The organism is Pseudomonas sp. MDT1-17 (genome assembly GCF_054898105.1).
The window spans coordinates 2,514,692-2,572,362 of record NZ_JBUBVM010000001.1 but is presented as its reverse complement, the minus strand read 5'-3'; the positions used below and the strand labels follow the sequence as shown (position 1 = coordinate 2,572,362).

At 59.3% G+C, this 57,671-nt stretch carries 47 protein-coding genes and 3 pseudogenes (1 of these 50 cut by a window edge); 27 read left to right on the top strand and 23 right to left on the bottom strand.

Translation table 11 applies throughout. The annotated features are described in order from the left end of the window. A protein-coding gene (locus ACYZTX_RS11865; protein ID WP_462034195.1) for a DEAD/DEAH box helicase crosses the window boundary here: on the top strand, window positions 1-210 show its final stretch. Its footprint begins 2,484 nt before the window's first position; the window shows 210 of its 2,694 coding nt (coding positions 2,485-2,694); its start codon lies beyond the left edge, outside the window; its stop codon occupies window positions 208-210. A 139-nt stretch (window positions 211-349) separates the two neighbouring features. On the opposite strand, the pseudogene ACYZTX_RS11860 reads toward ACYZTX_RS11865, so the two are convergent. The 4 genes and pseudogenes from ACYZTX_RS11860 to ACYZTX_RS11845 form a co-directional block, all read right to left on the bottom strand. Then, a pseudogene (locus ACYZTX_RS11860) lies at window positions 350-3,658 on the bottom strand (DEAD/DEAH box helicase). A 45-nt stretch (window positions 3,659-3,703) separates the two neighbouring features. Beyond that, window positions 3,704-4,441 (bottom strand): S-methyl-5'-thioinosine phosphorylase, encoded by a 738-nt coding sequence (locus tag ACYZTX_RS11855; protein ID WP_462034194.1) that lies wholly within the window; start codon window positions 4,439-4,441, stop codon window positions 3,704-3,706. Between the two features lie 12 nt (window positions 4,442-4,453). Beyond that, on the bottom strand, window positions 4,454-5,452 hold the full coding sequence (nagZ, locus tag ACYZTX_RS11850) for a beta-N-acetylhexosaminidase (RefSeq protein WP_462037026.1): 999 nt from the start codon (window positions 5,450-5,452) through the stop codon (window positions 4,454-4,456). A gap of 170 nt (window positions 5,453-5,622) precedes the next feature. After that, window positions 5,623-6,330 carry a TetR/AcrR family transcriptional regulator gene (locus ACYZTX_RS11845; protein ID WP_007933170.1) on the bottom strand — a complete coding sequence of 236 codons (708 nt, stop codon included), beginning with the start codon at window positions 6,328-6,330 and terminating at the stop codon, window positions 5,623-5,625. Window positions 6,331-6,559: 229 nt separating this feature from the next. Between ACYZTX_RS11845 and lexA the strand changes: the two genes are divergently transcribed. Continuing rightward, on the top strand, window positions 6,560-7,168 hold the full coding sequence (lexA, locus tag ACYZTX_RS11840; protein ID WP_462034193.1) for a transcriptional repressor LexA: 609 nt from the start codon (window positions 6,560-6,562) through the stop codon (window positions 7,166-7,168). Window positions 7,169-7,178: 10 nt separating this feature from the next. Then, the gene (gene sulA, locus ACYZTX_RS11835) at window positions 7,179-7,652 is read left to right on the top strand and encodes an SOS-induced cell division inhibitor SulA (protein WP_462034192.1); all 474 of its coding nucleotides are present in this window, start codon (window positions 7,179-7,181) and stop codon (window positions 7,650-7,652) included. Window positions 7,653-7,746: 94 nt separating this feature from the next. On the opposite strand, the gene ACYZTX_RS11830 is transcribed toward sulA, so the two are convergent. The 7 genes from ACYZTX_RS11830 to ACYZTX_RS11800 form a co-directional block, all read right to left on the bottom strand. After that, window positions 7,747-7,980, bottom strand: coding sequence for a hypothetical protein (locus ACYZTX_RS11830; RefSeq protein ID WP_192302801.1), 234 nt, complete (start codon window positions 7,978-7,980; stop codon window positions 7,747-7,749). Window positions 7,981-8,134: 154 nt separating this feature from the next. Further along, the gene (locus ACYZTX_RS11825) at window positions 8,135-8,659 is read right to left on the bottom strand and encodes a DUF6586 family protein (RefSeq protein ID WP_046047843.1); all 525 of its coding nucleotides are present in this window, start codon (window positions 8,657-8,659) and stop codon (window positions 8,135-8,137) included. Between the two features lie 141 nt (window positions 8,660-8,800). Next, window positions 8,801-11,428 carry a type I DNA topoisomerase gene (topA, locus tag ACYZTX_RS11820; RefSeq protein ID WP_462034191.1) on the bottom strand — a complete coding sequence of 876 codons (2,628 nt, stop codon included), beginning with the start codon at window positions 11,426-11,428 and terminating at the stop codon, window positions 8,801-8,803. A 114-nt stretch (window positions 11,429-11,542) separates the two neighbouring features. After that, complete coding sequence (locus ACYZTX_RS11815) at window positions 11,543-11,779, bottom strand: DUF1653 domain-containing protein (protein ID WP_046047845.1); 237 nt, start codon at window positions 11,777-11,779, stop codon at window positions 11,543-11,545. Between the two features lie 99 nt (window positions 11,780-11,878). After that, a complete protein-coding gene (gene fadA, locus ACYZTX_RS11810; protein ID WP_007944141.1) occupies window positions 11,879-13,054 on the bottom strand; it encodes an acetyl-CoA C-acyltransferase FadA in 1,176 nt (391 codons plus the stop codon). Between the two features lie 32 nt (window positions 13,055-13,086). Beyond that, window positions 13,087-15,234, bottom strand: coding sequence for a fatty acid oxidation complex subunit alpha FadB (gene fadB, locus ACYZTX_RS11805; RefSeq protein WP_462034190.1), 2,148 nt, complete (start codon window positions 15,232-15,234; stop codon window positions 13,087-13,089). A 542-nt stretch (window positions 15,235-15,776) separates the two neighbouring features. Next, window positions 15,777-16,214 (bottom strand): hypothetical protein, encoded by a 438-nt coding sequence (locus tag ACYZTX_RS11800; RefSeq protein WP_462034189.1) that lies wholly within the window; start codon window positions 16,212-16,214, stop codon window positions 15,777-15,779. 104 nt (window positions 16,215-16,318) lie between these two features. Between ACYZTX_RS11800 and ACYZTX_RS11795 the strand changes: the two genes are divergently transcribed. Continuing rightward, window positions 16,319-16,756, top strand: a complete 438-nt coding sequence (locus tag ACYZTX_RS11795) for a universal stress protein (protein ID WP_462034188.1) — start codon at window positions 16,319-16,321, stop codon at window positions 16,754-16,756. 63 nt (window positions 16,757-16,819) lie between these two features. Here the strand turns inward: ACYZTX_RS11795 and ACYZTX_RS11790 are convergent, their stop codons facing one another. Beyond that, the gene (locus ACYZTX_RS11790; protein WP_462034187.1) at window positions 16,820-18,748 is read right to left on the bottom strand and encodes an ATP-binding cassette domain-containing protein; all 1,929 of its coding nucleotides are present in this window, start codon (window positions 18,746-18,748) and stop codon (window positions 16,820-16,822) included. Between the two features lie 213 nt (window positions 18,749-18,961). Here ACYZTX_RS11790 and ACYZTX_RS11785 point away from each other — a divergent pair, with 213 nt between their 5' ends. Next, window positions 18,962-20,890, top strand: coding sequence for a transglycosylase SLT domain-containing protein (locus ACYZTX_RS11785; RefSeq protein WP_462034186.1), 1,929 nt, complete (start codon window positions 18,962-18,964; stop codon window positions 20,888-20,890). Window positions 20,891-21,031: 141 nt separating this feature from the next. Here ACYZTX_RS11785 and ACYZTX_RS11780 read toward each other — a convergent pair whose 3' ends face one another. Beyond that, window positions 21,032-22,819: an ABC transporter transmembrane domain-containing protein gene (locus ACYZTX_RS11780; protein ID WP_462034185.1), complete on the bottom strand. Its 1,788-nt coding sequence runs from the start codon at window positions 22,817-22,819 to the stop codon at window positions 21,032-21,034. Between the two features lie 260 nt (window positions 22,820-23,079). On the opposite strand from ACYZTX_RS11780, the gene ACYZTX_RS11775 reads away from it, so the two are divergent. Continuing rightward, a complete protein-coding gene (locus ACYZTX_RS11775) occupies window positions 23,080-23,259 on the top strand; it encodes a PA1571 family protein (protein ID WP_462034184.1) in 180 nt (59 codons plus the stop codon). Between the two features lie 72 nt (window positions 23,260-23,331). Here the strand turns inward: ACYZTX_RS11775 and pdxB are convergent, their stop codons facing one another. Further along, the gene (gene pdxB, locus ACYZTX_RS11770) at window positions 23,332-24,474 is read right to left on the bottom strand and encodes a 4-phosphoerythronate dehydrogenase PdxB (protein ID WP_462034183.1); all 1,143 of its coding nucleotides are present in this window, start codon (window positions 24,472-24,474) and stop codon (window positions 23,332-23,334) included. 189 nt (window positions 24,475-24,663) lie between these two features. Here pdxB and ACYZTX_RS11765 point away from each other — a divergent pair, with 189 nt between their 5' ends. Continuing rightward, window positions 24,664-26,073 (top strand): MATE family efflux transporter, encoded by a 1,410-nt coding sequence (locus ACYZTX_RS11765; RefSeq protein WP_462034182.1) that lies wholly within the window; start codon window positions 24,664-24,666, stop codon window positions 26,071-26,073. On the opposite strand, the gene tusA is transcribed toward ACYZTX_RS11765, so the two are convergent. Further along, window positions 26,070-26,321, bottom strand: a complete 252-nt coding sequence (tusA, locus tag ACYZTX_RS11760) for a sulfurtransferase TusA (protein ID WP_095052036.1) — start codon at window positions 26,319-26,321, stop codon at window positions 26,070-26,072. The two genes, ACYZTX_RS11765 and tusA, sit on opposite strands and share 4 nt — an antisense overlap. Window positions 26,322-26,497: 176 nt before the next feature. Continuing rightward, a complete protein-coding gene (gene rlmM / locus ACYZTX_RS11755) occupies window positions 26,498-27,571 on the bottom strand; it encodes a 23S rRNA (cytidine(2498)-2'-O)-methyltransferase RlmM (protein WP_462034181.1) in 1,074 nt (357 codons plus the stop codon). A gap of 221 nt (window positions 27,572-27,792) precedes the next feature. Here rlmM and acnA point away from each other — a divergent pair, with 221 nt between their 5' ends. The 3 genes and pseudogenes from acnA to ACYZTX_RS11740 all read left to right on the top strand — a co-directional run bounded on the left by acnA (window position 27,793) and on the right by ACYZTX_RS11740 (window position 32,941). Further along, window positions 27,793-30,534: an aconitate hydratase AcnA gene (gene acnA / locus ACYZTX_RS11750; protein ID WP_462034180.1), complete on the top strand. Its 2,742-nt coding sequence runs from the start codon at window positions 27,793-27,795 to the stop codon at window positions 30,532-30,534. A 158-nt stretch (window positions 30,535-30,692) separates the two neighbouring features. Continuing rightward, window positions 30,693-31,272 (top strand): annotated as a pseudogene (locus ACYZTX_RS11745) (lysostaphin resistance A-like protein); the annotation flags it as partial. 103 nt (window positions 31,273-31,375) lie between these two features. Next, complete coding sequence (locus ACYZTX_RS11740) at window positions 31,376-32,941, top strand: methyl-accepting chemotaxis protein (protein ID WP_462034179.1); 1,566 nt, start codon at window positions 31,376-31,378, stop codon at window positions 32,939-32,941. Window positions 32,942-33,028: 87 nt separating this feature from the next. On the opposite strand, the gene ACYZTX_RS11735 is transcribed toward ACYZTX_RS11740, so the two are convergent. Continuing rightward, window positions 33,029-33,703, bottom strand: a complete 675-nt coding sequence (locus tag ACYZTX_RS11735) for an alpha/beta family hydrolase (RefSeq protein WP_462034178.1) — start codon at window positions 33,701-33,703, stop codon at window positions 33,029-33,031. Window positions 33,704-33,812: 109 nt separating this feature from the next. Here ACYZTX_RS11735 and ccoN (ACYZTX_RS11730) point away from each other — a divergent pair, with 109 nt between their 5' ends. The 8 genes from ccoN (ACYZTX_RS11730) to ccoP (ACYZTX_RS11695) all read left to right on the top strand — a co-directional run bounded on the left by ccoN (ACYZTX_RS11730) (window position 33,813) and on the right by ccoP (ACYZTX_RS11695) (window position 40,731). Next, complete coding sequence (gene ccoN / locus ACYZTX_RS11730; protein ID WP_403138573.1) at window positions 33,813-35,237, top strand: cytochrome-c oxidase, cbb3-type subunit I; 1,425 nt, start codon at window positions 33,813-33,815, stop codon at window positions 35,235-35,237. A 10-nt stretch (window positions 35,238-35,247) separates the two neighbouring features. Then, a complete protein-coding gene (gene ccoO, locus ACYZTX_RS11725) occupies window positions 35,248-35,856 on the top strand; it encodes a cytochrome-c oxidase, cbb3-type subunit II (protein WP_462034177.1) in 609 nt (202 codons plus the stop codon). Window positions 35,857-35,877: 21 nt separating this feature from the next. Beyond that, a complete protein-coding gene (locus tag ACYZTX_RS11720; RefSeq protein WP_462037025.1) occupies window positions 35,878-36,078 on the top strand; it encodes a cbb3-type cytochrome oxidase subunit 3 in 201 nt (66 codons plus the stop codon). Then, window positions 36,075-37,028, top strand: a complete 954-nt coding sequence (ccoP, locus tag ACYZTX_RS11715; RefSeq protein ID WP_462034176.1) for a cytochrome-c oxidase, cbb3-type subunit III — start codon at window positions 36,075-36,077, stop codon at window positions 37,026-37,028. The genes ACYZTX_RS11720 and ccoP (ACYZTX_RS11715) overlap by 4 nt, the downstream gene beginning before the upstream one ends. Window positions 37,029-37,509: 481 nt before the next feature. Continuing rightward, window positions 37,510-38,952: a cytochrome-c oxidase, cbb3-type subunit I gene (ccoN, locus tag ACYZTX_RS11710; RefSeq protein WP_462034175.1), complete on the top strand. Its 1,443-nt coding sequence runs from the start codon at window positions 37,510-37,512 to the stop codon at window positions 38,950-38,952. Further along, entirely contained in the window at window positions 38,952-39,560 is a 609-nt protein-coding gene (gene ccoO, locus ACYZTX_RS11705) for a cytochrome-c oxidase, cbb3-type subunit II (RefSeq protein WP_017337535.1), read from the top strand. The genes ccoN (ACYZTX_RS11710) and ccoO (ACYZTX_RS11705) overlap by 1 nt, the downstream gene beginning before the upstream one ends. Window positions 39,561-39,565: 5 nt before the next feature. Next, window positions 39,566-39,751, top strand: coding sequence for a CcoQ/FixQ family Cbb3-type cytochrome c oxidase assembly chaperone (locus tag ACYZTX_RS11700; protein ID WP_003175465.1), 186 nt, complete (start codon window positions 39,566-39,568; stop codon window positions 39,749-39,751). Then, entirely contained in the window at window positions 39,748-40,731 is a 984-nt protein-coding gene (ccoP, locus tag ACYZTX_RS11695) for a cytochrome-c oxidase, cbb3-type subunit III (protein ID WP_462034174.1), read from the top strand. The genes ACYZTX_RS11700 and ccoP (ACYZTX_RS11695) overlap by 4 nt, the downstream gene beginning before the upstream one ends. Window positions 40,732-40,848: 117 nt before the next feature. Here the strand turns inward: ccoP (ACYZTX_RS11695) and ACYZTX_RS11690 are convergent, their stop codons facing one another. Beyond that, entirely contained in the window at window positions 40,849-41,847 is a 999-nt protein-coding gene (locus ACYZTX_RS11690) for a metallophosphoesterase family protein (RefSeq protein WP_462034173.1), read from the bottom strand. A gap of 359 nt (window positions 41,848-42,206) precedes the next feature. On the opposite strand from ACYZTX_RS11690, the gene ccoG reads away from it, so the two are divergent. The 8 genes from ccoG to ACYZTX_RS11650 all read left to right on the top strand — a co-directional run bounded on the left by ccoG (window position 42,207) and on the right by ACYZTX_RS11650 (window position 50,849). Further along, entirely contained in the window at window positions 42,207-43,613 is a 1,407-nt protein-coding gene (ccoG, locus tag ACYZTX_RS11685; protein WP_462034172.1) for a cytochrome c oxidase accessory protein CcoG, read from the top strand. A gap of 11 nt (window positions 43,614-43,624) precedes the next feature. After that, entirely contained in the window at window positions 43,625-44,167 is a 543-nt protein-coding gene (locus ACYZTX_RS11680) for a FixH family protein (RefSeq protein ID WP_462034171.1), read from the top strand. Between the two features lie 173 nt (window positions 44,168-44,340). Next, on the top strand, window positions 44,341-46,791 hold the full coding sequence (locus tag ACYZTX_RS11675; RefSeq protein ID WP_462034170.1) for a heavy metal translocating P-type ATPase: 2,451 nt from the start codon (window positions 44,341-44,343) through the stop codon (window positions 46,789-46,791). A 22-nt stretch (window positions 46,792-46,813) separates the two neighbouring features. Then, complete coding sequence (gene ccoS, locus ACYZTX_RS11670) at window positions 46,814-47,032, top strand: cbb3-type cytochrome oxidase assembly protein CcoS (protein ID WP_007905420.1); 219 nt, start codon at window positions 46,814-46,816, stop codon at window positions 47,030-47,032. Next, a complete protein-coding gene (locus tag ACYZTX_RS11665; protein ID WP_462034169.1) occupies window positions 47,025-47,708 on the top strand; it encodes a sulfite exporter TauE/SafE family protein in 684 nt (227 codons plus the stop codon). The genes ccoS and ACYZTX_RS11665 overlap by 8 nt, the downstream gene beginning before the upstream one ends. 268 nt (window positions 47,709-47,976) lie before the next feature. After that, window positions 47,977-49,359, top strand: coding sequence for an oxygen-independent coproporphyrinogen III oxidase (hemN, locus tag ACYZTX_RS11660; RefSeq protein ID WP_462037024.1), 1,383 nt, complete (start codon window positions 47,977-47,979; stop codon window positions 49,357-49,359). A gap of 128 nt (window positions 49,360-49,487) precedes the next feature. Further along, window positions 49,488-50,222 (top strand): fumarate/nitrate reduction transcriptional regulator Fnr, encoded by a 735-nt coding sequence (gene fnr, locus ACYZTX_RS11655; protein WP_462034168.1) that lies wholly within the window; start codon window positions 49,488-49,490, stop codon window positions 50,220-50,222. A 78-nt stretch (window positions 50,223-50,300) separates the two neighbouring features. Continuing rightward, window positions 50,301-50,849, top strand: coding sequence for an adenine phosphoribosyltransferase (locus ACYZTX_RS11650; protein WP_462034167.1), 549 nt, complete (start codon window positions 50,301-50,303; stop codon window positions 50,847-50,849). Between the two features lie 107 nt (window positions 50,850-50,956). On the opposite strand, the gene recR is transcribed toward ACYZTX_RS11650, so the two are convergent. The 4 genes from recR to dnaX all read right to left on the bottom strand — a co-directional run bounded on the left by recR (window position 50,957) and on the right by dnaX (window position 55,435). Beyond that, window positions 50,957-51,559 carry a recombination mediator RecR gene (recR, locus tag ACYZTX_RS11645; protein ID WP_462034166.1) on the bottom strand — a complete coding sequence of 201 codons (603 nt, stop codon included), beginning with the start codon at window positions 51,557-51,559 and terminating at the stop codon, window positions 50,957-50,959. 78 nt (window positions 51,560-51,637) lie between these two features. Next, a complete protein-coding gene (locus ACYZTX_RS11640; RefSeq protein ID WP_462034165.1) occupies window positions 51,638-52,672 on the bottom strand; it encodes an NADP-dependent oxidoreductase in 1,035 nt (344 codons plus the stop codon). A 262-nt stretch (window positions 52,673-52,934) separates the two neighbouring features. After that, window positions 52,935-53,273, bottom strand: a complete 339-nt coding sequence (locus ACYZTX_RS11635) for a YbaB/EbfC family nucleoid-associated protein (protein WP_008028561.1) — start codon at window positions 53,271-53,273, stop codon at window positions 52,935-52,937. Between the two features lie 65 nt (window positions 53,274-53,338). Then, a complete protein-coding gene (gene dnaX, locus ACYZTX_RS11630) occupies window positions 53,339-55,435 on the bottom strand; it encodes a DNA polymerase III subunit gamma/tau (protein ID WP_462034164.1) in 2,097 nt (698 codons plus the stop codon). 95 nt (window positions 55,436-55,530) lie between these two features. Here dnaX and ACYZTX_RS11625 point away from each other — a divergent pair. Then, window positions 55,531-55,701: pseudogene (locus tag ACYZTX_RS11625) on the top strand (amino acid ABC transporter substrate-binding protein); the annotation flags it as partial. Here the strand turns inward: ACYZTX_RS11625 and ACYZTX_RS11620 are convergent. Continuing rightward, a complete protein-coding gene (locus ACYZTX_RS11620) occupies window positions 55,698-57,398 on the bottom strand; it encodes a putative bifunctional diguanylate cyclase/phosphodiesterase (protein WP_462034162.1) in 1,701 nt (566 codons plus the stop codon). The pseudogene ACYZTX_RS11625 and the gene ACYZTX_RS11620 sit on opposite strands and share 4 nt — an antisense overlap. Window positions 57,399-57,671 lie beyond the last annotated feature (273 nt).

The window sequence follows — 57,671 nt, the reverse complement described above, 5'->3', positions numbered from 1 at the left end:
GCGTATCGCATTGGTCAGGAGAAGCCGGTGTTCGTCTACAAGATGATTGCCAGAGGCACGGTAGAAGAGAAGATTCAGCACCTGCAGAAAGAAAAATCCGACTTGGCGGCTGGCGTGCTGGATGGGCGCAAGACCGGGGACTGGAAGCTGCAGAGTGATGATATCGAGGCGTTGTTTGCGCCGCTGCCGGACAAGTTGGAAAAACGCTGAGATCGGCGACGCCAGAAAAGTTGCTATCGCGGGCAAGTCGGATCGCCGCACCGCCGCTCCCACAGGGTTGACATCAATCCTGTGGGAGCGTGGCTTGCCCGCGATGGCGTCAGCTCGGACTCACTGCAGTCACGCTTTATCAGGATTTCGAATCAGGCAATGGCGCAAATAGCGCTTCAATGTCACTCTGCTCAAGCTTCCACCCACCCGTCGTCCCACCTTCAAGCACCGCCCCAGCCAGCGCCGCCTTCTCCTGCTGCAGCGCCTGTATTTTTTCTTCCACCGTGCCGCGCGCAATCATCTTGTAGACGAACACCGGCTTATCCTGACCGATACGATAAGCACGGTCGGTCGCCTGGTTTTCAACGGCAGGATTCCACCAAGGATCGAAGTGGATGACCGTGTCCGCCGCTGTCAGGTTCAGTCCTGTCCCGCCTGCCTTGAGGCTGATCAGGAACAACGGCACCTTGCCGCCCTGAAAGTCTTTTACCGGCGTGCGCCGATCCGTCGTTTCACCCGTCAACAATGAATAACCGATCCCTCGCCGCTGCAACTCTTCCTCAATCAATGCAAGCATCGACGTGAACTGCGAGAACAGCAAAATCTTGCGGCCTTCGCTGAGCAACTCTTCGAGCATCTCCATCAGCCCGATCAACTTGCCGCTGCCAGCACGGAGGGCTTTCGCCGTCAGGGGCATTTTGATCAGCCGTAGATCGCAGCACACCTGACGCAGCTTGAGCAAGGCATCGAGAATGATGATCTGGCTACGCGCAACGCCGCTTCGGGCAATTTCGTCACGCACCTTCTTGTCCATCGCCACACGCACGGTTTCATAGACATCCCGTTGCCCATCGCTGAGTTCGACCCAATGCACAATCTCGGATTTAGGCGGCAACTCGGTGGCGACCTGTTCTTTCTTGCGACGTAGCAGAAAGGGTTTTATCCGAGCCGTCAGGTGCTGCATCCGTTCGATATTGCCGTGCTTCTCGATCGGGGTACGGTAGTCACGATTGAAGGTTTTACTGTCGCCAAGCCAGCCGGGTAACAAGAAGTGAAACAGTGACCACAACTCGCCCAGGTGATTTTCCAACGGCGTGCCGGACAAGCACAAACGCTGCCGAGCTTCCAGATCTCGGGCAGCTTGAGCGGCCTTGCTGAGCGGATTTTTGATGTTTTGCGCTTCATCGAGAATCAGCACGCTCCAGACCTGTGGTTGCAAAACCTCAAGATCACGCGGCAGCAACGCATAGGTGGTCAGCACCAGATCGTATTCGGCAAGGTTGATGAAGTCCTTTTGCCGAGTGGCGCCATGCAGTGCCAGTACTTTCAATTGCGGAGTGAAGCGTGCCGCTTCGTCTAGCCAATTGGGTATCAGGCTGGTCGGCATCACCGCGAGCGCCGGCCGATCGAGTCGACCCGCCTGCTTTTCCAACAGCAGATGAGCCAGGGTTTGCAGGGTCTTGCCCAAGCCCATGTCGTCACCGAGGATACCGCCGACCTCCAGCTCACGAAGGGTTTACATCCAGTTCAGGCCTTCAAGCTGATAAGGCCGTAGTGTGGCGTTGAGGCCTTGCGGAACAGCAACGTTTTGCTGAGTCGATTCACGCAAGCGTTTCGCGAAACTACGTAAACGCTCGCCGCCCTGCCAGACCAGCGGCAGCCCTTCCAATTCACTCAAGCGCGCTGCATCAGGGGCGTTCAAGCGCAACGAGGTGCCGCTGCTCACACCCATATACAATTCGCCGAGCGTCGCCATCAATGGCTTGACCCGCCCTAGGGACAGCGCAACTTTTATGCCTGGCTTGGCACCCAACTGCCCACTATTGAGATCGATCAGCACTTGCTCGTCATCGTCACGCAACGCCAGTTCTGCCAGGTTCAACAGTTGCGGTTGCCGGCGCATCAATTGCAGCAGAATTGGCAGCAAACTGTGGCGCTCGCCGTTGACCACGATGCCCAACTGCAGATCGAACCATTCGCGCCCCGGAGACTCCTCGACGTCGGCATACCATTCTTCTACGGGCTGCAAATTGAAATGAAAACCGTCGTTGATATGGATCTGCCAATTGGCCTCTCTGAGCACCGGCACACCGGACTGCACAAAAGCCAGCCACGCCGAGTCATCCGGCAACCCAAACATTTCACCTGCGCTGTCGGGTAACGCATCACTTTTACGGGTGGCCTTTTTCAAGCCTTGTTTTTGCAAGGCTTGACGCAAGACTTTTTCGGCGGCGGGTTTACGTTGAATGCGTTGGGTTTCGGTGCCGGACAGTACCAATATTTCCGTGGATTTTTTGTCTGCCGCCCTATGGCCGTCGTAGGTAAAGGCCAGCGCAGCGCGATGCTCGTGTTCATACTGCCAGCGTCGATTTCTTTGCACATAGCTTGCAAGTGTCAGGTGGGCTTGGGGTTCAACGTCATCGAAAACCCGTTCGGTCAACGCGTGCGGAGGAGAAACGACTCGAGTCGCTGCACTCATCCGATGGCTGAACTGCATCGCCTGACGTGCCGGAATGTCAGGGGCCAATGACAGATGGCACGCCAGTTTCTCATCCAGCTCACTGAGCAGCGGTCCAACCTCCATCCGTTCGCGGTCCAGGTAGTACAAAGGTTCCAGCGCCAGAATCGTTTCTTCAGACGCTTCGTCACTATGCCACTGAGGACGGAAACTGCCACTGGCTTGCTCGGCCCAGGAAAACTGCGCAGACCTGCTCATTCCAAATGCCAGGGGCTGCAATTGTTCGAAGTCGAGAAATAACCGCGAAGTTTTCAATGCCAACTGGAGGACTTCAGCCCCACTGCTGCCTTGCAGGGGGTAACCGCTGTAAAAAGAATGATAGGAGTGGATCGCGACCAGCAACCTGGCGATTCGCAGGTCAAGCTCGGATAGATAGCCAGGCTCTCGCATCAATGCTTCTGACGGCGAGACCACAGGTTTGATGTCCTGCAAGCGGCCGTCCTTGAGTTGACGAGCCTTGCAGATTTCCAGCAACCATTTGCCTGCAGTCGACGTTGCTCTGAGTTTGTATACCCAGCACGTGCCGGTGCTCTTGGCAGACTCATCGCGATCTGCAACGTCGCGAGGAACATAATTGAGCCAGCGCTCCAGGTCGCGATTCAGCTGGACTGGGGCAGTGCTTTTGAACGAGTCCATGGGGAGTTCTTGCAACATATAAAGCACGGTCGCGCAGTGCTTGCAATTGACCACTACAGGGCACGAACAGCAGCACTCCAGTTCAAACTCGCCGTTAAAGTCTTCGATGAGTTCAATGGTTTGCTCGTAGATGTTCCCCTGGGAACCTTTGCAGGTTGCGAGAACGAAGACGTCCTCCATTTCGCGGACCTGCACCCGATTTTCCACAGCGTATCGGCGAGCTTTATCCAGAGCGCGATGACTGAACTCATCCGCCCACGGTAGCTCACGGAGCTGTTCAATTATTGTCAACATTAGATGCAACGCTTCTGAAAATTGCTGGAGTCTGGAGCGTCAAGATCAGCGTTTCAATACCCGCGCCAACGTCGACTTCACCTTGCCTATCCCGTCATGCAACGCTTGCTCGATCTCGGCCATGGTGATCACCGACGTGGACTTGCCCGCTGCCGGGTTTACTACCAACGCCAGACAGGCGTAATCCAGTTCCAGCTCGCGCGCCAATGCCGCTTCCGGCATCCCGGTCATGCCGACGATGTCGCATCCGTCGCGCTCCAGTTTCGCAATTTCCGCTGCGGTTTCCAGACGCGGCCCCTGTGTGCAGGCGTACACGCCTTGACTGCTGAAGCCAACGCCCTCAGCCGCCAACGCCGCGATCAGCTGCTGACGCAGGGGTTCGCTGTAGGGATAGCTGAAATCGATGTGGGTAACCTGTTCGAGATTATCGGCGAAATAAGTGTGTTCGCGACCGCTGGTGTAGTCGATCAGCTGATGCGGCACGCAGCAATGTCCGGTACCCATCGCAGCATGAATTCCACCCACGGCATTGACCGCGAGAATCGCTTCGGCACCGGCCTGCTTCAGCGCCCAGAGGTTGGCGCGGTAGTTCACCTGATGCGGCGGAAAACGGTGAGGATGACCGTGGCGCGCGAGGAACAGCACTTCCTTGCCGGCGTACTCGCCGATCTGCACTTCAGCTGAAGGTGCACCGTAAGGGGTGTCCACCGCCAATGACTGACGAATGCTCAGCCCCTCGAATTGAGTCAGGCCGGTGCCACCGATAATCGCGTAAACCGTCATAACGAAAGGTCCTCAATCAATCAGTTGAGCTTCTTTGAGCGCGCCGACCGCTGCGAGCCAGCGCGGGTGCTGACGGTATTCGATGTTGGCATATGACTGGCCGCGCATCCGCGCGATGCGCTCGGATGGTTCTACCTTCAGACGTTGGGCGGCGCTCAGGGCCAATTCGGCGGCGGCGCGATCGTTGCACACCAGGCCCATGTCGCAACCGGCCGTCAGCGCCGCTTCGATACGGCTGGCAGCATCGCCGACTACGTGGGCGCCGGCCATGGACAGGTCGTCACTGAAGATGACGCCGTCGAATTGCAGCTCACCGCGCAGAATGTCCTGCAACCAGCGGCGAGAGAAACCGGCGGGCTGGGAATCGACTTGCGGATAGATAACGTGGGCCGGCATGACCGCAGCCAGTTGCTTGCTCAATTTGGCAAACGGCACCAGGTCGTTGGCGCGGATCTCGTCGAGGCTGCGCTCATCATTAGGGATTGCGACGTGGGAATCTGCCTCGGCCCAGCCGTGACCGGGAAAGTGCTTGCCGGTGGCGGCCATGCCGGCGCTGTTCATGCCACGAATAAATGCACCGGCCAGCAACGCTGCGCGCTCGGGATCACCTTCGAATGAACGGGTGCCGACCACGGCGCTGCGCTGATAATCGAGGTCCAGTACCGGAGCGAAGCTCAGGTCGAGGCCGACGGCCAGCACTTCAGTCGCCATGATCCAGCCGCACTGCTCGGCCAGGTATTCGGCATTCGGGTTGTCAGCGATGGCGCGCATGGCTGGCAGTCGCACGAAGCCTTGGCGCAGGCGCTGCACCCGGCCACCCTCCTGGTCGACGGCCAGCAGCAGATCGGGGCGAATGGCGCGGATCGCGGCACTCAACTCGCGCACCTGGCGCGGGTGTTCGATATTGCGGGCGAAAATGATCAGGCCGCCCACTTCGGGTTGGCGCAACAATTGGCGATCTTCAGCCGTCAGCCAGGTACCGGCGACGTCCACCATCAACGAGCCTTGCAGGCCAGCAGTCATAGAGATTCCTTGATAATGATAAACCCGGCTCGCACGAAATCGCCGCCTTGGGCTGTACCCGGCAGGTCGGCGATATAAATGGGGAACAGGTTCAGAACGAGAGTCGGCATGGGCGGCTAGCTTAGCGGATGTCAGCTGCCGCGCCCACCCGTGTGCGGTTAAACCTTAGCGGCAACCGGGGTCGATTTGCTGCGCGGCCGCAACTGCGCAGTGGCCATGGCCGTGTCGGTGACGCCGGTTTCGGCACGCATGCCGGCAGCCAGGAACGGTACCATCAGGCGCATGACCTGCTCGATGGAGGTGTTGACGCCAAAGTCGGTCTCGGCAATTGCGCGCAGGGCTTTGATACCGGACATGCTGAACGCGGCGGCACCGAGCATGAAGTGCACGCGCCAGAACAGCTCAATCGGCGGAATACGCGGTGCAGCTTCGTTGACCAACATCATGTAGCGGCGGAACACCTTGCCGTACATGTCTTCCAGATAACGCCGCAAGTGCCCTTGGCTCTGACTGAAGGCCAGCCCCAGCAAACGCATGAAAATCGACAGATCGTTACCGCTGCGTGGTTGCACCACCAGGGCTTGCTCGACGAGGATTTCCAGCAGCTCTTCAAGTGTCGGCTTGTTCTCTGGCTTGGCCTGACGCCGCTCCAGCTCTTTATCGAGGCTTAAGCAGAACGGCCCAAGAAAGCGCGAGAAAACGGCCTGGATCAACGCCTTCTTCGAGCCGAAGTGATAGTTCACCGCCGCCAGATTGACACCGGCCTTGCTGGTGATCAGACGCAATGAGGTTTCAGCGAAACCTTTTTCCGCGAACAATTGCTCGGCAGCATCAAGAATGCGTTCAACGGTTTCCGACTGGGCCATGGCTACTCCGCCTGACAAACACTTGTTTGAAACATACGTTTCAGCCTGTGCATTGTCAAGCCTGCCGGTTCGTTTTGGGAATGGTCGGTCAGCTATTTAACCATACAACTCCCAAGCGTGAATCAGCAGGCTGATCGACCGTCTGGCGGCCGGCAAAAAAAGGGGCATTGCCAAGACCGTTTCACTGTATATAATCCCAGTCACTGTATAAAAAGACAGAGCGATCAATATGCTAAAGCTGACGCCACGCCAAGCAGAGATTCTGGCCTTCATCAAACGTTGCCTCGAAGACAACGGCTACCCGCCAACCCGTGCGGAAATCGCTCAGGAACTGGGTTTCAAGTCACCCAACGCTGCGGAAGAACACCTCAAGGCGCTGGCTCGCAAGGGTGCTATCGAGATGACGCCCGGCGCTTCCCGTGGCATTCGCATTCCCGGCTTCGAAGCCAAGGCCGACGAGTCCACCCTGCCGATTATTGGCCGAGTGGCTGCCGGTGCTCCGATCCTCGCCCAGCAACACATCGAAGAGTCCTGCAACATCAACCCGTCGTTCTTCCATCCTCGCGCCGATTATCTACTGCGGGTTCATGGCATGAGCATGAAGGACGTGGGCATTTTCGACGGTGACCTGCTGGCAGTGCACACCACCCGTGAAGCCCGCAACGGCCAGATCGTGGTGGCGCGGATCGGCGACGAAGTGACCGTCAAGCGCTTCAAGCGCGATGGCAGCAAGGTCTGGTTGATTGCGGAAAACGCTGAATTCGCCCCTATCGAAGTGAACCTGAAAGATCAGGAACTGGTGATCGAAGGCTTGAGTGTCGGCGTCATTCGCCGCTAAAGGAGGCTTTATGCAGTTCCCACACACATCACAGCAAGCCCAACTGCCGTTGTTCGAGGCTTTCATGGTGCAGCCGTTGGCGCCGATCCTGAAAGAAGTGGTCGAGTCACCCTGGAGCGCCGAGCCCGAAGTCTTCAGTGAGCTGTCGCTGCGTGGTGCAGCCGGGAATTGCCTGAACCTTCTTGCGCCGATCCTCAGGGAACTGAGCCAAGACCAGGACGCGCGCTGGCTAACACTGATTGCCCCGCCCGCCAGCCTGACCCAGACCTGGTTGCGGGACGCCGGCCTTAACCGCGAACGCATCCTGCTGCTACAACCGCGTGGCGCTCAGAGCGCGCAGCAGTTGACCTGCGAGGCCTTGCGCCTGGGCCGCAGCCACACGGTGGTCAGTTGGCTCAACCCATTGAGCGCGACTTTGCGGCAACAGTTGATCAGCGCCGCCCGGATCGGGGACGCACAAAGTCTGAATATTCGATTGGGTTAACTGACAAACAATACGCGCTTTGAACAGCGCGGGGCTTCTCCAAGGATAGAGAAGCCGACCTGTAGCGATACCAGTAAAAAACCGACGAGCGGGATCAATGAAGAACCCGTGATCCCTCGTCTGTATTGAATTCGCCTTCAACCAAGCGTCCGGCCATCTGAACGCCGACGCTCAGCATCGCCTTCGCGACTTCAACGTGCTGGCCTTGCAGGAATGCTTTGGCATCCTCGGAGAAATTCAAAGTAACCAGAGAACCCTCGTCCTCGGCCCTGCGCAGCTCGATACGGCCGTCTGGTAACTCGACGATTTCTAGAAAGGACGTTGGCATATAGGTCTGTTCTCCACGAAAGGCGGGGATTATATAGGCATCAGCCAGGCTTCGCTCGGGATCTTGACCAGATGCCACTACAAAGAGAAATTTCCGACAGCTCTCATCCCTGAACGGACAACCCACCGGGCCATCCGTTATTCCGCTCGATCCTTCAGCACTCGTTCAGCCCTTCTCGAAACCGAATCGCCAGCCCTTTGAGGTTCTGACGCCAGCTCTCCAGCTCTTCCCGGCTCAGCTCTTGCGGAGCCTCTTCTTCATCCAGGTTAACGGCCAGGATCAGCGGTTGCGTCACGTCACCCTTAGGTTTGTGCGGCGCCCGTGGCGGCTGAAACAGTGCAGCATGGGCCGCGAGCAGTTTGGCCAGCCAGGTTTCCGAATTATTGGCCAACTCAACCATCTCGGCCATTTCGGGAATAGCGATGGCTTCCAGTACTTCTCGAGTCAGCAACAACTCGGCCCGAGGCGCATTGGCCTGAGGCAAGCGATAGAAACCGGCGATTTCATGGCACAGCCCCAGCAACGCACCGTACAAGTGAAACAACGCCGATTCGCGTCCGGCCTGAATCAGCGCCAGCGAGTTCATCGCACGCCCTTCTTCGGCTCTGGCGAGCGCTTCCAGCGACAGGCCGGCGAAGTAAATCTTCTGGTTAGTACGGGTATAGAGTTCGTGGGCCATGACGGCAGCCTCCACAACGAAATAATTGCTTCACGCAGATCAGACAGTGTCGTGGATCACCCAAGTTCACCGCAAGCACAAAACAAAAGGCCGCATGAAAACCCGAGGGTTGTCATGCGGCCTTTTTGTATACAGCGCCTTTTAAGCCTTGGCTGATGGACGCTTGTCTTCAACCTTCCACTTGCCGCCGTCGTAGTACGCCTTCCAGCCAGTCGGCTTACCGTCGACTTCAGTCTGCACGTACTGCTCTTTGGTCTTGCGGCTGTAACGGATCACGGCGGGGAGGCCGTCCGGATCTTTCTTCGGTGCTTCACAGAGGAAGTGGTACTTCGGATCGATCTCATCCTTGTGCGGCACAATTTCCATGACCAGCGGAGCACGCGTCTCGCGGTTTTTCGGGAATTGGCTGGCCGCCAGGAACAAGCCGGAAGCCCCGTCGCGCAGGATGTAGGTGTCGTTGACCTTCTCGCATTTCAGCTCAGGCATCTTCACCGGATCCATCTTCGGCGGCGCTGCATCACCGCTTTTCAGCAGTTTGCGAGTGTTCTTGCACGTCGCATTGGTGCAACCGAAGAACTTGCCGAAACGGCCGGTCTTGAGCTGCATCTCGCTGCCGCACTTGTCGCATTCCAGGCTCGGACCTTCGTAGCCTTTGATGCGATAAGTGCCCTCTTCGATTTCGTAGCCTGAGCAATCCGGGTTGTTACCGCAGATGTGCAGTTTGCGCTTCTCGTCCAGCAGGTAAGCATCCATCGCTGTGCTGCAGATCGGACAGCGGTGCTTGCCGCGCAGTACCAGCGATTCCGATTCACCCTCGTCGTCCGCTGCAATTTCATCGCCCGGCACCAGGTTGACGGTGGCCTTGCAGCGCTCTTTCGGCGGCAGGCTGTAGCCCGAGCAGCCGAGGAACACGCCGGTCGATGCGGTACGAATCTGCATCGGACGACCGCACAACACGCACGGAATGTCAGTCATCACCGGCTGGTTGGCGCGCATGCCGCCTTCGGCGCTTTCGGCTACTTCGAGTTTCTTCTTGAAGTCGCCGTAGAACTCGTCGAGCACGTTTTTCCAGTCGCGTTCGCCTTGCGCCACGTCGTCGAGGTTCTCTTCCATGCCGGCGGTGAAGCCGTAGTCCATGAGATTGGAGAAGCTCTCGGCCAGACGCTCGGTAACGATGTCGCCCATCTTTTCCGAGTAGAAACGTCGGTTGTGCAGCGCAACGTAGCCACGGTCCTGGATGGTCGAAATGATCGCGGCATAGGTCGAAGGACGACCGATGCCGCGTTTTTCCATTTCTTTAACCAGGCTGGCTTCCGAGTAACGTGCCGGTGGCTTGGTGAAGTGCTGGGTCGGATCAAGCTTGATCAGCTTCATCGCGTCGCCCTGGGCCATGTCCGGCAGCACGTCGTCGTCACCAGGCTTGGCGATTTGTGGCATGACGCGGGTGTAACCGTCGAATTTCAGGATGCGGCCCTTGGCGCGCAACTCAAAGTCACCGGCACCGACGGTGACAGTGGTCGACAGGTATTGGGCCGGCAGCATCTGGCAAGCGAGGAACTGGCGCCAGATCAGCTCGTAGAGCCGCTCAGCATCACGCTCCATGCCCGACAGCTTGCTTGGCTCGGTGTTGGCGTCGGACGGACGAATCGCTTCGTGAGCCTCTTGTGCGCCTTCCTTGCTGCTGTAGACGTTCGGGTTTTCGGGCAGGTATTTCTTGCCGAACTCGCCTTCAATATAAGTACGCGCCATCGTCACCGCATCAACCGAGAGGTTGGTGGAGTCGGTACGCATATACGTGATGTAGCCCGCTTCGTACAAACGCTGGGCCATCATCATGGTTTTCTTCACGCCGAAGCCCAGGCGATTACTCGCAGCCTGTTGCAGAGTGGACGTGATGAAAGGTGCCGACGGCTTGCTGCTGGTCGGCTTGTCTTCGCGCTTGACGATGCTGTAGCTGGAAGCCTTGAGCTTCTCCAGCGCGGCCATGGCCTGGGTTTCGTTGAGTGGCTTGAAGGCCTCGCCTTTCTCGCGAGCCACGTCAAAGCGCACGGTTGCGCCCTTGGCGGTGCCGAGATCAGCGTGGACTTCCCAGTACTCTTCCGGGTTGAACGCGCGAATTTCACGCTCACGCTCGACCACCAGCTTCACGGCAACCGATTGCACACGACCGGCGGACAAGCCACGGGCGACCTTGGCCCACAGCAGTGGCGAAACCATGTAACCCACTACGCGGTCGAGGAAACGACGCGCCTGCTGGGCGTTGACACGATCGATGTCCAGCTCGCCCGGTTTGGAGAAGGCTTCCTGAATCGCCTTCTTGGTGATTTCGTTGAACACCACGCGCTTGTAGCGGCTGTCATCACCACCGATGGCTTCGCGCAGGTGCCAGGCAATGGCTTCCCCCTCGCGATCCAAGTCGGTTGCGAGATAGATGGTGTCAGCATCTTTGGCGAGCCGGCGCAGCTCTTCGATGACCTTTTCCTTGCCCGGGAGGATCTCGTACTTGGCTTTCCAGCCATGATCGGGATCGACACCCATGCGCGAGACCAACTGCTTGCGCGCCTTCTCTTTCGGCGTGAGCACCGGACCTTCACCCGCGGCGGCCTTGCCGCGCTTGGCGGCTGGCTCTTTGCTGGCGCTAGCCGAACCGCTGGTGGGCAGGTCTCGGATATGGCCGATACTCGACTTCACCACGTATTGGTTACCCAGATACTTGTTGATGGTCTTGGCCTTAGCCGGGGATTCCACAATGACCAGCGATTTGCCCATGGATCAGAAAATTCCTGAATTCTAGAAGTGAAAGGCGGTTGGCGCCTGACGCGGCACCGCTATATATAGTGGCTACAAGGTGAGGTCAAGCGCAGGGTTTTGCGCGCACTCAGCTTATGGCTTCGAAAAAAGGCTCGGTTCGGCTTGCACCAAAGCAAAGCGTGGTACCTGTTCGCCGTCAACCTCGACCGACTCCAGGAACATGCTCAAGGGACGCACCCAAAAGCCGTAATCGCCATACAGGGCTTGGTAGAAGACCACTTCTTCTTCGGTTTCAGAATGCCGCGCAATGCTGAATACACGGTACTGCGGACCTTTGTAATGTTGGTAGAGCCCAGGTTGTATCGGCATGCTTTGGCCCTCACTCAAATCTTTTCAAAATAAAAACAAAAATAAATTCAGAAAAACAAAAACCGGGGCACTTGGCCCCGGCTTCCTTCGACGAAACGCTTAAACGCGTTCGAAGACGGTGGAGATGCCTTGGCCGAGACCAATGCACATGGTGGCTACCCCAAAGGTGCCGCCATTTTGCTTCATCACGTTCAGCAGAGTGCCGGAGATACGCGCACCGGAGCAACCAAATGGGTGACCCAGGGCGATCGCGCCGCCGTGCAGGTTAACCTTCTCGTTCATCTTGTCGAGCACTTTCAAATCTTTCAGCACTGGCAGGGCCTGTGCGGCGAAAGCTTCGTTGAGCTCGAAGAAGTCGATATCGTTAATGCCAAGACCCGCGCGCTTCAGTGCTTTCTGCGTAGCCGGTACTGGACCATAGCCCATGATTGCCGGGTCCACACCTGCCACCGCCATCGAACGAATCACTGCCATAGGCTGGATGCCCAGGTCCTGTGCACGCTGCGCCGACATCACGATCATGCACGAAGCACCGTCGGTGATTTGCGACGAAGTACCGGCTGTCACGGTGCCACCCTTAGGGTTGAAAGCAGGCTTGAGAGCCGCCAGGCTTTCCAGGGTAGTTTCCGGACGAATGGTTTCGTCGTAGTCGAACAGTTTCAGGAAACCGTTCTCGTCGTAGCCCTGCATCGGGATGATTTCGTCTTTGAACTTGCCCTCCAGCGTCGCTTTATGAGCGAGCTGGTGGGAGCGCACGCCGAAAGCGTCCTGTTGTTCGCGAGTGATGCCGTGCATTTTACCCAGCATTTCAGCGGTCAAACCCATCATGCCCGAGGCTTTCGCCGCGTACAGCGACATGTGCGGGTTCGGATCGACACCGTGCATCATGCTCACGTGACCCATATGCTCGACGCCGCCCACCACGAACACGTCACCGTTACCGGTCATGATCGCTTGCGCGGCAGTGTGCAGTGCGCTCATCGACGAGCCACACAGGCGGCTGACAGTCTGACCGGCAGCGGTGTGCGGGATCTGCGTCATCAGGGACGCCATGCGAGCGATGTTCCAGCCCTGCTCCAGGGTCTGGTTCACACAGCCCCAGATCACGTCTTCGACTTCGTTCGGATCAACCTTGACGTTGCGTTCCAGCAGTTTGCTGATCAGGTGCGCCGACATGTCTTCGGCGCGGGTGTTGCGGTGCATGCCGCCCTTGGAGCGGCCCATCGGAGTACGACCGAAGTCGACAATCACGACGTCTCTTGGATTCAAGCTCATAAAATTTCACTCTCGCTCAAGTGTTTGGACGCTTAACCGAAGAACCGTTGGCCGGTTTTAGCCATTTCACGCAGCTTCGCGGTCGGGTGGTACAGCGCGCCCAAATCAGAGTACTGGTCAGCCAGGGCAACGAACTCTGCAACACCGATCGAATCGATGTAGCGCAGCGCACCGCCACGGAATGGAGGGAAACCAATACCGTAGACCAGACCCATGTCGGCTTCGGCAGCGGTTTCGACAATGCCGTCTTCCAGGCAACGCACGGTTTCCAGGCACAGCGGGATCATCATCCAGTTGATGATGTCTTCGTCTGTAACTTCGCGCTGCTCGTAAACGATCGGCTTGAGCACTTCCAGCACCGACGGGTCGGCGACTTTCTTCTGCTTGCCGCGCTTGTCGGTCTCGTAGGCGTAGAAGCCCTTGCCGTTCTTCTGGCCCAGGCGCTTGGCTTCGTAGAGCACGTCGATAGCCGAACAACGGTCATCTTTCATGCGATCCGGGAAGCCTTCAGCCATCACGTCACGACCGTGGTGACCGGTGTCGATGCCGACCACGTCCATCAGGTAGGCCGGGCCCATTGGCCAGCCGAATTTTTCCATGACCTTGTCGATACGGACAAAGTCCACACCGGCGCTGACCAGCTTGGCGAAACCGCCGAAGTACGGGAACAGCACGCGGTTGACCAGGAAGCCCGGGCAGTCATTGACGACGATCGGGTTCTTGCCCATTTTCTTGGCGTAGGCAACGGTGGTGGCAACAGCCAGCTCGCTGGACTTCTCGCCACGGATCACTTCTACCAGCGGCATCATGTGCACCGGGTTGAAGAAGTGCATGCCGACGAAGTTTTCCGGACGCTTGAGGGCTTTCGCCAACAAGGTGATGGAAATGGTCGAGGTGTTGGACGCGAGGATGGTGTCCTCTTTGACCTTGTCTTCGACTTCGGCCAGAACGGCTTGCTTGACCTTAGGGTTCTCGACGACAGCTTCAACCACCAGGTCAACGTGACCGAAATCACCGTAGGACAGGGTCGGACGAATACCGTTAAGCACTTCAGCCATTTTCGCCGGGGTCATGCGACCTTTATCAACGCGACTTACCAGCAGCTTGGCGGCTTCAGCCAGACCTTGCTCGATGCCGTGCTCGTTGATGTCCTTCATCAGGATCGGCGTCCCTTTGGAAGCCGACTGATAAGCGATACCGCCCCCCATGATGCCGGCGCCCAATACGGCAGCCTGCTTCACGTCTTTGGCGATTTCGTCGTAGGCCTTGGCCTTTTTCTTCAGTTCCTGATCGTTCAGGAACAGACCGATCAAGCTCTGCGCGGCAGAGGTCTTGGCCAATTTGACGAAACCGGCGGCTTCGACTTCCAGCGCCTTGTCGCGACCGAAGTTCGCCGCTTTCTGGATGGTCTTGATCGCTTCAACCGGCGCCGGGTAGTTCGGGCCAGCTTGACCGGCCACGAAACCCTTGGCGGTTTCGAACGACATCATTTGTTCGATGGCGTTGAGTTTGAGCTTTTCCAGTTTCGGCTGACGCTTGGCCTTGTAGTCAAATTCGCCGGAGATGGCGCCCTTGACCAGGTTCAGTGCCGCTTCCTGCAATTTTTCCGGGGCGACCACGGCGTCGACGGCACCAACTTTCAATGCGTCTTCAGCGCGGTTTTCCTTACCGGCGGCAATCCACTCGATGGCGTTGTCGGCACCAATGATGCGCGGCAGACGCACAGTACCGCCGAAGCCCGGGTAGATGCCCAACTTGACTTCCGGCAGACCGATTTTGGCGGTGATGGCCATGACGCGGAAGTCCGCCGCCAAGCACATTTCCAGACCGCCACCCAGGGCGATGCCGTTGATCGCGGCGACAGTCGGGACGTTGAGGTCTTCGAAATCGCTGAAAATCTTGTTGGCTTCCAGATTGCCAGCAACAAGCTCTGCATCAGGCAGCTTGAAGTTTTCGACAAATTCGGTGATGTCGGCGCCGACGATGAACACGTCCTTGCCACTGCTGACGATCACACCCTTGATCGAAGCATCTGCCTTGATAGTGTCTACAGCCTGACGCAGTTCGTTCAGGGTTAGACGGTTGAACTTGTTGACGGACTCACCCTTGAGGTCGAATTTCAATTCGACGATGCCACTTTCAAGAGCCGTAACCGTGATGGCTTTACCTTCGTAAATCATCAACTGATCTCCACGATATGGAAGCTGAACAGTACACGTCGGACGCAGGCGAATGGCTCGGCAGGGACGTTTATCGTCGATGCTAACGCCAATCCACCCGGCACACCCGCCAACGCGATAGTCGGGATTCTGTAGGAGCGATCTGTAATACAAACGCTCAATTCATACGCCCGTTTGATTTGGGTACGTTACCTTCACGGAATTTCCGACAATTGTCAATCGCCCAAAATACTGGTTGAAACGCGACTTTCCGGTCATTTCCGTACCACGAAGACCTGCAACACGCCGCTGCATGTGAGGCCATTCATAGGATCAATAGTTAGAAAAGTCGCCCTAATTCGCTGCAGCCTTTGTTTAACAAGCTACGCTGGCGGGACCTTGAGGAAAAAAACATCAACGCTTTTGGCGAATGCCCAGCGTAAGAACAGCTCCACACCGAATTACCGGCCTGCCTGGCCAACTCCAGCCCGATGATGATGTCGGGCTTTTTATTGCCTGGCTGCCCGACGTTTCGCACCATTGCGGCGCGAAATTTCCGCGATTTATGCCAGCGCTTTCAGCAGCGCATCAATATCCTGCAAAACCGCCGCTTCGCCCTTTTCACCCCAATACAAAGTGATCATCTGCTTGTCCGCTTCGATCTTGTAGACGTTAGCTGGCAATTTTTCGAAATGATTAAGCAGCGCCTGATCCTCGCAGACCTCCTGCCACTGGTTGACCCACACACCGGGTGCTTTTTGCCAGTAACTCCAGCACGCCGGCTGAGTGCCTCGCCGCGGCCGATGGTACTGGGCGCAAGGGCTCGGCGGCTCCTGGCTCAGCCAGTGCGGCCAGTCCTGAGGCGCCAGCTGCATCGCCAATCCGATGCGCCGTGCCTCCATGCGCAGGGCCATGCGGCCGCTCTGGTGGCGCGACGGCCGCAACCATGCCAGCGGACTCAGAACCACCAGCAGGATTGACACCACTATCCAGACCGTCATATGTGTACTCCCGATTCTTGATGAGCGCATTGAATCACTTTGAAACCAATGCGCTTGAAACCAGCCATACTTACCAATATCGCAATCCTCAGGAGGAGCACCTCATGCCCTACAACCACATTCTGGTCGCTGTAGATCTAACCGAAGAGTGCGATCCTGTTATCCACCGTGCTCGCGAACTGTCGGTGAGCAACGGGGCGAAATTGTCCCTGGTACACATTGTCGAGCCGATGGCCATGGCCTTTGGTGGCGACGTCCCCATGGACCTGTCACAACTGCAACAACAGCAGTTCGATCAGGCCAAGGAACGCCTGGACCGACTGATCGTGAAGTATCCGGAGCTCTCCAAAGAATACAGTCACCTGACCTACGGCCAGCCGCGTCAGGAGATCCACCACCTGGCCAAGGAACAAACCTGCGACCTGATCGTGGTGGGCAGCCATGGACGACACGGCCTGGCATTGCTGCTGGGTTCGACCGCCAATGACGTGCTGCACGGTGCGCCATGCGATGTGCTCGCGGTGCGCCTGGTCAGAAGCTAAACGACCCCTGCGAAAAGCCCGGCGCTCATCACTGAACGCCGGGCTTTTTTATAGCTGGATCAATCAGGCATCCAGCTCTGCCCAGCGCTCGACCATTACATCGTGCTCAGCCTGCAACTGCTCCAACTGAGCGATCACTGCAGCGGTCTCGGCAGCAGGACGCTGATAGAAACCGGCATCGGCCATTTGCGCCTCAACGGTAGCGATCTGCTGTTCCATGGCTTCGATCTGACCCGGCAACATTTCCAGCTCACGCTGCAACTTGTAGCTGAGCTTCTTCTTTGCCACTGGCGCTTCAACTGCTGCAGCCACTGGCGCAGCTTCGGCTGTCACGACCGCAGAGGTCAGGTCAGCCTTGCCCGATTTGCTCTCGGTCACGCCCAGCAGGCGCGGCGAGCCGCCCTGACGCAGCCAGTCCTGATAACCACCGACGTATTCGCGAACCTTGCCTTCACCTTCGAAGACCAGGGTGCTGGTGACCACGTTGTCGAGGAATGCCCGGTCGTGACTGACCATCAGCACGGTACCGTTGAAGGTCAGCAAGACCTCTTCCAGCAACTCGAGGGTTTCGACGTCGAGGTCGTTGGTCGGTTCATCGAGGACCAGCAGGTTCGCTGGCTTGCTGAACAGTTTGGCCAGCAACAGACGGGCACGTTCACCACCGGACAGCGCCTTGACCGGCGTGCGGGCACGCTGCGGGCTGAACAGGAAGTCGCCGAGGTAGCTCAGCACGTGACGGCTCTGACCATCGATATCGATGAAGTCGCGACCTTCGGCCACGTTGTCGATCACGGTCTTTTCCAGGTCCAGCTGATGGCGCAACTGGTCGAAGTAAGCCACGTCGATGCGCGTCCCCTCTTCCACTGTGCCGCTGGTTGGCTGCAGACCGCTGAGCATCAGCTTGAGCAGTGTGGTTTTACCGGTACCGTTAGCGCCGAGCAGACCGATACGATCGCCGCGCGTCAGGACCATCGAGAAATCCTTGATCAGGAACGGGCCACCCGGATGAGCGAAGCTCACATTCTCGAGGACCATCACCTGCTTGCCGGACTTGTCAGCGGTGTCCAGCTGAATGTTGGCCTTGCCGGTGCGCTCGCGACGCTCGCTACGCTCGCTACGCTCGTTGCGCAGGGCTTTGAGGGCGCGCACGCGGCCTTCGTTACGGGTGCGACGGGCCTTGATGCCCTGGCGGATCCAGACTTCTTCCTGGGCCAGTTTTTTGTCGAACAGCGCGTTGGCCGTATCTTCAGCCGCCAGAGAGGCCTCTTTGTGCACGAGGAAACTGGCGTAGTCGCCGTTCCAGTCGATCAGACCACCGCGATCCAGTTCGAGAATGCGGGTAGCGAGGTTCTGCAGGAATGAACGGTCGTGCGTGATGAACAGCACAGCGCCCTGGAAATCCTTCAGCGCTTCTTCGAGCCAGGCAATTGCACCGATGTCCAGGTGGTTGGTCGGTTCGTCGAGCAGCAGCAGATCGGGTTCGGAAACCAGAGCCTGAGCCAACAGGACGCGACGACGCCAGCCGCCGGACAATTCGGCGAGGGTCTTGTCGGCCGGCAACTGCAGACGGCTCAAGGTGCTGTCGACCAGTTGCTGCAAACGCCAGCCGTCACGGGCTTCGAGGTCGTGCTGGACGTGCATCAGTTTGTCCAGATCGGCGTCGGTAACGATGTTCTGGCTGAGGTGGTGATACTGCGCGAGCAGCTCGCCGACACCGTCCAGGCCTTCGGCCACCACGTCGAACACGGTCCGCTCGTCGGCTACCGGCAATTCTTGCGGCAATTCGCCAATTTTGAGGCCGGGTGCACGCCAAACAGAACCGTCATCAGGCTTCTGGTCGCCCTTGACGAGCTTCATCATGCTGGACTTGCCAGTGCCATTGCGGCCGATGATGCACACCCGCTCTCCACGGGCGATCTGCCAGGACACCTTGTCCAACAACGGCATAGAGCCGAAAGCAAGGGACACATCGCTGAATTTGAGCAGGGTCATGAGCTTCTCCAAAAACCGGGCGCGCATTCTACCTGACTTGAGGCTTCAGAAGGCCGGCAATTTCACCTTCGCGGTACTCTGCACGACAAATGTTGCGAACTGATGCTGACAGGCCGGCAAAGCTTTCACCCGCTGCTGGCAAAAGGCTAAGCTACAGATAATTCAGCGCGGGCATTGCCCGCGCTTGTCATGATTTCTCTGCCCGGACGTCTCATGCGCAGTCGCCTTTTCAGTCTTTTATCCTGTTTTCTTCTTTCTGCCACTGCCGTTCAAACCGCCCAGGCGGTGGACCTGTCTACTCAGCGCCAGTATTACGATGAAGCCAAGCGTGCCCTCGCCAAGGGGGATACCGGTCCTTATTTCCGTTACAGCCAGGCCCTCAGCGATTACCCGCTGGAGCCATACCTGGCGTATGACGAACTGACCGCCCGCCTTAAAACCGCGAGCAATGCCGAAATCGAGAAATTCCTCGCTGAGCACGGTGACCTGCCCCAGGCCAACTGGATGAAGTTGCGCTGGTTGCGTTGGCTGGCCGAACGCGGCGACTGGGCGACCTTCGTCAAGTACTACGATCCCAAGCTCAATTTCACCGAACTGGACTGCCTGAACGCGCAGTATCAGATCGGGCATAACCAGAAAACCGAGGGTTACGCCAACGCCAATAAACTCTGGCTGACCGGCAAATCCCAACCCGCCGCGTGCGATGCGCTGTTTGGTATTTGGGCCGCCGAAGGTCAACTGACCGAGCAGAAACGCTGGGAGCGCGCCAAGCTTGCCGCCCAGGCACGCAACTATCCGTTGGCCAACAGCTTGGTCAACGGACTGACCACCCTCGCCCCTCGCGGTCGTTTGCTGGTGGAGGTGGCGCAGAAACCCGAACTGCTCAACGCTCCTTCACGGTTCATTCCGGCCGACGAGCCGATGTCCGACGTGGTCAGCCTTGGCCTGCGCCGTCTGGCGCGGCAGGATCCTGACCGGGCGATGCAGATGCTCGATAGTTATGCCAGCAGCATGCACTTCTCCCGTGACGAAAAAGTGGCGATCGCCCGGGAAATCGGCCTGTCCCTGGCTAAACGGTTCGACAGCCGCGCGCTGGACATGATGACTAAATACGACCCGGAACTGCGTGACAACACGGTGTCCGAATGGCGCTTGCGTCTGCTGCTGCGCCTGGCCCGCTGGGACGATGCCTATCAGTTGACTCGCCGCCTGCCGCCGGACCTGGCGACCACCAACCGCTGGCGTTATTGGCAGGCCCGCAGCCTGGAACTGGCGCAGCCGCAGAACCCGGAAGCGCAGACGCTTTATAAGGGCCTCGCCCGCGAGCGTGATTTCTATGGCTTCCTCGCGGCGGATCGCTCGCAGCTGCCCTACTCGCTGAACAACAAACCGCTGGTGCTCAGCCAGGCGCTGATCAACAAGGTCCGCAATACCCCAGGCGTGCGTCGGGCGCTTGAGTTTCACGCTCGCGGACAGATCGTCGACGGTCGCCGCGAGTGGTACCACGTCAGCCGCCACTTCAGCCGCGACGAAATGGTTGCCCAGGCGAAACTGGCTTACGACCTGAAATGGTATTTCCCGGCAATCCGAACCATCAGTCAGGCGAAGTACTGGGACGACCTGGACATCCGTTTCCCGATGGCCCACCGCGAAACCCTGGTGCGCGAAGCCAAGGTTCGTGGCCTGCATTCGAGCTGGGTGTTCGCCATCACCCGTCAGGAAAGTGCTTTCATGGTCGACGCCCGTTCCGGCGTCGGCGCCAGCGGCCTGATGCAACTGATGCCCGGCACCGCCAAGGAGACCGCGCGCAAGTTCAGCATCCCGCTGGCTTCGCCGCAGCAAGTGTTCGATCCAGACAAGAACATCCAGCTCGGCGCCGCGTACCTGAGCCAGGTCCACAGCCAGTTCAACGGCAACCGCGTCCTCGCTTCCGCCGCCTACAACGCCGGCCCGGGCCGCGTACGTCAGTGGCTGCGCGGTGCGGACCACCTCAGCTTCGACGTGTGGGTGGAAAGCATCCCGTTCGACGAAACCCGTCAGTACGTGCAAAACGTGTTGTCGTACTCGGTGATCTACGGCCAGAAGCTCAACTCACCGCAGCCGCTGGTGGATTGGCATGAGCGCTACTTTGACGATCAATAACCGGTAATGCCGGTTATGTAGGAGCTGTGTAGGAGCTGTGTAGGAGCTGTCGAGTGAAACGAGGCTGCGATCTTTTGATCTTTTTCGGCACAGTTGAAGATCAAGATCAAAAGATCGCAGCCTCGTTTCACTCGACAGCTCCTACAGGTGAAGACCGATTTCAGCCTTGCCATCATTAAACTGCAACGCCGCCAACCGCGCATACAGCGCATTGCTCGCAATCAATTCCTGATGCGTGCCCACCGCCACCAGTTTCCCCTGATCCATCACCGCGATCCGGTCAGCGTTTTTCACCGTAGCCAGCCGGTGGGCGATGACCAGCGTGGTGCGGTTTTTCATCAGGCTCGGCAAGGCTTGCTGGATCAGGTGTTCGCTCTGTGCGTCGAGAGCGCTGGTGGCTTCGTCCAGCAGCAGGATTGGCGCGTCCACCAGCAGCGCCCGGGCGATGGCCAGGCGTTGGCGTTGGCCGCCGGACAAACCGAGGCCACCGTCGCCAAGATGGGTCTGGTAGCCGTTGGGCATTTGTTCGATGAAGTCGTGGGCGTATGCGATTTTCGCCGCTTCCTGAACCTGGGCCAGGGTTGCCGTCGGATTGCCGTAGCGGATGTTCTCTTCGATGCTGCCAAAGAATAGAGCCGGTGTTTGCGAGACCAGGGCGAAGCAGCGGCGCAGGTCCAATGGATCGAGTTGAGTCAGTGGCACGCCGTCGAGCAGGATGCGTCCTTCGACCGGGTCGTAAAAGCGCAGCAGCAAGTCATACACTGTCGACTTGCCGGCACCGGACGGCCCGACCAACGCGAGGGTTTCGCCGGCATTGATGGTCAGATTCAAACCATCAACGGCATAGCTTTCGGGACGCGAGGGGTAGGAAAAGCGCACGTCTTGCAGCACCAGGTCACCCTTGACCCGTTCAGGCAAGGTCACCAGGCCAGTGATCGGTGGCTGGATCATGTTCTCCGAGCGCAGCAACTCGGCGATCCGCTCGGCGGCGCCGGCGGCACGCTGCAGTTCGCCGATCACTTCGCTCAACGTGCCGAAGGCGCTGCCGACGATCAGGCTGTAAAACACAAAGGCCGCCAGCTCACCCGCGGAAATCCGCCCGGCGATGACATCCATTCCGCCGACCCAGAGCATCACCCCGACCGCGCCAAGCACCAGCACGATCACCAGGGTAATCAGCCAGGCCCGCTGAAAGATCCGCTTGCGAGCGGTGCTGAAGGCCTCCTCCACCGTTACGGCAAAGCGCTGCTCGTCCTGGACCTGATGGTTGTAGGCCTGCACGGTTTTGATCTGGCCCAGGGTTTCGGAGACATAGCTGCCAATATCGGCAATCCGGTCCTGACTCAGGCGCGACAAACTACGCACCCGACGGCCGAAGATCAGGATCGGCGCGATCACCAACGGCAAGGCGACCACCACGATGCTGGTGAGCTTGGGGTTGGTGATAAACAGCAGGACGATCCCGCCGATCACCATCAACAGATTGCGCAGAAACAGCGACAGCGAAGAGCCAATCACCGATTGCAGCAACGTGGTATCTGCAGTCAGGCGCGACTGAATTTCGGAGCTGCGATTGTCTTCGTAAAATCCTGGGTGCAGGTAGATCAGATGGTTGAACACCTGACGGCGGATATCCGCGACAACGCGCTCGCCGATCCATGAGACCAGATAGAAACGCGCAAAGGTGCCAATCGCCAGCCCGACCACCAGCACCATAAACAGGCCGATGGACTGGTTGAGCAAATGCGGTGACTGGGTCATGAAACCCTGATCCACCAACAGGCGAATCCCCTGCCCCATGGACAAGGTGATGCCCGCCGTGACGATCAATGCGAGCAAGGCACCGATGGCCGGCCAGCGGTAAGGCGCGACGAAACGCAAAGCCAGACGCATGGCGCGCCGTTGACGGGATGAGAGGATGGAGATCATTCGATGGCGCAACCAGTAGGGTTTGACTCGATCAAGCCTACACCGGTCGATGGGATTGAACGCTGTAAATCATAATGAGTCAGGTTAATTATGACCGCAAAGACTAGGCCCTAGACGCTATTGGTCTAAAGTCCGGGTGGCAACACCGCGCTATTTCTGGTGGACTGGTATTGCCGCCCTGGAAAGATCGCAGGGAGTTGTCACAGCCCGGTCACCTGGCGGTTCTACAGTAAGCACACAACCTGATGAGGAGACAGGCAATGTCCTTGCAAAACAGCAGCGATGACAAGATTGAAGTGATCCGCACACAGCCAGACCAGTCTCTGGGTTGCTCAATTATCGATAAGGATGGGCACGAAGTACCGATCACTGAAGGTATGATCCAGGACGCTTGCCGTGAACTGGAACAGCGATTGGTCAAGCCTGCCGAAGAAAAGTGATATAGCCACCGTATTCTTGACCCGGCCCATGATGGCCGGGTTTTTTATGCCTGTTTTTCGAGGGTGCAATTATCAGATCGTTTGCGCACCGAGGGCCGCCACTATCTTCAGCAAAGCCGGCGAATCCCCCTCAATCCGCACCTTCAACCCATCAATCTCCCGCCGCTGCGGATAATGTTTGCGCAGTGAGTCGAACGCCGCACGCTGCTCGTTCACATTGCCTACAAGGCTGCGACGGAAATCCGCATCATCACGGCGCGGGTCGTACACGCCACGGCACAACATGGCCAGCGCCCAGGCCGGATCGCTGTCAGCGTTCAAGGTCACTTGCGACAACCACGGCGCCGGCAGCAAATCGCTCAAGGCGACCTGGGCCGGTTGCCCCATAAATGTGCAATACGCCTCATAGATCTGCGCGGTCCCACGCTGTTTGCCGTCGAGGCTGTAACCGGCAATGTGCGGGGTCGCCAGCACGCAGAGATCGGCCAACGCTACATCGACCTCAGGCTCGCCCTCCCAAACATCCAGCACTGCTTGCAGGTCTTCGCGTTGCAGCAGCACCTGGCGCAGGGCGGCGTTGTCCACCACTGGGCCGCGACTGGCGTTGATCAGCCAGGTACCGGATTTGAGCTGGCTCAAGCGGTTCTTATCGAACAGATGCCAGGTTGCCTGGGCGCCGTGTTTCTTCAACGGCGTGTGCAGACTGATGACATCGCACTGCTCGATGATCTGTTCGAGGCTGACGTAATCGCCCCCTTCAGCGGCTTGCCTTGGCGGATCGCAGACCAGCACCTTCCAGCCCAGACCTTGCAGAACCTTGACCAAACGGCCGCCCACTTCACCGGCACCGACGACGCCGTAGGTGCGCTGCGTCAGGTCAGCGCCTTCAATTTCGGCCAGGGTCAGCAGACTGCCGAGCACGTAGTCGACCACCCCCCGGGCATTGCAGCCAGGTGCGCTGGACCAGGTGATGCCGGCCCGCTGAAAGTAATCCAGGTCCAGGTGATCAGTGCCGATGGTGCAGGTGCCGACAAAGCGTACCTTGCTGCCTTCGAGCAACGCGCGGTTGACGTTAGTCACCGAGCGCACCAGCAGCACATCGGCCTGTTCGACGGTGGCGCGGTCAATGGAACGTCCCGGTACCCGGCGGATTTCACCGAAACCTTCAAAGAAGGCATCGAGCAGCGGGATATTTTCGTCGGCAACAATCAGCATGGCAGGCTCCTTTGGCGGATCGGCAGTGTAGGCGGAGACGGCACATCTCGCCTAGCACGCATCCCGGCGTACAGCGGATGTGCACTATGTTGAGAGATTACAAATCCGCAACACAGCTCTTTTCCTGACCACTGCGTCAGGGCGTAGAATGCGCCGCCTCGCGCATCAATATCTTTGGACGTTTCGCCCTTGAATTCCGTGACTGACCGCCCTACCGCTATTGCTCTCACCCGCCCGGCCCGGGTTCGCCTGGAGCTGAAAAACCTGCTCGGCCTGGCCCTGCCGATCATGATCGCGCAACTGGCGACCACCGCCATGGGCTTCGTCGATGCGGTGATGGCGGGCCGGGTCGGCCCGCGTGATCTGGCGGCCGTGGCGCTGGGCAACTCGATCTGGGTGCCGGTGTTTCTGTTGATGACCGGCACGCTGTTGGCCACCACGCCGAAAGTCGCCCAGCGTTTCGGCGCCGGCAACCACAGCGAGATCGGCCCGATCGTGCGCCAGGCGCTGTGGCTGGCCTTGGTGGTGGGCTTGATGGCAACCACGATGCTGTTCAGCGCCGAACCGATTTTGCACATCATGAAGGTCGATCCCGAACTGATCGGCCCGTGCATGCAATACCTGTACGGCATCGCCAGCGGTTTGCCCGCCGTCGCGTTCTACCATGTGCTGCGCTGCTTCAGTGACGGCCTGGGGCGCACCCGTCCGGCCATGGTCCTCGGCCTGTGCGGGCTGGCGCTGAACATTCCACTGAATTACGTTTTCATCTATGGCCACTTCGGTGTGCCGGCCATGGGCGGTGTCGGCTGCGGTTGGGCCACGGCGATCGTGATGTGGGTGATGGCGCTGGGCATGGCCGGCTGGGAGCGCTGGGCGCCGGCGTATCAGTCGAGTCAGTTGTTCAGCCGTTTCGACTGGCCGCAATGGCCAGTGATCAAACGCCTGCTGGGCATCGGCCTGCCGATCGGCATCGCGGTGTTCGCCGAATCGAGCATCTTCGCCGTGATCGCCTTGCTGATCGGCAGCCTCGGCGCGACAGTGGTGGCCGGGCATCAGATCGCGCTGAACTTCAGCTCGCTGGTGTTCATGATCCCCTACTCCCTGGGCATGGCTGTGACCGTGCGGGTCGGCCAGGCGCTCGGCCGTCAGGAACCGCGTGAAGCACGCTTCGCCGCCGGTGTCGGCATGGGCACGGCGCTGGCTTACGCGTGCATTTCTGCGAGCATGATGCTGTTGCTGCGTGACCACATCGCAACGATCTACACGGCTGATCCGACGGTGATTCAGGTCGCGTCGATGCTGATTGTGTATTCGGCGCTGTTCCAGTTTTCCGATGCGATCCAGGTCACTGCCGCCGGCGCGCTGCGCGGCTATCAGGACACTCGAGTGACGATGATCCTGACGCTGTTCGCTTACTGGGGGATTGGTTTGCCGGTGGGTTACGCGCTAGGCCTGACCGACTGGTTTGGCGCGCCGAGCGGCCCGAGCGGGCTGTGGCAGGGTTTGATCGTCGGCTTGAGTTGCGCGGCGCTGATGCTGTCGATCCGCCTGACGCGCAGCGCACGCAAGCGGATTCATATCAGCCATTCGGCAGGTTAAGCGAGCTTCTTGCGGATCCAGTAGAGGTAGGTGCCTGCCTCTTCGTGCTGCGCGACCAGCTCGTGGTCGAGAAACACGCAAAACTTGGGAATGTCGCGACGGGTCGACGGGTCGGTGGCAATCACCTTCAGCAGACCGCCGGGCGCCAGGTCACGGATGTGCTGGTGCAGCATCATCACCGGCTCCGGGCAGTTGAGGCCGGTGGCGTCGAGGGTGCCGTCTACCGGCGTATCAATCATTTCACTCATGATTCACTCCTGAAACTTGCCGGCATTGTCGCGCATTGCCGGGATAAACGTCATCTGTGGCGTACATCGTACCTGTGGGAGCGGGCTTGCTCGCGAAAGGGCCGTGTCAGTGACATCAATGTTGACTGACACGGCCCTTTCGCGAGCAAGCCCGCTCCCACAGGGGTCCGTGTGAATCAGCGGGACTTGGGTTTCTTCACATCGAGTCGGCGCAAGTGGCACGTCACTTCTTCACGGTCGTGGTACAGCTGTTTGCAGCCGATCTCGACCCGAATGCCGCGCTCCTTGAACCCGTCGGCAATGCGCTCCAGCAAACGCTTCACTTCGGCGTAACGCTGCTTCATCGGCAGCTTGAGGTTGACCACCGCTTCACGGCAATGCCCCTCGCCAATCCATTCTTCCAGCATCGCGGCGTTGCGCGCCGGTTTCTCGACGATGTCGCAGACCATCCAGTCCACCGGTTGCTTGGGCTTGAAGGTAAAACCGTCGGCCATCAAGTGTTGCACCAGACCGGTGTCCATCAGGCTTTCAGCCATCGGACCATTGTCGATCGCCGTCACCAGCATGCCGCGGTTGACCAGTTGCCAGGTCCAGCCGCCGGGCGCGGCGCCAAGGTCGACGCCCGTCATATCACTGTGCAGACGCTCATCCCACTGATCGCGCGGGATGAAGTGGTGCCAGGCCTCTTCCAGCTTCAGGGTCGAACGGCTTGGCGCGTCGCGCGGAAACTTCAGGCGCGGAATGCCCATTGGCCACATCGCCGAGTTATTCGACTCGGCCAACCCCATGAACACTTCGCGGCCACTTTTGAACGTCAGCAGCAGGCGCGGTTTATGGGCATCTTCAACCAGTTTGCCAGCCGCCATCAGCGCCTTGCGCAAGTGGCCTTCGAACTTCTTGCAGAAGTTCGACAGTTCCTTGCCATCGTTGGTGTCGACCATTTCCAGCCACAGGCTGCCGCACAGCGGGAAGTCCGCCATGTGGGCGAGGATCACGCTGATGCGGTCGGTTTCCGGCAGATCAATGAAGATCCCGCGAGCCCATTGGCGCGGGAAGATCAGATCGGCGAAACGCTGGCCACGCATCAGGCGCTGGGCGCCGTCTTCTTCGGTGCAGATGAATTCAGCGCAGGCGCTTGCAGTCTTGGCCTTGGCATAACCGGCCACGTTCAGCCGCGCGGCGTGTTCGGCAATCTCGGAACAGACTTCGCTTTCGAAGCCCGGCCGGCAATGCATAAAGAGGGTGTTCATTCTTACTCCTGGGCAGATGGCGAGAAATTCAACCACTGCGCGATGCCCAGACTTGCGTCGAAGCAAAGCCTGTCACGAAAACCGGCGCATGATAGCCGAGTTCGCAACCTTGGACTTGTCCATAGAGTCCAGTTACTAGCCTTAAGCACCAAACAGGACTAGGTTTAAACCTCAGTTCGTTCCCTCAGTCCGTAGCCGTGCGGCCCAAAGGAGTCATTTCAATGCCGTCCCTTGATAGCCTGAAAACCCTTAAAACCTTACAAATCGACGACAAGACCTATCACTACTTCAGCTTGCCGGAGGCTGCCAAAAGCCTGGGCGATCTCGACAAGCTGCCCATGTCGTTGAAAGTGCTACTGGAAAACCTGCTGCGCTGGGATGATGAAAAAACCGTCACCGGCGCCGACCTTCGGGCGATTGCCGCCTGGCTCAAGGAACGTCGCTCCGACCGCGAAATTCAGTACCGTCCCGCACGGGTATTAATGCAGGACTTTACCGGCGTGCCTGCCGTAGTCGATCTGGCCGCCATGCGCGCCGCGATGGCCAAGGCCGGCGGCGACCCGCAGCGTATCAATCCGCTCTCACCCGTGGACTTGGTGATCGACCACTCGGTAATGGTCGACAAGTTCGGCAGTTCCAGCGCCTTCGAACAGAACGTCGACATCGAAATGCAGCGCAACGGCGAGCGTTACGCGTTCTTGCGCTGGGGCCAGAGCGCCTTCGACAACTTCAGCGTGGTACCGCCGGGCACTGGCATCTGCCACCAGGTGAACCTGGAATACCTGGGGCGCACGGTCTGGACCAAGGACGAGGACGGCCGCACGTATGCCTTTCCGGACACTCTGGTCGGCACCGACTCCCACACCACCATGATCAACGGCCTCGGCGTGCTCGGCTGGGGCGTCGGCGGGATTGAGGCGGAAGCGGCGATGCTCGGCCAACCAGTGTCGATGCTGATCCCGGAAGTGATCGGCTTCAAACTCACCGGCAAGCTCAAGGAAGGCATCACCGCCACTGACCTGGTGCTGACCGTCACCCAGATGCTGCGCAAGAAAGGCGTGGTCGGCAAATTCGTCGAATTCTACGGCGACGGCCTCGCCGACCTGCCGCTGGCCGACCGTGCGACCATCGCCAACATGGCCCCGGAATACGGCGCCACCTGCGGCTTCTTCCCGGTGGACGACATCACCCTGGACTATCTGCGTCTATCCGGTCGCCCCAGCGAAACCGTGAAACTGGTCGAGGCCTACAGCAAAGCCCAGGGCCTGTGGCGCCTGCCGGGCCAGGAACCGGTGTTCACCGACAGCCTGGCGCTGGACATGGGCAGCGTTGAGGCCAGCCTTGCCGGGCCGAAACGCCCCCAGGACCGGGTATCGCTGCCGAATGTCGCGCAAGCGTTCAGTGACTTCATCGAACTGCAATTCAAACCCACCAGCAAGGAAGTCGGTCGTCTCGAAAGTGAAGGCGGCGGTGGCGTCGCAGTGGGCAATGCCGATCTGGCCGGTGAAGCAGACTACGAATACGACGGTGAGACCTACCGATTGAAAAACGGCGCGGTGGTGATCGCCGCGATCACCTCCTGCACCAACACCTCCAACCCGAGCGTGATGATGGCCGCCGGCCTGGTGGCGAAGAAGGCCGTGGAGAAAGGCCTCAAGCGCAAACCGTGGGTCAAGAGTTCGTTGGCCCCTGGCTCGAAAGTGGTCACCGACTACTACAAGGCTGCCGGCCTGACCCAGTACCTTGATGAACTGGGTTTTGCACTGGTCGGCTACGGCTGCACCACGTGTATCGGCAACTCCGGGCCCTTGCCGGAGCCCATCGAAAAAGCCATTCAGGCCGCCGACCTGACCGTCGCCTCGGTGCTGTCGGGCAACCGCAACTTCGAAGGTCGCGTGCACCCGTTGGTGAAAACCAACTGGCTGGCCTCCCCGCCGTTGGTCGTTGCTTACGCGCTGGCCGGCACGGTGCGAACTGACATCAGCAGTGAGCCTTTGGGTACCGACAAGGATGGCAACCTGGTTTATCTGCGGGACATCTGGCCGAGCACCGAAGAGATCGCCGACGCGGTGAACAAGGTCAACACCGCGATGTTTCACAAGGAATACGCCGAAGTGTTTGCCGGCGATGAGCAATGGCAGGCGATTGAAGTGCCGCAAGCGGCGACCTATGTCTGGCAGGACGATTCGACTTACATCCAGCACCCGCCATTTTTCGATGACATCGGCGGCCCGCCGCCGGTGGTCAAAGACGTCGCAGGTGCCAAGGTTCTCGCGTTGCTCGGCGACTCGGTGACCACCGACCACATTTCCCCCGCTGGTAACATCAAGGCTGACAGCCCGGCGGGCCATTACCTGCGCGAGAAAGGCGTGGAACCGCGGGACTTCAACTCCTACGGTTCCCGTCGTGGCAATCATGAAGTGATGATGCGCGGCACCTTTGCCAACATCCGCATCCGTAACGAGATGCTCGGCGGCGAAGAAGGCGGCAATACGATCTACATTCCCACCGGGGAGAAAATACCGATCTACGACGCGGCCATGCGTTATCAAGCCTCGGGCACGCCGCTGGTGGTGATTGCCGGGCAAGAATACGGCACCGGTTCGAGTCGCGACTGGGCGGCCAAGGGCACCAATCTGCTGGGGGTGAAAGCGGTGATCGCTGAAAGCTTCGAGCGGATTCACCGTTCCAACCTGGTGGGCATGGGCGTGTTGCCGTTGCAGTTCAAGCTGGATCAAAACCGCAAGAGCCTGAACCTGACCGGCAAGGAAACGCTGGATATTCTGGGTTTGACAGGCGTCGAGCTGACACCGCGGATGAACCTGACGCTGGTGATCACCCGTGAAGACGGCAGCCGCGAGAAAATCGAGGTGCTGTGCCGGATCGATACCCTTAACGAGGTGGAGTACTTCAAATCAGGGGGGATTTTGCATTACGTGTTGCGGCAGTTGATTGCGTCGTAACAGCTTGCTGACACAGACACCGCCTTCGGGCGGTGTTTTTGTTTGTGCGCTGCTTATAATCGCCTCCCTCGCCACAACAGCTCTTCAATCTGAAAGGATTTTCGATGCTTGCCCTGCCATGGAGATCTACGGCCGACTCGGCTGGTGGGCCGGGATCTCCCGGTTTCTACAACGGTCGTGGCATCGACCCTCAGCGATTCACTAACGATGCCGCGCCGTTTTCCATGTACCTGAATCAGGACAAACCCCTGATCGGGTTCTGGCTTTTTGCTGGTTTGCCCATGGATTGTCGGCCGGCGTTCGCTGCGCCTTTCCATTTATGCGACTGTGTTCGCGTTGATGCTGAGCGCCGTGCTGCCTTGGGTGGCGCGTTGCTGTTGGGCGTGATCAGTTGGGTACTGAAGTGGCCGGATCAATCCTGGTTGTGGCTGCTGAACAATCTGCTGCTGGTGACGCTGGTCGAGGAAGCGCTGTTTCGCGGCTACATCCAGGGGCGGCCTGAGCCAGCGCTTGAAACACCTGCCCTACGGCGAAAACCTGGCCTTGCGCCTCGCCTCGCTGCTGTTCGGTCTGGCGCATGTGGGCGCGGGCTGGCAGTGGGTGTTGCTGGCGAGTCTGGCGGGGGTCGGCTATGGTCTGGCCTACCGTTTCGGCGGATTGGGTGCAGCCATCGCCACCCATTTCGGTTTGAACCTGCTGCACTTCGGCCTGTTCACCTATCCGATGCTCTCCGGCTGACGCAATGGCCGTTTTGCGACGTGCTGCTGATTACTGAAAAATAATTTCAACTAATTCCTGACAGCGCCGACAACCACTGAAAGCCTTGCGGATTGAAAAAGCCATGCGTAACAACCAACCCACCACACAGCGCGAACGGACTTTCCCGGCTCAGCAACGGTTGATTTCCACCACCGATGCCAAAGGCGCGATCACCTACTGCAACGATGCTTTCGTCGAGATCAGCGGGTTTTCTCGTGAAGAGCTGATCCGTGCGCCGCATAACCTGGTCCGTCATCCTGACGTCCCGGCCGCGGTGTTCGCACACATGTGGGGCACACTGAAACAAGGCTTGCCATGGATGGGCATCGTCAAGAATCGCTGCAAAACCGGTGATCACTACTGGGTTAACGCCTACGTCACACCGGTTTTCGACGGCAACCAGGTGATCGGTTACGAGTCGGTGCGGATCAAACCCACCGCCGAACAGATCCAGCGTGCCGAAGCGCTCTACCAACGCATCAACCAGGGCAAGTCGGCGATTCCTTCAACAGACAAATGGCTGCCGGTGCTGCAGGACTGGCTGCCGTTCATTCTGGTCAGCCAGCTGAGCTTCATGATCGGTGCGTCGCTTAACTCCCATTGGGGTTTTGCGTTGGCCGCCGGTCTCTCTGTGCCATTGGGTTTGCTGGGTTTGAGCTGGCAACAGCGCGGCCTCAAGCGTCTGCTGCAACTGGCCGGGCAGACGACCTCCGACCCGCTGATCGCGCAGATGTACACCGACAGCCGTGGCGCTCAAGCACGTCTTGAGATGTCGATCCTCAGCCAGGAAGCCCGCCTGAAAACCTGCCTGACCCGTCTGCAGGACACCGCCGAGCACCTGACCGAGCAAGCGAAACAGTCCGACACCCTGGCGCACAACAGCTCCACCGGCCTGGAACGTCAGCGCGTCGAAACCGAGCAAGTGGCTACCGCCGTCAACCAGATGGCGGCCACCACTCAAGAAGTCGCCAGCCACGTGCAGCGCACTGCCGATGCTACTCAGGAAGCCAATCGCCTGACCGGCCGCGGCCGCGACATCGCCGGGGAAACCCGCGAAGCCATTCAGCGTCTGTCGGTGGTGGTCGGTGAAACCGGTCTGACCGTGACCCAACTGGCCAAGGACAGCGACGAAATCGGTGGTGTGGTCGATGTGATCAAAGGCATCGCCGACCAGACCAACCTGCTGGCGTTGAACGCTGCTATTGAAGCGGCCCGTGCCGGTGAGATGGGGCGTGGGTTTGCAGTGGTCGCCGACGAAGTCCGTCAACTGGCGCAACGCACCAGCGAATCCACCGGACAGATCCACGCGCTGATCGCCAAGCTGCAGCAAACCGCCAGCACTGCAGTGCAAACCATGGAAGCCGGGCATCGCCAGGCCGAAGAAGGTGTGGCGCGGGTACTGGAAGCGGACCAGGCACTGGTGGGGATCAGCGAAGCGGTGGCCAACATCACCGACATGACCACCCAGATCGCCGCGGCTACCGAAGAGCAAAGCGCTGTCGCCGAAGAGATCAGCCGCAACATCAGTAACATCTCGCAACTGGCTGACAAGACTTCGGAACAGGCTCAACACTCGGCGTTGTTGAGTGAAGAGCTGACGAAGACGGCGAATACGCAGTATTCGTTGGTGGCGCGGTTTAACCGCTAAGAAAAGATCGCAGGCTGCGCCAGCTCCTACATCGATCGGGTAACCCTGTAGGAGCTGCCGAAGGCTGCGATCTTTTGATCTCGCGTCTCACAGAAATTCGGCAACCTTCTGCGCCGCAGCCGCCAGATGCTGTTCATGGGTAAACCCAGAAGCTTTCAATGGCTTCAAGTCATGGTCCCCCGCTATCAGCCAGAACACCTCGATACTCGGCGCTAACGAGTAAGCCTCAACGGCCTCACGATTATCCAACGCATCCCGCTCGCCTTGCACGATCAACGTCGGCGTCTGAAGCGCGGCCAAATGCTCGACCCGAGGCTTCTCAGGTTTCCCCACCGCATAAAACGGATACCCGAGGCACACCAACGCATCGGCCTTTAGTTCATCCGCCAAAAGGCTGGCCATCCGCCCGCCCATGGACTTGCCGCCAATGGCCAAACGCCCAGCGACATGGCGTCGCACCACGGCATACACCTCACGCCAGCACTCGAGCAGTTTCGGCGCCGGGTTCGGAGGACGTTTGCCGCCATCAATGCGCCGTTGCGCCATGTACGGAAACTCGAAACGCAGCACGTTGACCCCAGATGCAGCAAGGCGCGCAGTCATGTCGTTCATCCAGCCGCTGTCCATCGGTGCACCGGCACCGTGAGCCAGAATCAGCGTCGTCGATGACGGCGCCGAGGCGGCTTCCCACAGCCAGCCATGTTCCGCCACACACCGCGCCCATTGATCCCCGTCAATACTGGCCTTGTGCTCTTTGTCCATGCTTGCCTCGCTTTTAGTCTGCCTATAACTCCAGGCGAAGGGAGCGTCTGCCGTGCGGCTTACTCGCAAAGGCAGGCCTTCACTTCGGCTGAACCGTGGATGGGGAACCATGAACACTTCTATCAGTACCGCCTACAACTACAAGGTGGTCCGCCAATTCGCCATTATGACGGTGGTGTGGGGCATCGTCGGCATGGGGCTCGGGGTTTTTCTCGCGGCTCAATTGGTCTGGCCTGAACTCAACTTCAATCTGCCGTGGACCAGCTTCGGACGCCTGCGCCCGTTGCACACCAACGCAGTGATCTTCGCTTTCGGCGGCTGTGCCTTGTTCGCCAGTTCGTTCTATTCAGTGCAGCGCACCTGCCAAACGCAACTGTTCGCGCCGAAAATCGCCGCGTTCTGCTTCTGGGGCTGGCAAGTGGTGATCCTGCTGGCGGCCATCAGCTTGCCGCTGGGTTACACCAGCTCCAAGGAGTACGCCGAGCTGGAATGGCCGATCGACATTTTGATCACCATCGTCTGGGTCGCCTACGCCGTGGTGTTCTTCGGTACGCTGGCGAAGCGCAAGACCAAGCACATCTACGTTGGCAACTGGTTCTTCGGTGCGTTCATCATCACCGTGGCGATTCTGCACATCGTCAACAACCTTGAGCTGCCGGTGAGTTTCACCAAGTCCTACTCGGTGTACGCGGGTGCGACCGATGCCATGGTTCAGTGGTGGTACGGGCACAACGCCGTCGGCTTTTTCCTCACCGCCGGTTTCCTCGGGATGATGTACTACTTTGTGCCGAAACAGGCCGAGCGCCCGGTGTATTCCTATCGCCTGTCCATCGTGCACTTCTGGGCGCTGATCACCCTGTACATCTGGGCCGGCCCGCACCACTTGCACTACACCGCGCTGCCGGACTGGGCGCAGTCGTTGGGCATGGTGATGTCGCTGATCCTGCTGGCGCCAAGCTGGGGCGGGATGATCAACGGCATGATGACGCTCTCGGGCGCCTGGCATAAGTTGCGCAGCGACCCGATCCTGCGCTTCCTCGTGGTCTCGCTGGCGTTCTACGGCATGTCGACCTTCGAAGGGCCGATGATGGCCATCAAAACGGTCAACGCCCTCTCCCACTACACCGACTGGACCATCGGCCACGTTCACGCTGGCGCCCTCGGTTGGGTAGCGATGATCTCCATCGGCGCGCTGTACCACATGATCCCGAAAATCTTCGGTCGCACGCAGATGCACAGCATCGGCCTGATCAACGCGCACTTCTGGCTCGCGACCATCGGCACCGTGCTGTACATCGCTTCGATGTGGGTCAACGGCATCGCCCAAGGCCTCATGTGGCGCGCAGTCAATGAAGACGGCACGCTGACCTACTCCTTCGTCGAAACCCTGGTGGCCAGCCACCCAGGCTTCGTCGTGCGGCTGGTGGGCGGTGCGATCTTCTTCAGCGGCATGTTGCTGATGGCCTACAACACCTGGCGCACCGTGCGGGCCTCGCAGCCTGCCGAAGTCGCCGCTGCCGCGCAGATCGCCTGAGGAGGCCGCCATGAAACACGAAACAATCGAGAAAAACGTCGGCCTGCTGATGTTGTTGATGGTGCTGGCCGTGAGCATTGGCGGCCTGACCCAGATCGTCCCGCTGTTCTTCCAGGACGTGACCAATAAGCCGGTGGAAGGCATGAAGCCCTACACCGCGCTGCAACTGGAAGGTCGTGACATCTACATCCGCGAAGGCTGCGTCGGCTGCCATTCGCAGATGATCCGCCCGTTTCGCGCAGAGACCGAACGCTACGGCCACTACTCGGTGGCCGGTGAAAGCGTCTGGGATCACCCGTTCTTGTGGGGCTCGAAACGCACCGGTCCGGACCTGGCCCGGGTCGGCGGTCGCTACTCCGAAGACTGGCATCGTGCGCATTTGTACAACCCGCGCAACGTGGTGCCGGAATCGAAAATGCCCGGCTATCCGTGGCTGGTGGCCAATCAACTCGACAGCAGCCACACCGAAAGCAAGATCAAGGCGATGCGCACCCTCGGTGTGCCATACACCGACGACGACATTGCAGGCTCAGTCGCCTCGCTCAACGGCAAGACCGAAATGGACGCACTGGTCGCTTACCTGCAAGTGCTTGGCACATCCATCAAGAGCAAGAGGTGAGCCATGGCCATGCCCTTTGAAATAATTAGCGAAATGAGCAGTGGAATGATCCGCGGCCTGGGCACGGTCGTGGTGTTTGTGGCCTTCGTCGGCCTGACGCTGTGGGTGTTCAACGGCAAGCGCAATCCGGAATTCGCCGAAGCGCGTTTGCTGCCGTTCGCCGATGAACCCCTATCCGACGACGCCACCCAAGAACCTGAAACAAGGAGTACCCGGCCATGACCACCTTCTGGAGTACGTGGATCTGCGTACTGACCATCGGCAGCCTGATCGGCCTGACCTGGCTGCTGATCGGCACCCGCAAGGGCGAAACCAAGGGCAGCGTCGACCAGACCATGGGCCACAGCTTCGACGGCATCGAGGAGTACGACAACCCGTTGCCGCAGTGGTGGTTCATGCTGTTCGCCGGCACGCTGGTGTTTGCCGTGGGCTATCTGGTGCTTTACCCCGGCCTGGGCAACTGGAAAGGCGTCCTGCCGGGTTACGAGAACGGTTGGACCGGCGTCCACGAGTGGGAAAAGGAAATGGCCAGGTCAGATGCGAAGTTCGGACCGATCTTCGCCAAATTCGCGGCGATGCCCGTGGAAGAAGTGGCCAAGGATCCGCAAGCGCTGACAATGGGCGGTCGCCTGTTTGCTTCCAACTGCGCGGTCTGCCACGGCTCGGATGCCAAGGGCGCGTTTGGCTTCCCGAACCTGGCAGACAACAGCTGGCGCTGGGGCGGCAATGCCGACACCATCAAAGCCACAATCATGGGCGGTCGCATGGCCGCGATGCCGGCCTGGGGTGAAATCCTCGGTGATGCCGGTGTGAAGAACGTTGCCGCGTATGTGCGGCATGACCTGGCCAGCCTGCCGTTATCTGAAGGCAGCGGCGCCGACCTGAAAGCCGGACAGCAAGCGTTCAGCACGATGTGCGTAGCCTGTCATGGGGCAAACGGCCAGGGCACTGAAGCCATGGGTGCGCCGAATCTGACGCAACCGGCCGGTTTCATCTACGGAACAAGCCTGACGCAGCTTGAACAAACGATTCGTCATGGCCGCCAGGGCCATATGCCGGCGCAGAACGAACTGCTCGGCAACGACAAGGTGCAACTGCTGGCCGCTTACGTTTACAGCTTGTCTCAGGGGTTGAACACCGAGCGTTTGCAGGCTGAAGGCAAACACGAATAAATCTCGACCGCTCTGCTGCCGCATTCTTCCGGATGCGGCAGTTCCCTGCCCCTTTGCGACCCATTGTCGCACCCTCCGTTAGTCCTCCTTTCGATTCCCCAGATTTGGGGCTAAGCTTGCTCCGATGCGAACTGGCGTGAGCCGGTTCCAGGTCGACCCAACCCGATGTGTTTGACGAATCTGCTCGATGACAAGCCGCAAAGGCTGGTAGATACCGGCTGTCCTGCCAATTGCCATCTGTCACCCGATCGTTATGTTTGAACATACCCCGTTACATCCGACCTGACCCCCTCACCATTTTCGTCTGCCGCGACATTTGCCCTTGGGCAATTTTGTCCTTACGCGGCGCATGGAAAGGCCGCAGAATCAGCTTTTGAAAGCATTGACCCAGGTCATGGCGCGTTGCAATGACCCCCCGCTTTCTCCATACTTGCGGCCGATTTTTACTCCTAATAAAACACCCAAACCGTGGAACCTTAGAATGAGCACAGCAATCAGTCCGACTGCTTATAACTATAAGGTAGTCCGCCAGTTCGCCATCATGACGGTGGTCTGGGGGATCCTTGGCATGGGGCTCGGTGTCTTCATCGCCTCGCAACTGGTCTGGCCGGAGTTGAACTTCGGTCTGGAATGGACGAGCTTTGGACGCCTGCGCCCGTTGCACACCAACCTGGTGATTTTCGCCTTCGGTGGTTGTGCACTGTTTGCCACTTCTTATTACGTCGTGCAGCGAACCTGCCAAACGCGACTGATTTCCGACAGACTCGCGGCCTTCACCTTTTGGGGTTGGCAAGCGGTGATCGTCGGCGCAGGCATTTCCTTGCCGCTGGGCTACACCACGTCCAAGGAATACGCTGAACTGGAATGGCCTATCGCCATTTTGCTGGCCATTGTCTGGATCACCTACGCCGTGGTGTTCTTCGGCACCATCACCAAGCGCAACACCAAGCACATCTATGTGGGTAACTGGTTCTACGGTGCCTTCATCGTTGTGACGGCGATGCTGCACATCGTCAACCACGCTTCCCTGCCGGTCAGCCTGTTCAAGTCCTATTCGGCCTACGCCGGTGCGACTGACGCGATGATCCAGTGGTGGTACGGCCACAACGCGGTGGGTTTCTTCCTGACCACCGGCTTCCTGGGGATGATGTACTACTTCGTTCCGAAGCAGGCCGAGCGCCCGATCTACTCCTATCGCCTGTCGATCGTGCACTTCTGGGCGCTGATCACCCTGTACATCTGGGCCGGTCCGCACCACCTGCACTACACCGCGCTGCCGGACTGGGCTCAGTCGCTGGGCATGGCGATGTCGATCATCCTGCTGGCTCCGAGCTGGGGCGGCATGATCAACGGCATGATGACCCTGTCGGGCGCCTGGCATAAGCTGCGCACCGACCCGATCCTGCGCTTCCTCGTGGTCTCGCTGGCGTTCTACGGCATGTCGACCTTCGAAGGCCCGATGATGGCCATCAAGACTGTGAACTCGCTGTCGCACTACACCGACTGGACCATCGGCCACGTACACGCCGGCGCTCTTGGCTGGGTAGCAATGATCTCGATCGGCGCGATCTACCACATGATCCCGAAACTGTTCGGTCGCGCGCAGATGCACAGCATCGGCCTGATCAACGCGCACTTCTGGCTCGCGACCATCGGTACCGTTCTGTACATCGCTTCGATGTGGGTCAACGGCATCACCCAGGGCCTGATGTGGCGTGCAATCAACGACGACGGCACCCTCACCTACTCGTTCGTCGAAGCGCTGCAAGCCAGCCATCCTGGTTTCATCGTTCGCGCCCTGGGCGGTGCGTTCTTTGCCAGCGGCATGCTGTTCATGGCCTACAACGTATGGCGGACCGTACGTGCCTCGAACCCGGCTGAAGCCGAAGCCGCCGCTCAGATTGCTGTAGTTGGAGCTCACTGATGAAGCATGAAGCAGTCGAGAAGAACATTGGCCTGCTGGCCTTCTTCATGGTTATCGCCGTCAGCATCGGCGGCCTGACCCAGATCGTTCCGCTGTTTTTCCAGGACGTCACCAACAAGCCGGTCGAAGGCATGAAGCCTCGCACCGCCCTTGAACTGGAAGGCCGCGATATCTACATCGCCAACGGTTGTGTCGGCTGCCACTCGCAGATGATCCGCCCGTTCCGTGCTGAAACCGAACGTTACGGCCACTACTCGGTCGCCGGTGAAAGCGTCTGGGACCACCCGTTCCTGTGGGGTTCCAAGCGTACCGGCCCGGACCTGGCCCGTGTTGGCGGTCGTTACTCCGATGACTGGCAGCGTGCGCATTTGTACAACCCGCGCAACGTGGTGCCTGAGTCGAAAATGCCGGCCTACCCGTTCCTCGTGGAAAACAAGCTCGACGGCAAAGACACCGCCAAGAAAATGGAAGTCTTGCGCACGCTCGGCGTCCCTTACACCGACGAAGACATCGCCGGTGCCCAGGATGCTGTGAAGGGCAAAACCGAAATGGACGCGCTGGTGGCCTATCTGCAAGGCCTGGGCACCATCATCAAAAGCAAACGGTGATTTAGATGGATATCGGGATGATTCGTGGCCTGGGCACCGTTGTTGTGATGGTGGCCTTCATCGGTCTGGCGTTGTGGGTGTTCAGTCCCAAGCGCAAGTCGGAGTTTGAAGACGCGACCTTGCTGCCTTTCGCGGATGATCCCGAAGCCATCAAGCACGTCGAGCAAGCTTCTAGGAGTAACAAAGAATGACTACGTTCTGGAGTCTGTACGTCACAGTCCTCAGTCTCGGCACGATCTTCGCCCTGACCTGGCTGCTGCTGTCCACCCGCAAGGGCCAGCGCAGCGAAGCCACCGAAGAAACGGTTGGCCACTCCTTCGACGGGATCGAGGAGTACGACAACCCACTGCCGAAATGGTGGTTCATGCTGTTCGTGGGCACCATCATCTTCGCCCTGGGCTACCTGGTTCTGTACCCGGGCCTGGGTAACTGGAAAGGCCTGCTGCCGGGTTACAACTACCTCGATAACGACAAGCAAACCGCGTTCGCCAACGGCCAGAGCGGCTGGACCGGCGTTCACGAGTGGGAAAAGGAAATGGCCAAATCGGACGCCAAGTTCGGCCCGATCTTCGCCAAGTTCGCTTCCATGCCCATCGAAGAAGTGGCCAAGGACCCGCAAGCCCTGAAGATGGGTGGCCGCCTGTTTGCCTCCAACTGCTCGGTCTGCCACGGCTCCGATGCCAAGGGCGCTTATGGCTTCCCTAACCTGACCGACGCCGACTGGCGCTGGGGTGGCGAGGCAGAAACCATCAAGACCACCATCATGGGTGGCCGTCACGCGGTCATGCCGGCGTGGGCTGAAGTGATCGGCGAGCAAGGCGTTGCTAACGTTGCCGCGTTCGTACTGACCAACCTCGATGACCGCAAGCTGCCGGAAGGCACCAAGGCTGACCCGGTTGCCGGCCAGAAGCTGTTCGCTGCCAACTGCGCGGTGTGCCACGGTCCGGAAGGTAAAGGTACGCCTGCGATGGGCGCACCTGACCTGACCCATCCGGCAGCGTTCATCTACGGTTCGAGCTTCGCTCAGCTGCAGCAGACCATCCGTTACGGCCGTCAGGGCCAGATGCCTGCGCAAGAACAGCTGCAAGGCAACGACAAGGTTCACCTGCTGGCCGCTTACGTCTACAGCCTGTCTCATGGTGAGAAAGCGCCGGTGGCGGACGCCCAGTAAGGCAAACGCTTGATGCAAAAAAACGGCCCCGCCAATGTGAATTGGCGGGGCCTTCTTATTCGCCCTCGACACAAGCGGTGGCTATGCAGATGACGCGGGGCGCGACTCGGTTTCCTGTTACTTGCGCACTCGCGGTTCGGCTTCTATTCGACGAGTGGACCAGTCATTGTTTTTGACGACGCTGACCTCAAGGGTCTGCCTGTCCTCGATAAAACTGGCGATCAGATACGTTTGTTGCGAAGACGATCCGCTCAGGAAAACCGGCACGTCGCCAAAAAGCTCTTTCCCACGGCCATACCATCCAACGCCCCAATGGTCATGACCACCGAACACCGCGGTAACCTTGTAGGTGTTGATCATCTCCCTGAAGCGCTTGATCTGAGCCGCGCTAGCCTTTTTCCAGTCATAGACCTGATGCATGTTCAAGATAATGATCTTACCGTCAGCCCGTGCCCGAGCCAGATCTTTATCCAGCCAGTCAAGCGCATCGGTGATTTCATAGGTGGTCGTCTTGACGAGCCCTGACGTGAAGGTAACGGTATAAGTCGGCTCCTTGTGCAACTGAACCATGTGCACATCACCGAAGGTTTTTGAATAGGCGAGACTGCCGTAATAGGTTGTGCCTAGCCCCGATGCTCGGGCACCCAAGTCCATCGAATCAACTTTCCCCCAATAACGGCTTTTTAAATCATCAACACTTCCAGCCGCACAACTATTCAGAAAACAATCATCTACGTTATTGGCGTAATCGTGATTACCCAGCCCGTAGTCATAGACACCCTCCAGTTTATCCTCGAACACGGCGCGCATGAACGAACGTTCGCCACCATGGCCGAACGACGTAATGTCCCCATTGATCATGACCGGCACTCGAGCCGCACCGCCATTGAGCTTGCGAAAACTGGCCATACTGGAATATTGCGCGTCAATCAGCTCAGCCGAACGCTTTTCGACGTTCGGATCACGGATATCTTTATCGGTCAGATCACTCCATGGATATTGCGAATCAGAAGCGAAGATCAAGTGTTCGGGTAATTCTTCAACGGCCCATGCCTGAATCCCGGCCAGCAATAGAAACAGCCCCAGCCATCGCGGGGGCCTAAAGTTTAAGTTCATAGAAATCCTTTTCATGACAAAGTAGTTACTTAAATAAAACATGCGTTGCGTGCTGCACTTCCAAACTTATGGCAATACCGACGACAAGACAATTAGTGTGGCTTTTTAGATTACTAACGGATATGTCGACCTCCACCGCAACCCACCAAGGCCAACGCCATGAAGCAGCTATAGTCAATTGACTTGGGTCACGACTTGTTACATCCGCTACACTATCCGCCCCCGCCACCCAACGCGACCAAAGGTCGCACCCCTGACCCAGAGCGACAGGCGTATCATTGCGCCACTGCAACACCTCTTTTTGACCGCGGCCGGCATGTACTGACCGAGGCATTTTTCCACTGCCGTGGGATGCAATGATGAGCAACCAGATTCCGGTACACGACGTCACACCTGCCAAGAACAACAGCGTCGACCTCTACGCCTCTAGAGAAAAGATCTACACCCGCGCCTTCACCGGCCTGTTCCGCAACCTGCGGATGATGGGCGGTGCCGGGCTGTTTCTGCTGTATTTCGGGACGGTCTGGCTGAGCTGGGGCGGCCATCAGGCGGTCTGGTGGAACCTGCCGGAGCGCAAATTCTTCATCTTTGGCGCAACCTTCTGGCCTCAGGACTTCATCCTGCTCTCGGGGATCCTGATCGTCAGCGCCTTCGGCCTGTTCTTCATTACCGTGTACGCCGGGCGAGTCTGGTGCGGCTACACCTGCCCACAGAGTGTCTGGACCTGGATTTTCATGTGGTGCGAGAAGGTCACCGAAGGCGACCGCAACCAGCGCATCAAACTCGACAAAGCGCCCATGAGCGCCAACAAATTCCTGCGCAAACTCAGCAAACACTCGATGTGGCTGTTGATTGGCTTCGTGACCGGCATGACCTTCGTGGGTTACTTCTCGCCCATTCGCGAGCTGACCATCGACTTCTTCACCGGCGAGGCCGATGGCTGGTCATATTTCTGGGTCGGTTTCTTCACCCTCGCCACCTACGGCAATGCCGGCTGGTTGCGCGAGCAGGTGTGTATTTACATGTGCCCGTACGCGCGCTTCCAGAGTGTGATGTTCGACAAAGACACCCTGATCGTGTCCTACGACCCGCGCCGTGGTGAAAGCCGCGGCCCGCGCAAGAAAGGCGTCGACTACAAGGCCATGGGGCTGGGCGACTGTATCGACTGCACCATGTGCGTCCAGGTCTGCCCGACCGGTATCGACATCCGCGACGGCCTGCAAGTCGAATGCATCGGCTGTGCGGCCTGCATCGATGCCTGCGACAGCATCATGGACAAGATGGATTACCCGCGCGGCCTGATCAGTTACACCACCGAGCACAACCTGTCCGGGCAAAAAACCAATAAACTGCGCCCGCGCCTGATCGGCTATGCCACGGTGCTGCTGGCGATGATCGCTTTGCTGATGTCCGCGTTCTTCATGCGTTCGCTGGTCGGTTTCGACGTCAGCAAGGACCGCGTGCTGTACCGCGAGAACGCCGAAGGCCACATCGAAAACGTCTACAGCCTGAAGATCATGAACAAGGATCAACGCGACCACACCTACCTGCTCGAAGCCGCTGGCCTGCCGGACCTCAAGCTGCAAGGCAAGCGCGAGATCAAGGTCGCCGCCGGAGAGATTTTCAGCCAACCGGTCGAACTGTCCATCGCTCCGGAAAAACTGCCATCGAGCACCAACGAGGTGAAATTCATCCTCAAGGATGCCGATGACAACAACGTCCACATTGAAGCCAAGAGCCGGTTCATCGGCCCACAAGTTCGTTGAGAGAAGTGATCATGCCCGCACCAACTGCCGCAAGTCCCTGGTACAAGCACCTTTGGCCGTGGATCATCATCGCCATCCTGGCGTGTTCCGTGACCCTGACCTTGTCCATGGTGACGATCGCGGTGAAAAATCCGGACAACCTCGTCAACGATAACTATTACGAGGCCGGCAAAGGCATCAACCGCTCCCTGGACCGTGAACTGCTGGCGCAGACCCTGCTGCTGCGCGCCAGTATTCATCTGGACGACGTGACCGGCGAAGTCGATCTGCACCTGAGCGGCAACAGCCAACCCAAAACCCTGGAGCTGAACCTGATCTCGCCGACCCAGCCGGAGAAGGATCGCAAGATCACTCTGGCGCGCAGCGAAACCGAACAGGGCCGCTACATTGGCCAGTTGAGCGACAAGGTCGATGGACGCCGCTTTGTCGAACTGCTGGGCGTACAGGACGACAAGATCTGGCGCATGTTTGAAGAAGAACAGGTCAGCCATGACAAGGATTTGCTGCTGGGTGATGAACCGCTGCAGGGGGCGGAAGACCTGAAAAAACCGTAAACCCTGCAAACCTGTGAAACCTGTGAAACCTGTAGGAGCTGTCGAGTGAAACGAGGCTGCGATCTTTTGATGTTGTTTTTAAAGAACAAGCAAGATCAAAAGATCGCAGCCTCGTTTCACTCGACAGCTCCTACAGGGATGAGGCCCCTCCCGGACGATATAGACTCCACCTCATGACCACTCCACTCCCCTGCTACCACTGCGCCCTTCCCGTCCCGGCCGGCAGCCGCTTCACCGCTGCCGTCCTCGGTGAGACCCGCGAGTTCTGCTGCCCGGGTTGCCAGGCCGTGGCCGAAGCCATCGTGGCCGGCGGTCTGGAGAGTTACTACCAGCATCGCAGCGAGTCATCGGCCAACCCCGAAGCGCTGCCGGTGCAGTTGGTGGACGAACTGGCGCTGTACGACCGCGCCGATGTACAAGCCCCCTTCGTCCGCCACGAAGGCGACCTCGCCGAAACCACCCTGTTGATGGAAGGCATCAGTTGCGCCGCGTGCGGCTGGTTGATCGAGAAACACCTGCGCGGCTTGCCGGCGGTGGCTGAAGCGCGCCTGAACCTGTCCAACCATCGCCTGCACGTGCGCTGGGCTGACGCGCAACTGCCGCTGAGCCAGGTGCTCAGCGAATTGCGTCATATCGGCTACGCCGCCCACCCCTATCAAGCCGACCGCGCCAGCGAACAACTGGCCAGCGAAAACCGCCTGGCCCTGCGCCAACTCGGCGTGGCCGGGCTGCTGTGGTTCCAGGCGATGATGGCGACCATGGCCACCTGGCCGGAATTCAACATCGATCTCAGCCCTGAGCTGCACACTATCCTGCGTTGGGTCGCGCTATTTCTCACCACCCCGATCGTGTTCTACAGCTGCGCGCCATTCTTCAAAGGCGCCATGCGTGACTTGCGCACCCGCCACCTGACCATGGACGTCTCGGTCTCGCTGGCCATTGGCAGTGCCTACATCGCCGGGATCTGGACTTCGATCACCGGCGTCGGTGAACTGTATTTCGATGCGGTGGGCATGTTCGCGCTGTTCCTGCTGGCCGGACGGTATCTGGAACGCCGTGCCCGCGAACGCACCGCCGCCGCCACCGCGCAACTCGTCAACCTGTTACCCGCCTCGTGCCTGCGCCTGAGTGCCGATGGCCAGAGCGAGCGGATCCTGCTGAGTGAACTGCGCGTCGGCGATCAGGTGCTGGTGCATCCCGGCGCCATCCTTCCGGCTGACGGCAAGGTCCTCGACGGTCAATCGAGCATCGACGAGTCCCTGCTGACAGGTGAATACCTGCCACAGCCGCGTACACCGGGCGATGCCGTCACCGCCGGCACCCTGAATGTCGAAGGTGCACTGACCGTGGAAGTCCTGGCGCTGGGTCAAGACACCCGACTGTCCGCCATCGTCCGCCTGCTGGACCGTGCTCAGGCCGAGAAGCCGCGACTGGCTGAAATTGCCGACCGCGCCGCGCAATGGTTCCTGCTGCTGTCGCTGATTGCCGCTGCCGTCATCGGCCTGATCTGGTGGGAACTGGATTCGTCGCGGGCCTTCTGGATTGTTTTGGCGATGCTCGTTGCGACGTGTCCGTGCGCCTTGTCCCTCGCCACGCCGACCGCCCTCACTGCCGCCACCGGGACACTGCACAAACTCGGTTTGCTGCTGACTCGCGGCCATGTGCTGGAAGGCCTGAACCAGATCGACACGGTGATTTTCGACAAGACCGGCACGTTGACGGAAGGTCGCCTGGTCTTGCGTTCGATTCGCCCGCTCGGCGCACTTAACAGCGATCAATACCTGAGCCTGGCCGCCGCCCTGGAAAACCGCTCTGAACATCCGATCGCCCGCGCATTTGGCCGCGCGCCGCTCGCTGCCGAAGAAGTCCACAGCACGCCGGGGCTTGGCCTCGAAGGGTTGGTCGGTGAGCAACGCTTGCGCATCGGCCAACCGGGTTTTGTCTGTGAACTCAGTGGCGCTGCCGTGCCGTTGATGCCGGATGAAGCCGGTCAATGGCTGTTGCTCGGCGACAGCCAGGGGCCGTTGGCATGGTTTGTTCTCGACGACCGTTTGCGTGCCGACGCACCCGCCCTGCTCGCCGCCTGCAAGTCTCGCGGCTGGCGCACGCTGTTGCTGTCCGGCGACAGCTCGCCGATGGTCGCCAGTGTCGCCGCGGAACTCGGTATCGATGAAGCCCATGGCGGCTTGCGCCCGGACGACAAATTGCGAGTCCTGCAACAGCTGCACAAGGAAGGCCGCAAGGTGTTGATGCTCGGTGACGGAGTCAACGACGTTCCGGTGCTGGCTGCCGCCGACATCAGCGTGGCCATGGGCTCGGCCACCGACCTGGCGAAAACCAGTGCCGACGCGGTATTGCTGTCGAACCGCCTCGACGCATTGGTACAAGCCTTCAGCCTGGCTCGGCGCACCCGTCGAGTAATCATCGAGAACCTGCTGTGGGCCGGGCTGTACAATGGCCTCATGTTGCCGTTCGCTGCCCTTGGCTGGATCACGCCGGTATGGGCCGCGGTCGGCATGTCCATCAGTTCGTTGACCGTGGTGCTGAACGCCCTGCGCCTGACTCGCATGCCAAAGACGCCTGCGGTCAGCGCCACGCCAGAAACCCGCCCGCTGCCGGCCTGAGCCGCGTGGGCATGGAGTCCAGATGCCAGCTCTCTACGTGATGATCCCGGCCGCGCTGCTGATCGTGGCCATCGCTATTTATATCTTCTTCTGGGCAGTCGACAGCGGTCAGTACGACGACCTCGACGGCCCGGCCCACAGCATTCTGTTCGACGACCAGGACCCTAACCACAAGGCGGCCGTCGACGAGGCCAGCGGCCATCCGGCCAAACCGGACGACAAGGCCCCTCCCCATGCTTGAGTTGGCGCCGCTGCTGGTGTCTGCGGTGATTCTCGGTCTGCTCGGGGGCGGGCATTGCCTGGGCATGTGTGGCGGTTTGATGGGCGCGCTGACCCTGGCGATTCCCAAGGAGCAACACAGCCGACGCTTTCGACTGCTGCTGGCCTACAACCTGGGGCGAATTCTCAGCTATGCAACGGCCGGCCTGCTGATCGGTCTGGCCGGCTGGGCGGTGGCCAACAGCCCGGCGGCGCTGTTCATGCGCGTCATCGCCGGATTGCTGTTGGTCGCCATGGGCTTGTACCTCGCCGGTTGGTGGAGCGGCCTCACCCGCATCGAAAGCCTCGGTCGCGGCCTGTGGCGGCATATTCAGCCGGTTGCCAACAAACTGCTGCCGGTGTCGAGCGTACCCCGTGCGTTGCTGCTGGGCGCACTCTGGGGCTGGCTACCGTGCGGGTTGGTTTACAGCACGTTGCTGTGGTCGGCGAGTCAGGGCAATGCGCTGGACAGTGCGCTTTTGATGCTCGCGTTCGGGCTGGGCACCTGGCCGGTGTTGCTCGCCACGGGGTTGGCGGCTGAGCGGGTCACGGCGTTGTTGCGCAAGCGTAGCGTGCGCATGACGGGCGGGTTACTGGTGATTCTGTTCGGCATCTGGACCTTGCCGGGACCGCATCAGCATTGGCTCATGGGCCATTAGATCGACGGCGCACTCTTGTAGCAGCTGCCGAGCCTGCGAGGCTGCGTTCGGCGGCGCAGCCGTCGTAAACCCTGAGTACCAAATTCACCTGACACACCGCACAGTCTGATTTCACGACGGCTGCGCCGCCGAACGCAGCCTCGCAGGCTCGGCAGCCGCTACAGGGTGATGTTTGGCAATGACACCGTTGATGCAAATCAAGATGCCCCACCGCGCCGCCCCCTAGACTCGCTGACACTGCCAGCCTATCCGGGGGAATGCCCGCATGTTGCTCGACGCCATTCGTTGGGATACCGATCTGATCCGCCGTTATGACCTGGCGGGACCGCGTTACACCTCGTATCCGACTGCCGTGCAGTTCGACGGTCATGTCGGCACCTTCGACCTGTTCCATGCGCTGCGCGAAAGCCGTAAGGCCCTGCGTCCGTTGTCGCTGTACGTGCATGTGCCGTTCTGCGCGAACATTTGCTACTACTGCGCCTGTAACAAAGTCATCACCAAGGATCGCGGCCGGGCCCTGCCCTATCTGCAGCGTCTGGAGCAGGAAATCCAGTTGATCGCCTGCCACCTCGACCCCGCGCAGAAAGTCGAGCAACTGCATTTCGGCGGCGGCACCCCGACCTTTCTCAATCACGATGAACTGCGCCAGTTGATGGCCCAGTTGCGCAAAAGCTTCAACTTGCTGGACGACGATTCCGGCGACTACAGCATCGAAATCGACCCTCGCGAAGCCGATTGGTCGACCATGGGCCTGCTCCGTGAACTGGGTTTCAATCGGGTCAGTATCGGTCTGCAAGACCTCGACCCGGCGGTGCAACGTGCGGTCAATCGCCTTCAAAGCCTGGAAGAAACCCGCGCGGTGATCGAAGCTGCCCGCACGCTGCAGTTTCGCTCGATCAACATTGACCTGATCTACGGCTTGCCGAGACAGACACCCGAGAATTTCGCCCGCACCGTCGATGAAGTCATCAACCTGCAACCGGACCGCCTCTCGGTGTTCAACTACGCGCACCTGCCAGAACGCTTCATGCCGCAACGGCGAATCAACAGCGACGAACTGCCGACACCGGCGCAGAAACTGGAAATGCTCCAGGGCACCATTGAGCAGCTGACCAAGGCCGGTTACCGCTACATCGGCATGGACCACTTCGCGCTGCCCGACGATGAACTGGCGATTGCTCAGGAAGAATCGACCCTGCAACGCAACTTCCAGGGCTACACCACCCACGGTCATTGCGACTTGATTGGCCTGGGCGTCTCGGCCATCAGCCAGATCGGCGACTTGTATTGCCAGAACAGCAGCGACCTGAATTATTACCAGAACACGCTGGCCAGCGCACAGCTGGCCACCAGCCGCGGTCTGCTGTGCACCACCGATGACCGTCTGCGACGTGCGGTCATCCAACAACTGATCTGCACTTTCAGCCTGGAATTCGCCCAGATCGAACAAACCTTCAATATCGACTTTCAAGGCTACTTCGGCGAACTGTGGCCACAGTTGCAGGGAATGGCCGACGACGGACTGATCGAGCTTGATAACGAACGGATGACCGTGCTGCCCGGCGGACGATTGCTGGTGCGCTCGGTGTGCATGGTGTTCGACGCGTACCTGGAACAGCAAAATCGCCAGCGATTTTCACGGGTGATCTAGCAATCACCTCGCTGCCGGTCTACGAAACGCTGACTTTACAACCCTGCGACAAAATCGCCGCGTGCCTGAATGTCCTCCCGTGGGTTACCCTTACGGCTTATGTGTGTTTTCCCACAAGGATTGAAGAAATGTCCGAGCCAGTAAAACTGCGCGCTCATAGCCAGGCCCATTGCAAGGATTGCAGCCTGGCCCCCCTCTGCTTGCCACTTTCTTTGAATCTGGAAGACATGGATGCGCTGGACGAAATCGTTAAACGTGGTCGCCCACTGAAAAAGGGCGAATTCCTGTTCCGCCAGGGCGACACGTTCGATTCCGTTTATGCAGTACGCTCTGGCGCCCTGAAGACCTTCAGCCTGAGCGATGGCGGCGAAGAACAACTCACCGGTTTCCACCTGCCGAGTGAACTGGTCGGCTTGTCGGGCATGGACACCGAAAAACACCCGGTCTCGGCGCAAGCCATGGAAACCACATCGGTGTGTGAAATCCCTTTCGAACGCCTCGACGAACTGGCGCTGCAACTGCCGCAACTGCGTCGTCAGTTGATGCGCGTGATGAGTCGCGAGATTCGCGACGACCAGCAAATGATGTTACTGCTGTCGAAGAAAACCGCCGACGAGCGCATCGCCACGTTTCTGGTCAACCTGTCGGCCCGTTTCCGCGCCCGGGGGTTCTCGGCCAACCAGTTCCGCCTGAGCATGTCACGCAACGAAATCGGTAATTACCTGGGCCTGGCGGTGGAAACCGTGTCCCGGGTATTCACTCGTTTCCAGCAAAACGAACTGATTGCCGCTGAAGGCAAGGAAATCCATATCCTCGACCCGATCCAGCTCTGCGCCCTGGCCGGCGGTTCGCTAGAAGGCTGATTTCGCCATTGCGGCTGAGCGAAATGGTTCAGCCGCCGTTATACTGCGACGTTTGCAACCTGCCAGGATTCTTCGACGATGGCCTTCGACTCCTTCGACATCAAATCCCTCATCCGCCCCGTGATCGACTTTCCCAAACCGGGCGTGATCTTTCGCGACATTACCCCGCTGTTCCAGTCCCCCACGGCCCTGCGCCTGGTGATGGACAGCTTTGCCCATCGTTATGTCGAGGCCGACTTCACCCATATCGGTGCGATGGACGCTCGTGGTTTTCTGATCGGCTCGGTCCTGGCCTATCAACTGAACAAGCCGCTGGTGCTGTTCCGCAAGCAAGGCAAGCTGCCGGCCGACGTGCTGGCCGAGGGTTATGCGACCGAGTACGGCGAAGCGTTCCTCGAAGTGCACGCCGACAGCCTGTGCGAGGGCGATTCGGTGGTGATGTTCGATGACCTGATCGCCACGGGCGGTACGCTGATTGCGGCGGCGAACCTGGTTCGACGCATGGGTGCCCGGGTTCATGAAGCGGCGGCGATCATTGATTTGCCAGAGCTGGGCGGGTCGCAGCGTCTGCAAGACATGGGTATTCCAACGTTTTGCCTGACGCAGTTTGCGTTGACTGATAAGTAAGCGGCGTCTGGGCTGACGTCATCGCGAGCAAGCTCCCACAGGGGTTTTGTAAACACCACAAATCCAATGTGGGAGCGAGCTTGCTCGCGATATAGGTAGTCCAGACACTACAAAACGATCGGCTTACGCCCGGCAAACGAATGCGCCAACGTCCCGCCATCCACCAATTCCAGTTCGCCACCCAATGGCACGCCGTGGGCGATGCGCGAGGCGATCAGGCCTTTGTTGCTGAGCAATTGGGCAATGTAATGCGCTGTGGCTTCACCTTCCACGGTCGGGTTGGTCGCAAGGATGACTTCCGTGAAAGTGCCCGCGTCTTCGATCCGCACCAGCAGTTGCGGAATACCGATGGCTTCCGGCCCGAGCCCGTCGAGCGGCGACAGATGGCCCTTGAGCACGAAGTAGCGACCACGGAAACCGGTCTGCTCCACCGCGTAGACGTCCATCGGGCCTTCCACCACGCAAAGCAAGGTGTCGTCGCGACGGTTATCGGCGCATTGCGGGCAGAGGTCATCTTCAGTCAGCGTGCGGCACAACCGGCAATGGCCCACCCCTTCCATGGCCTGGCTCAATGCAAGGGCCAGCCGCGAGCCGCCGCTGCGATCACGTTCGAGCAACTGCAACGCCATGCGCTGGGCGGTTTTCTGACCCACTCCTGGCAAAATTCGCAGGGCGTCGATCAGTTGGCGAATCAAAGGGCTGAAGCTCATGGGGAAAAGTCCGACAAAACAACGAGACGCGGTTTATACCCGCGCCTCTGTTTAGCGTCAAATTGCAGCGTCAATTACTCAGTCCTGGGCGACCCGAACAATCAGTTTGCCGAAGTTGCGTCCTTCCAGCAGACCGATGAACGCTTCAGGTGCCTGCTCCAGGCCATCGACCACGTCTTCGCGGAACTTCACCTTGCCGTCGCGCACCCACGGCGCCATGGCACTGACGAATTCCGGCTGACGGTCGCCATAGTCGTCGAATACGATGAAGCCCTGGATGCGCACACGCTTGGTCAACAGCGTGCGCTGTAATTGCGGCAGGCGATCCGGGCCGCTCGGTGCTTCGTGGGCGTTGTAGGACGCAATCAGGCCACACAGAGGAATTCGCGCCTTAGGCTTGAGCAGCGGCAGCACTGCATCGAATACCTTGCCGCCGACGTTTTCGTAATAGATGTCGATGCCCTCGGAGCACGCCCTGGCCAATTCATCGGCGAAGTTCGGGCTCTTGTGGTCGATGCAGGCATCGAAGCCCAGCTCTTCAACCACATAACGGCACTTGTCCGCGCCACCGGCCACGCCGACCACGCGCAGGCCCTTGATCTTCGCCACCTGACCCACCACCGAACCCACCGCCCCGGACGCCGCCGCAACCACCAGGGTTTCGCCGGCCTTGGGCTGGCCGATGTCCATCAGCCCCATGTAGGCAGTCATGCCCGGCATGCCCAGCACGCCCAACGCCATCGATGGACTCGGCAGCCCGGACGGCACCGGAATGATGTCGCGACCGTCACTGATGCTGTGGCTCTGCCAACCGGTGGCGCCCACCACCAGATCACCTTCGTGGAATTTCGGATTCAACGAGCGCTCGACTCGGCTGACAGCGCCACCGGTCATCACCTCGCCGATTTCAACCGGTGCGGCGTAGGACGGCGCGTCGCTCATGCGTCCGCGCATGTAGGGATCGAGCGACAGGTAAAGGGTCTTGAGCAGCACCTGACCGTCGGCCAGGTCCGGTAGCGCAACGCGCTCCAGGCGGAAATGCTCCGGCGTCGGCGCGCCTACCGGGCGGGACGCCAGAACGATACGTTGGTTGAGGGTCAATGCGTCTGGCATGTGAGCGTCTCCTTTGATCGATGAATTCGGCGGTATAAGGGAGCAGACCGTTGTGATGGTATGGCGTTCGATGTTTCTATCTGAGACTGAGTTGACTTCTTCGCGAGCAGGCTCGCTCCCACAGGTGACCGCGTTCCCATGTGGGAGCGAGCCTGCTCGCGAAGGCTGCTTCACAGGCACCACATTTCCAACAGACAGAAACAAAAATGCCAGGCGTGATGCCTGGCATTTTTTTGTAGCCCATCCGACACGCTTTGGCGAATCAGAATGGCAGTTTCATACCCGGTGGCAGTTGCATGCCAGCGGTCATGCCGGACATTTTATCCTGGCTGTTGGCTTCGATCTTGCGCACGGCATCGTTGACGGCGGCGGCGAACACAGCCTCCAGCATCTCTTTGTCGTCTTCGCTCAAGCCTTCGACCAGGCTTGGATCGATGGTCACGCGCTTGACGTCGTGACGACCGGTCATCACCACGGTGACCATATCGCCGCCGGCTTTACCGGTGACTTCGGCGTTGGCCAGCTCTTCCTGCATCTTGGCCATTTTTTCCTGCATCTGCTGCGCCTGCTTCATCAGGCCGGCCATGCCACCTTTCATCATGGGAATCACCTCAAAAGTACTTGGATAAAAACAGCGCCCGGCCCATTCGGCCGAACGCCTTCAGATTAGCCCTGAGTGACCAGGGTCTCGACAGGTTCAATAGTATCGTTACGGACGACCGCACCGAACTGCTGCATCATTTGCTGGATGAACGGATCACCGTGGATCGACTCTTCCGCCTCGCGCTGACGGTTCGCACGGCGCCGGGACCCGGCCTGGGCCGGGGTTTCCTGCTCGGGCTTGATCAGCTCCATGCTCAGGTTCAGCGTACGCCCATGAAACTGATTCAACGCATCGTTCAAGCGACGCTGTTGAGTCGCGTTGAACAACGCGCTGTGAGCCGGGTCCAGGTGCATCAGCCAGTTGTCACCCTCGACGGCGATCAGTGTGCAGTTGGCGGCGATGCTGCCGGTCATGCCGGAGATCGGCAATTTCGGGAACAGCTCCAGCCATTGCAGCGCCAGACCGGTGGCCGGCATGGCGGCCGGTTCTGGCTCGGGTTCTGGCACTGGTTCGGCGGTGTGTTCGCTGGCCAGTTCATCGAGGTAGCTGTAGGCCGATTCCATATCCGGCTCGATGTAATCCTCGTCCAGCGGCGGTTCGTCATCCAGGTCCATGCCCGGCGTCGCGGCATCGACGTCGGCCACCGACGGCTCTGGAATCGGCGCAGCGGCCCACTCAGGAGCGTCCGGCACCACGCTGTCGGGGGTCGGCAATGGCATCGGCGCCAATTCGGGTTGTTCGCTGGCCGTTTCCAGCACCGGCTCGACGGCGGGTGCCTGAACGACTTCGGGTTCTATCGGGTCGTTCCAGGGCAGATCGACGGCTGCTTCGACCTCTACGGCCGCAGCGACAGGCTCGGGCACGACGATGGGCGCAACCGGCTCAGGCTCGGGCGCTTGCACGGGAGCAACCAACGCCGCAACCGGCGCAGGCGCAACGGTTGCCACTGGCGGTGCAACTGCCACAGCGACTACCGGCGCAACGACGGGCGCGGCAGCCACTGAATTTGCGGAATCAACTGTGGCCTGGCTGATCCCCACTGGCTTTAGCGGTTGCCTCGGTGCGTCCGCGGTGTCTGCCGGGCGGAACGCGAGCATTCGCAGCAGGACCATTTCGAAACCACCGCGCGGGTCCGGCGCCAGCGGCAAGTCACGGCGGCCGATCAGCCCCATCTGGTAATAGAACTGCACGTCTTCGGCCGGCAATGCCTGAGCCAGCGCCAGCACCCGATCACGGTCGCCATGACCGTTGTCGACGCCTTCAGGCAAGGCCTGGGCGATGGCGACACGGTGCAGCACGTTGAGAATTTCCGAGAGCACGCCATTCCAGTCCGGGCCTTGTTCGGCCAGATGACGGACGGCTTCGAGCAATGCCTTGGCGTCGCCTTCGATCAGCGCATGCAGAACGTCGTAGACCTGACCGTGATCGAGCGTGCCGAGCATCGCCCGCACGTCGGCAGCCATGACTTTGCCTTCACCGAAGGCGATCGCCTGGTCGGTCAGGCTCATGGCGTCGCGCATCGAACCGTCGGCAGCACGGCCCAACAGCCACAGCGCGTCGTCTTCGAACGGCACATTCTCGACACCCAGCACGTGGGTCAAATGCTCGACCACCCGCTCCGGCGTCATGTTCTTCAGAGAGAACTGCAGGCACCGCGAAAGAATCGTTGCAGGAAGTTTCTGCGGATCGGTCGTCGCCAGGATGAACTTGACGTAGGGCGGCGGCTCTTCAAGGGTTTTCAGCAGCGCATTGAAGGAATGGCTGGAGAGCATGTGCACTTCGTCGATCAGGTAGACCTTGAAGCGCCCGCGGCTCGGCGCGTACTGCACGTTGTCGAGCAGTTCGCGGGTGTCTTCGACCTTGGTCCGGCTCGCGGCGTCGATCTCGATCAGGTCGACGAAGCGGCCCTCATCGATCTCACGGCACACCGAACAATCGCCACAAGGCGTTGAAGTGATACCTGTTTCACAGTTCAGGCATTTGGCGATGATCCGCGCGATAGTGGTCTTGCCAACCCCGCGGGTACCGGTAAACAGATAGGCGTGGTGCAGCCGCTGGCTGTCCAAGGCATTGATCAGAGCCTTGAGCACATGGGTCTGGCCGACCATTTCGCGGAACGAGCGCGGACGCCATTTACGTGCAAGAACCTGATAACTCATCGAAAACCGTCGCAACGAAGGAACAGAAGCGGCTAATGCTAGCGGAGCAAGGCCAAAATTGCATCCGGTGCGCTCGTCTAATCTGGCTAAGAGAGTCTCTGTTGCAGGAACAGAATGTCGGTTGTTATATGCGTAACGACCCCAAGATGCCGGTGCAACGCATTCTGCGCACCTTGCTGCGAATGAAAATGTCCGGTGAAATCGACGACATTATCCGGCTCTACATCGGTGGCGAGCCACTCAACGAGGACAATGGCAAGCCTTAGCCTGCCTGCTCCAAAATCTGCCATTGCGGCGGCGCAACAAACCCCGCGACCCAGCCCGGCACGTCTGCGGGCGGCATCGGCCGGGCAATGAAATAGCCTTGAGCAACTTCGCAACCCAGCCGCAGCAGCATTTCACCGTGCTCGATACTTTCCAGCCCTTCGGCGATCACTTGCCGACCAAAGGCCCGAGCCAGGCCAATGACCGCCATGGTCAGGGCCAGATCATCACGATCATTGACGATGTCGCGTACAAACGACTGGTCGATCTTGATGGTTTGGGTCTGCAATCGCTTGAGGTGGCTCAGGGACGAATAACCGGTGCCAAAGTCGCCCAATGAAAACTGCACCCCCAGCGCCTGGCAGGCCTGTAAACAGTCACTGACATGCTGAATGTTCTCGATCGCCACCGACTCGACAATCTCCAGATCGAGCATCTGCGGAGCCACTTGGGCATGCCGGGCGAGCACGTGTTTGAGCCGGTCGACGAAATCCGCGCGCTGAAAATGCCGCGCCGCAATATTGATGCTGACTGGCCAGCCCTGCCCCACCTGCTGCCAATGGTGCAACTGCGACAGGACCTGATCCATCACCCATTCACCAATATCGATGATCAGGTCCGTCTCCTCCACCAGGGGCAAAAACTCCCGGGCCGGCACCATGCCGTGTTGCGGATGCTCCCAACGCAACAACGCCTCGAGGCCGACAACCTCACCACGACGCATATTCACCTTGGGCTGGAAATGCACGCGAAACTCACCGGCAGCCAATGCCTGGCGCACTCGCTCGACCGTCTGGTGTGTGGCCTTGACCTCCTGATCCCGGGACACGTCGAACAAATGAAAGCGATTGCGACCGCTTTGTTTCGCCACGTACATGGCCTGATCGGCATGACGCAACAAGGTTTCGGCATCTTCATTGTCGTGAGGGAACAGGGTGACGCCGATACTGGCAAACACATTGACACCCTTGCCATGCAGCGAGTACGGCGCCGAAATGGCGCCGAGCACCCGGTTCAACGCCGCACGCAGTTCCGGCAGATCACGCACGTAACGCAACACCAGCACAAACTCGTCACCGGCCAGCCGCGCCACCACATCTTCACCGCGCACAATGGCGCGCAAACGCTTGGCCACCTCGACCAACAGCAGATCGCCACTGGCATGCCCGTAGCCATCATTGACCGCTTTGAAGCCGTCGAGGTCGAGCATGCACACCGCCAGCGGGATGTTTTCGTTCCGGGAGAACTCCAGCGCCTGATCCAGCAAATCCGAAAGAAACGCGCGATTCGGCAGCCCGGTCAGCACGTCATGCCCCACTCGCCATTGCAGTGAGTGCAGCAATTGGCGTTTTTCGCTGATGTCGAAACGTATCGAAAGATAGCGGTCAACCCGCCCAGTGGCGTCATCAAGCACCGGCACCATGGTGCTGTCGACCCAATACAGGCTGCCATCCTTGGCGCGATTACAGATCTCGCCTTTCCAGACGCTGCCCAAGGCGATGGTGCGCCACATAGCCGCGAAGAAATCAGCGGGGTGCAGACCCGAATTGAGGAGGCGATGGTTCTGCCCGAGCAGTTCTTCGCGGCTATAGCCGGACACGGCACAGAATTGATCGTTGACGTGGGTGATCCGGCCGCTCAGATCGGTCTCGGAAAAAATCGCGGCGGCATCCACGGCCCTGCGGTACTTCTCATCCATGAGTCAGGCTCGTTGTCGCTAGCGGTGGTACCGGTCGACCAGTGCAGGATGCCCGGAAGAGATGTTTTTATAGGTAATGCGCAGCAACACGATATCACTCCATGAACAGTGTTTGATGGCCTCCTGACAGCAGAGATCAACTAACCTTAAAGACCCAAAATACCCTTTTGGAGCGGCGATTCTACGAAACGCATCACATTTTGCAAAGCAAGGTGATGGATCATGCAGTTGTCTAATGCAAAAATCTATCGTTAAGTTCTTGATTCTAAATGG

What these genes read in the sequence shown, in the direction of transcription:
- ACYZTX_RS11855 (WP_462034194.1), bottom strand. Translation starts at nt 4,441, where the DNA reads ATGACGGTTTACGCGATTATCGGTGGCACCGGCCTGACTCAATTCGAG.
- ACYZTX_RS11845 (WP_007933170.1), bottom strand. Translation starts at nt 6,330, where the DNA reads ATGGCCCAGTCGGAAACCGTTGAACGCATTCTTGATGCTGCCGAGCAA.
- lexA (WP_462034193.1), top strand. Translation starts at nt 6,560, where the DNA reads ATGCTAAAGCTGACGCCACGCCAAGCAGAGATTCTGGCCTTCATCAAA.
- sulA (WP_462034192.1), top strand. Translation starts at nt 7,179, where the DNA reads ATGCAGTTCCCACACACATCACAGCAAGCCCAACTGCCGTTGTTCGAG.
- ACYZTX_RS11830 (WP_192302801.1), bottom strand. Translation starts at nt 7,980, where the DNA reads ATGCCAACGTCCTTTCTAGAAATCGTCGAGTTACCAGACGGCCGTATC.
- ACYZTX_RS11825 (WP_046047843.1), bottom strand. Translation starts at nt 8,659, where the DNA reads ATGGCCCACGAACTCTATACCCGTACTAACCAGAAGATTTACTTCGCC.
- topA (WP_462034191.1), bottom strand. Translation starts at nt 11,428, where the DNA reads ATGGGCAAATCGCTGGTCATTGTGGAATCCCCGGCTAAGGCCAAGACC.
- ACYZTX_RS11815 (WP_046047845.1), bottom strand. Translation starts at nt 11,779, where the DNA reads ATGCCGATACAACCTGGGCTCTACCAACATTACAAAGGTCCGCAGTAC.
- fadA (WP_007944141.1), bottom strand. Translation starts at nt 13,054, where the DNA reads ATGAGCTTGAATCCAAGAGACGTCGTGATTGTCGACTTCGGTCGTACT.
- fadB (WP_462034190.1), bottom strand. Translation starts at nt 15,234, where the DNA reads ATGATTTACGAAGGTAAAGCCATCACGGTTACGGCTCTTGAAAGTGGC.
- ACYZTX_RS11800 (WP_462034189.1), bottom strand. Translation starts at nt 16,214, where the DNA reads ATGACGGTCTGGATAGTGGTGTCAATCCTGCTGGTGGTTCTGAGTCCG.
- ACYZTX_RS11795 (WP_462034188.1), top strand. Translation starts at nt 16,319, where the DNA reads ATGCCCTACAACCACATTCTGGTCGCTGTAGATCTAACCGAAGAGTGC.
- ACYZTX_RS11790 (WP_462034187.1), bottom strand. Translation starts at nt 18,748, where the DNA reads ATGACCCTGCTCAAATTCAGCGATGTGTCCCTTGCTTTCGGCTCTATG.
- ACYZTX_RS11785 (WP_462034186.1), top strand. Translation starts at nt 18,962, where the DNA reads ATGCGCAGTCGCCTTTTCAGTCTTTTATCCTGTTTTCTTCTTTCTGCC.
- ACYZTX_RS11780 (WP_462034185.1), bottom strand. Translation starts at nt 22,819, where the DNA reads ATGATCTCCATCCTCTCATCCCGTCAACGGCGCGCCATGCGTCTGGCT.
- ACYZTX_RS11775 (WP_462034184.1), top strand. Translation starts at nt 23,080, where the DNA reads ATGTCCTTGCAAAACAGCAGCGATGACAAGATTGAAGTGATCCGCACA.
- pdxB (WP_462034183.1), bottom strand. Translation starts at nt 24,474, where the DNA reads ATGCTGATTGTTGCCGACGAAAATATCCCGCTGCTCGATGCCTTCTTT.
- tusA (WP_095052036.1), bottom strand. Translation starts at nt 26,321, where the DNA reads ATGAGTGAAATGATTGATACGCCGGTAGACGGCACCCTCGACGCCACC.
- rlmM (WP_462034181.1), bottom strand. Translation starts at nt 27,571, where the DNA reads ATGAACACCCTCTTTATGCATTGCCGGCCGGGCTTCGAAAGCGAAGTC.
- acnA (WP_462034180.1), top strand. Translation starts at nt 27,793, where the DNA reads ATGCCGTCCCTTGATAGCCTGAAAACCCTTAAAACCTTACAAATCGAC.
- ACYZTX_RS11740 (WP_462034179.1), top strand. Translation starts at nt 31,376, where the DNA reads ATGCGTAACAACCAACCCACCACACAGCGCGAACGGACTTTCCCGGCT.
- ACYZTX_RS11735 (WP_462034178.1), bottom strand. Translation starts at nt 33,703, where the DNA reads ATGGACAAAGAGCACAAGGCCAGTATTGACGGGGATCAATGGGCGCGG.
- ccoN (WP_403138573.1), top strand. Translation starts at nt 33,813, where the DNA reads ATGAACACTTCTATCAGTACCGCCTACAACTACAAGGTGGTCCGCCAA.
- ccoO (WP_462034177.1), top strand. Translation starts at nt 35,248, where the DNA reads ATGAAACACGAAACAATCGAGAAAAACGTCGGCCTGCTGATGTTGTTG.
- ccoP (WP_462034176.1), top strand. Translation starts at nt 36,075, where the DNA reads ATGACCACCTTCTGGAGTACGTGGATCTGCGTACTGACCATCGGCAGC.
- ccoN (WP_462034175.1), top strand. Translation starts at nt 37,510, where the DNA reads ATGAGCACAGCAATCAGTCCGACTGCTTATAACTATAAGGTAGTCCGC.
- ccoO (WP_017337535.1), top strand. Translation starts at nt 38,952, where the DNA reads ATGAAGCATGAAGCAGTCGAGAAGAACATTGGCCTGCTGGCCTTCTTC.
- ACYZTX_RS11700 (WP_003175465.1), top strand. Translation starts at nt 39,566, where the DNA reads ATGGATATCGGGATGATTCGTGGCCTGGGCACCGTTGTTGTGATGGTG.
- ccoP (WP_462034174.1), top strand. Translation starts at nt 39,748, where the DNA reads ATGACTACGTTCTGGAGTCTGTACGTCACAGTCCTCAGTCTCGGCACG.
- ACYZTX_RS11690 (WP_462034173.1), bottom strand. Translation starts at nt 41,847, where the DNA reads ATGAACTTAAACTTTAGGCCCCCGCGATGGCTGGGGCTGTTTCTATTG.
- ccoG (WP_462034172.1), top strand. Translation starts at nt 42,207, where the DNA reads ATGAGCAACCAGATTCCGGTACACGACGTCACACCTGCCAAGAACAAC.
- ACYZTX_RS11680 (WP_462034171.1), top strand. Translation starts at nt 43,625, where the DNA reads ATGCCCGCACCAACTGCCGCAAGTCCCTGGTACAAGCACCTTTGGCCG.
- ACYZTX_RS11675 (WP_462034170.1), top strand. Translation starts at nt 44,341, where the DNA reads ATGACCACTCCACTCCCCTGCTACCACTGCGCCCTTCCCGTCCCGGCC.
- ccoS (WP_007905420.1), top strand. Translation starts at nt 46,814, where the DNA reads ATGCCAGCTCTCTACGTGATGATCCCGGCCGCGCTGCTGATCGTGGCC.
- ACYZTX_RS11665 (WP_462034169.1), top strand. Translation starts at nt 47,025, where the DNA reads ATGCTTGAGTTGGCGCCGCTGCTGGTGTCTGCGGTGATTCTCGGTCTG.
- fnr (WP_462034168.1), top strand. Translation starts at nt 49,488, where the DNA reads ATGTCCGAGCCAGTAAAACTGCGCGCTCATAGCCAGGCCCATTGCAAG.
- ACYZTX_RS11650 (WP_462034167.1), top strand. Translation starts at nt 50,301, where the DNA reads ATGGCCTTCGACTCCTTCGACATCAAATCCCTCATCCGCCCCGTGATC.
- recR (WP_462034166.1), bottom strand. Translation starts at nt 51,559, where the DNA reads ATGAGCTTCAGCCCTTTGATTCGCCAACTGATCGACGCCCTGCGAATT.
- ACYZTX_RS11640 (WP_462034165.1), bottom strand. Translation starts at nt 52,672, where the DNA reads ATGCCAGACGCATTGACCCTCAACCAACGTATCGTTCTGGCGTCCCGC.
- ACYZTX_RS11635 (WP_008028561.1), bottom strand. Translation starts at nt 53,273, where the DNA reads ATGATGAAAGGTGGCATGGCCGGCCTGATGAAGCAGGCGCAGCAGATG.
- dnaX (WP_462034164.1), bottom strand. Translation starts at nt 55,435, where the DNA reads ATGAGTTATCAGGTTCTTGCACGTAAATGGCGTCCGCGCTCGTTCCGC.
- ACYZTX_RS11620 (WP_462034162.1), bottom strand. Translation starts at nt 57,398, where the DNA reads ATGGATGAGAAGTACCGCAGGGCCGTGGATGCCGCCGCGATTTTTTCC.